At 56.2% G+C, this 56863-nt stretch carries 54 protein-coding genes and 1 pseudogene (1 of these 55 cut by a window edge); 25 read left to right on the forward strand and 30 right to left on the reverse strand.

What is annotated here, in order from left to right; translation table 11 throughout:
• Positions 1-116: 116 nt before the first annotated feature.
• A complete protein-coding gene (locus IGS51_RS02015; protein ID WP_297075384.1) occupies positions 117-1079 on the forward strand; it encodes an integron integrase in 963 nt (320 codons plus the stop codon).
• Positions 1080-1245: 166 nt separating this feature from the next.
• Here the strand turns inward: IGS51_RS02015 and IGS51_RS02020 are convergent, their stop codons facing one another.
• The 3 genes from IGS51_RS02020 to IGS51_RS02030 form a co-directional block, all read right to left on the reverse strand.
• Positions 1246-1545, reverse strand: a complete 300-nt coding sequence (locus IGS51_RS02020) for a hypothetical protein (RefSeq protein ID WP_297075265.1) — start codon at positions 1543-1545, stop codon at positions 1246-1248.
• 438 nt (positions 1546-1983) lie between these two features.
• A complete protein-coding gene (locus tag IGS51_RS02025) occupies positions 1984-2421 on the reverse strand; it encodes a heavy metal-responsive transcriptional regulator (protein ID WP_297075267.1) in 438 nt (145 codons plus the stop codon).
• 119 nt (positions 2422-2540) lie between these two features.
• Positions 2541-3248 (reverse strand): glutathione binding-like protein, encoded by a 708-nt coding sequence (locus IGS51_RS02030; RefSeq protein WP_297075268.1) that lies wholly within the window; start codon positions 3246-3248, stop codon positions 2541-2543.
• Positions 3249-3563: 315 nt separating this feature from the next.
• Here IGS51_RS02030 and IGS51_RS02035 point away from each other — a divergent pair, with 315 nt between their 5' ends.
• The gene (locus IGS51_RS02035) at positions 3564-4526 is read left to right on the forward strand and encodes a glycosyltransferase family 9 protein (protein WP_297075270.1); all 963 of its coding nucleotides are present in this window, start codon (positions 3564-3566) and stop codon (positions 4524-4526) included.
• Between the two features lie 86 nt (positions 4527-4612).
• On the opposite strand, the gene rlmN is transcribed toward IGS51_RS02035, so the two are convergent.
• Entirely contained in the window at positions 4613-5803 is a 1191-nt protein-coding gene (rlmN, locus tag IGS51_RS02040) for a 23S rRNA (adenine(2503)-C(2))-methyltransferase RlmN (protein ID WP_297075271.1), read from the reverse strand.
• A 246-nt stretch (positions 5804-6049) separates the two neighbouring features.
• Between rlmN and mnmA the strand changes: the two genes are divergently transcribed.
• Genes mnmA through IGS51_RS02060 form a run of 4 tightly spaced genes read left to right on the forward strand, consistent with a single transcriptional unit; the run spans position 6050 to position 8000 of the window.
• Positions 6050-7135, forward strand: a complete 1086-nt coding sequence (gene mnmA / locus IGS51_RS02045; protein ID WP_297075273.1) for a tRNA 2-thiouridine(34) synthase MnmA — start codon at positions 6050-6052, stop codon at positions 7133-7135.
• Positions 7136-7161: 26 nt separating this feature from the next.
• On the forward strand, positions 7162-7389 hold the full coding sequence (locus tag IGS51_RS02050) for a hypothetical protein (RefSeq protein WP_367279234.1): 228 nt from the start codon (positions 7162-7164) through the stop codon (positions 7387-7389).
• A 24-nt stretch (positions 7390-7413) separates the two neighbouring features.
• The gene (locus tag IGS51_RS02055; RefSeq protein ID WP_297075275.1) at positions 7414-7635 is read left to right on the forward strand and encodes a hypothetical protein; all 222 of its coding nucleotides are present in this window, start codon (positions 7414-7416) and stop codon (positions 7633-7635) included.
• A complete protein-coding gene (locus IGS51_RS02060) occupies positions 7635-8000 on the forward strand; it encodes a hypothetical protein (protein WP_297075277.1) in 366 nt (121 codons plus the stop codon). Before IGS51_RS02055 ends, IGS51_RS02060 begins: the two co-directional genes overlap by 1 nt.
• Positions 8001-8069: 69 nt before the next feature.
• On the opposite strand, the gene IGS51_RS02065 is transcribed toward IGS51_RS02060, so the two are convergent.
• A complete protein-coding gene (locus IGS51_RS02065; RefSeq protein ID WP_297075279.1) occupies positions 8070-9116 on the reverse strand; it encodes a dipeptide epimerase in 1047 nt (348 codons plus the stop codon).
• Positions 9117-9146: 30 nt separating this feature from the next.
• The gene (locus IGS51_RS02070; protein ID WP_297075280.1) at positions 9147-9371 is read right to left on the reverse strand and encodes a hypothetical protein; all 225 of its coding nucleotides are present in this window, start codon (positions 9369-9371) and stop codon (positions 9147-9149) included.
• A 298-nt stretch (positions 9372-9669) separates the two neighbouring features.
• On the opposite strand from IGS51_RS02070, the gene IGS51_RS02075 reads away from it, so the two are divergent.
• Positions 9670-10149, forward strand: coding sequence for a hypothetical protein (locus tag IGS51_RS02075; protein ID WP_297075282.1), 480 nt, complete (start codon positions 9670-9672; stop codon positions 10147-10149).
• 68 nt (positions 10150-10217) lie between these two features.
• On the opposite strand, the gene IGS51_RS02080 is transcribed toward IGS51_RS02075, so the two are convergent.
• Positions 10218-13754 (reverse strand): response regulator, encoded by a 3537-nt coding sequence (locus IGS51_RS02080; RefSeq protein ID WP_297075284.1) that lies wholly within the window; start codon positions 13752-13754, stop codon positions 10218-10220.
• Between the two features lie 257 nt (positions 13755-14011).
• Here IGS51_RS02080 and IGS51_RS02085 point away from each other — a divergent pair, with 257 nt between their 5' ends.
• Both IGS51_RS02085 and IGS51_RS02090 read left to right on the forward strand, forming a co-directional pair.
• Complete coding sequence (locus tag IGS51_RS02085) at positions 14012-14668, forward strand: GNAT family N-acetyltransferase (protein ID WP_297075285.1); 657 nt, start codon at positions 14012-14014, stop codon at positions 14666-14668.
• Positions 14669-15070: 402 nt separating this feature from the next.
• A complete protein-coding gene (locus tag IGS51_RS02090; RefSeq protein WP_297075286.1) occupies positions 15071-15793 on the forward strand; it encodes a hypothetical protein in 723 nt (240 codons plus the stop codon).
• A 16-nt stretch (positions 15794-15809) separates the two neighbouring features.
• On the opposite strand, the gene IGS51_RS02095 is transcribed toward IGS51_RS02090, so the two are convergent.
• Complete coding sequence (locus IGS51_RS02095; protein ID WP_297075287.1) at positions 15810-16100, reverse strand: DUF2470 domain-containing protein; 291 nt, start codon at positions 16098-16100, stop codon at positions 15810-15812.
• A gap of 674 nt (positions 16101-16774) precedes the next feature.
• Between IGS51_RS02095 and IGS51_RS02100 the strand changes: the two genes are divergently transcribed.
• The 3 genes from IGS51_RS02100 (at position 16775) to IGS51_RS02110 (ending at position 18914) form a co-directional block, all read left to right on the forward strand.
• Entirely contained in the window at positions 16775-17257 is a 483-nt protein-coding gene (locus IGS51_RS02100) for a CYTH domain-containing protein (RefSeq protein WP_297075386.1), read from the forward strand.
• A 235-nt stretch (positions 17258-17492) separates the two neighbouring features.
• The gene (locus tag IGS51_RS02105) at positions 17493-18389 is read left to right on the forward strand and encodes a M48 family metalloprotease (protein WP_297075289.1); all 897 of its coding nucleotides are present in this window, start codon (positions 17493-17495) and stop codon (positions 18387-18389) included.
• 111 nt (positions 18390-18500) lie between these two features.
• On the forward strand, positions 18501-18914 hold the full coding sequence (locus IGS51_RS02110; RefSeq protein WP_297075291.1) for a hypothetical protein: 414 nt from the start codon (positions 18501-18503) through the stop codon (positions 18912-18914).
• Positions 18915-19148: 234 nt separating this feature from the next.
• On the opposite strand, the gene IGS51_RS02115 is transcribed toward IGS51_RS02110, so the two are convergent.
• The 10 genes and pseudogenes from IGS51_RS02115 to IGS51_RS02150 all read right to left on the reverse strand — a co-directional run bounded on the left by IGS51_RS02115 (position 19149) and on the right by IGS51_RS02150 (position 27053).
• The gene (locus IGS51_RS02115; RefSeq protein ID WP_297075292.1) at positions 19149-19406 is read right to left on the reverse strand and encodes a GlsB/YeaQ/YmgE family stress response membrane protein; all 258 of its coding nucleotides are present in this window, start codon (positions 19404-19406) and stop codon (positions 19149-19151) included.
• A 291-nt stretch (positions 19407-19697) separates the two neighbouring features.
• Positions 19698-20369, reverse strand: coding sequence for a DUF2834 domain-containing protein (locus IGS51_RS02120; protein ID WP_367279235.1), 672 nt, complete (start codon positions 20367-20369; stop codon positions 19698-19700).
• A 182-nt stretch (positions 20370-20551) separates the two neighbouring features.
• Positions 20552-21187, reverse strand: coding sequence for a DUF4230 domain-containing protein (locus IGS51_RS02125; protein WP_297075296.1), 636 nt, complete (start codon positions 21185-21187; stop codon positions 20552-20554).
• Positions 21188-21468: 281 nt separating this feature from the next.
• Positions 21469-21684: a pentapeptide repeat-containing protein gene (locus tag IGS51_RS22255; protein WP_367279232.1), complete on the reverse strand. Its 216-nt coding sequence runs from the start codon at positions 21682-21684 to the stop codon at positions 21469-21471.
• Entirely contained in the window at positions 21617-21973 is a 357-nt protein-coding gene (locus IGS51_RS22260; protein ID WP_367279233.1) for a pentapeptide repeat-containing protein, read from the reverse strand. Before IGS51_RS22260 ends, IGS51_RS22255 begins: the two co-directional genes overlap by 68 nt.
• Positions 21974-22449: 476 nt before the next feature.
• Positions 22450-22650, reverse strand: a pseudogene (locus IGS51_RS22265) (DUF433 domain-containing protein); the annotation flags it as partial.
• Positions 22651-22690: 40 nt separating this feature from the next.
• The gene (locus IGS51_RS02135) at positions 22691-24748 is read right to left on the reverse strand and encodes a chloride channel protein (RefSeq protein WP_297075298.1); all 2058 of its coding nucleotides are present in this window, start codon (positions 24746-24748) and stop codon (positions 22691-22693) included.
• A gap of 112 nt (positions 24749-24860) precedes the next feature.
• The gene (locus IGS51_RS02140) at positions 24861-25274 is read right to left on the reverse strand and encodes a hypothetical protein (RefSeq protein WP_297075299.1); all 414 of its coding nucleotides are present in this window, start codon (positions 25272-25274) and stop codon (positions 24861-24863) included.
• Between the two features lie 138 nt (positions 25275-25412).
• Entirely contained in the window at positions 25413-26585 is a 1173-nt protein-coding gene (locus IGS51_RS02145) for a 1-deoxy-D-xylulose-5-phosphate reductoisomerase (RefSeq protein WP_297075301.1), read from the reverse strand.
• A 108-nt stretch (positions 26586-26693) separates the two neighbouring features.
• Positions 26694-27053 (reverse strand): type II toxin-antitoxin system HicB family antitoxin, encoded by a 360-nt coding sequence (locus tag IGS51_RS02150; RefSeq protein WP_297075302.1) that lies wholly within the window; start codon positions 27051-27053, stop codon positions 26694-26696.
• 376 nt (positions 27054-27429) lie between these two features.
• Here IGS51_RS02150 and IGS51_RS02155 point away from each other — a divergent pair, with 376 nt between their 5' ends.
• Complete coding sequence (locus IGS51_RS02155; RefSeq protein WP_297075305.1) at positions 27430-27600, forward strand: hypothetical protein; 171 nt, start codon at positions 27430-27432, stop codon at positions 27598-27600.
• 70 nt (positions 27601-27670) lie between these two features.
• Here IGS51_RS02155 and IGS51_RS02160 read toward each other — a convergent pair whose 3' ends face one another.
• The 3 genes from IGS51_RS02160 to IGS51_RS02170 form a co-directional block, all read right to left on the reverse strand.
• On the reverse strand, positions 27671-30373 hold the full coding sequence (locus tag IGS51_RS02160; protein WP_297075308.1) for a hypothetical protein: 2703 nt from the start codon (positions 30371-30373) through the stop codon (positions 27671-27673).
• A 603-nt stretch (positions 30374-30976) separates the two neighbouring features.
• Positions 30977-31747, reverse strand: coding sequence for a type II toxin-antitoxin system HicB family antitoxin (locus IGS51_RS02165; protein WP_297075310.1), 771 nt, complete (start codon positions 31745-31747; stop codon positions 30977-30979).
• An 828-nt stretch (positions 31748-32575) separates the two neighbouring features.
• Positions 32576-32821 carry a hypothetical protein gene (locus tag IGS51_RS02170; protein ID WP_297075312.1) on the reverse strand — a complete coding sequence of 82 codons (246 nt, stop codon included), beginning with the start codon at positions 32819-32821 and terminating at the stop codon, positions 32576-32578.
• On the opposite strand from IGS51_RS02170, the gene IGS51_RS02175 reads away from it, so the two are divergent.
• The 3 genes from IGS51_RS02175 to IGS51_RS02185 all read left to right on the forward strand — a co-directional run bounded on the left by IGS51_RS02175 (position 32822) and on the right by IGS51_RS02185 (position 36779).
• Complete coding sequence (locus IGS51_RS02175; RefSeq protein ID WP_297075315.1) at positions 32822-33358, forward strand: hypothetical protein; 537 nt, start codon at positions 32822-32824, stop codon at positions 33356-33358.
• Positions 33359-33550: 192 nt separating this feature from the next.
• A complete protein-coding gene (locus IGS51_RS02180) occupies positions 33551-34168 on the forward strand; it encodes a pseudouridine synthase (RefSeq protein ID WP_297075316.1) in 618 nt (205 codons plus the stop codon).
• A 202-nt stretch (positions 34169-34370) separates the two neighbouring features.
• On the forward strand, positions 34371-36779 hold the full coding sequence (locus IGS51_RS02185; protein WP_297075319.1) for a serine/threonine phosphatase: 2409 nt from the start codon (positions 34371-34373) through the stop codon (positions 36777-36779).
• A 22-nt stretch (positions 36780-36801) separates the two neighbouring features.
• On the opposite strand, the gene IGS51_RS02190 is transcribed toward IGS51_RS02185, so the two are convergent.
• The 7 genes from IGS51_RS02190 to IGS51_RS02220 form a co-directional block, all read right to left on the reverse strand.
• Complete coding sequence (locus tag IGS51_RS02190; protein ID WP_172358075.1) at positions 36802-37032, reverse strand: DUF4327 family protein; 231 nt, start codon at positions 37030-37032, stop codon at positions 36802-36804.
• A gap of 451 nt (positions 37033-37483) precedes the next feature.
• On the reverse strand, positions 37484-38107 hold the full coding sequence (locus IGS51_RS02195) for a chromophore lyase CpcT/CpeT (protein WP_297075321.1): 624 nt from the start codon (positions 38105-38107) through the stop codon (positions 37484-37486).
• Between the two features lie 62 nt (positions 38108-38169).
• A complete protein-coding gene (locus IGS51_RS02200; protein WP_297075323.1) occupies positions 38170-39081 on the reverse strand; it encodes a BMC domain-containing protein in 912 nt (303 codons plus the stop codon).
• 185 nt (positions 39082-39266) lie between these two features.
• A complete protein-coding gene (locus tag IGS51_RS02205) occupies positions 39267-39908 on the reverse strand; it encodes a hypothetical protein (RefSeq protein WP_297075325.1) in 642 nt (213 codons plus the stop codon).
• Between the two features lie 193 nt (positions 39909-40101).
• Positions 40102-41796: a ribulose bisphosphate carboxylase small subunit gene (locus tag IGS51_RS02210; protein WP_297075327.1), complete on the reverse strand. Its 1695-nt coding sequence runs from the start codon at positions 41794-41796 to the stop codon at positions 40102-40104.
• A gap of 266 nt (positions 41797-42062) precedes the next feature.
• Complete coding sequence (locus IGS51_RS02215; protein ID WP_068507758.1) at positions 42063-42365, reverse strand: EutN/CcmL family microcompartment protein; 303 nt, start codon at positions 42363-42365, stop codon at positions 42063-42065.
• Between the two features lie 11 nt (positions 42366-42376).
• A complete protein-coding gene (locus IGS51_RS02220; protein WP_068507759.1) occupies positions 42377-42718 on the reverse strand; it encodes a carbon dioxide-concentrating mechanism protein CcmK in 342 nt (113 codons plus the stop codon).
• Positions 42719-44520: 1802 nt separating this feature from the next.
• Here IGS51_RS02220 and IGS51_RS02225 point away from each other — a divergent pair.
• The 3 genes from IGS51_RS02225 to IGS51_RS02235 all read left to right on the forward strand — a co-directional run bounded on the left by IGS51_RS02225 (position 44521) and on the right by IGS51_RS02235 (position 49249).
• Positions 44521-46356 carry an NAD(P)H-quinone oxidoreductase subunit F gene (locus IGS51_RS02225; protein WP_297075331.1) on the forward strand — a complete coding sequence of 612 codons (1836 nt, stop codon included), beginning with the start codon at positions 44521-44523 and terminating at the stop codon, positions 46354-46356.
• A gap of 138 nt (positions 46357-46494) precedes the next feature.
• On the forward strand, positions 46495-48006 hold the full coding sequence (locus IGS51_RS02230) for an NADH-quinone oxidoreductase subunit M (protein WP_297075335.1): 1512 nt from the start codon (positions 46495-46497) through the stop codon (positions 48004-48006).
• A gap of 115 nt (positions 48007-48121) precedes the next feature.
• Positions 48122-49249 carry a CO2 hydration protein gene (locus tag IGS51_RS02235; protein WP_297075338.1) on the forward strand — a complete coding sequence of 376 codons (1128 nt, stop codon included), beginning with the start codon at positions 48122-48124 and terminating at the stop codon, positions 49247-49249.
• Positions 49250-49452: 203 nt separating this feature from the next.
• On the opposite strand, the gene groL is transcribed toward IGS51_RS02235, so the two are convergent.
• Together groL and groES are read right to left on the reverse strand one after the other, a co-directional pair.
• Positions 49453-51090 carry a chaperonin GroEL gene (gene groL / locus IGS51_RS02240; protein WP_172356365.1) on the reverse strand — a complete coding sequence of 546 codons (1638 nt, stop codon included), beginning with the start codon at positions 51088-51090 and terminating at the stop codon, positions 49453-49455.
• 119 nt (positions 51091-51209) lie between these two features.
• Positions 51210-51521: a co-chaperone GroES gene (groES, locus tag IGS51_RS02245; protein ID WP_172356367.1), complete on the reverse strand. Its 312-nt coding sequence runs from the start codon at positions 51519-51521 to the stop codon at positions 51210-51212.
• 506 nt (positions 51522-52027) lie between these two features.
• Here groES and IGS51_RS02250 point away from each other — a divergent pair.
• The 6 genes from IGS51_RS02250 to IGS51_RS02275 all read left to right on the forward strand — a co-directional run.
• Positions 52028-52342 carry an acylphosphatase gene (locus tag IGS51_RS02250; protein WP_297075343.1) on the forward strand — a complete coding sequence of 105 codons (315 nt, stop codon included), beginning with the start codon at positions 52028-52030 and terminating at the stop codon, positions 52340-52342.
• Between the two features lie 264 nt (positions 52343-52606).
• Positions 52607-54079, forward strand: a complete 1473-nt coding sequence (locus IGS51_RS02255; RefSeq protein WP_297075346.1) for a glycosyltransferase family 4 protein — start codon at positions 52607-52609, stop codon at positions 54077-54079.
• Between the two features lie 100 nt (positions 54080-54179).
• Complete coding sequence (gene yqeK, locus IGS51_RS02260; RefSeq protein WP_297075348.1) at positions 54180-54815, forward strand: bis(5'-nucleosyl)-tetraphosphatase (symmetrical) YqeK; 636 nt, start codon at positions 54180-54182, stop codon at positions 54813-54815.
• A 171-nt stretch (positions 54816-54986) separates the two neighbouring features.
• Complete coding sequence (rsfS, locus tag IGS51_RS02265) at positions 54987-55451, forward strand: ribosome silencing factor (protein ID WP_297075351.1); 465 nt, start codon at positions 54987-54989, stop codon at positions 55449-55451.
• Positions 55452-55800: 349 nt separating this feature from the next.
• A complete protein-coding gene (locus tag IGS51_RS02270; RefSeq protein ID WP_297075354.1) occupies positions 55801-56319 on the forward strand; it encodes a CGLD27 family protein in 519 nt (172 codons plus the stop codon).
• Between the two features lie 184 nt (positions 56320-56503).
• Positions 56504-56863: the beginning of an asparaginase gene (locus IGS51_RS02275; protein ID WP_172356377.1), read on the forward strand. Its footprint extends 594 nt past the window's final position; 360 of the gene's 954 nt are visible here — the first part of the coding sequence; it begins with the start codon at positions 56504-56506; its stop codon lies off the right edge, out of view.

The raw sequence follows: 56863 nt of genomic DNA on the forward strand, positions 1-56863 counted from the left end.
CGTATAATATCTGCCCCAGGGTAATTAGACCGACATTTTCCGTATATTTTCAGAATCGGATTTTCAAAGAGGTGTCGTATTTTTTGATACATCAGGGTCTATATGTACTATCAGAGATGTCCTCTCAGCCTAAGTTGTTTGACCAGATTCGCAGCGTGCTTCGCCGCAGGCATTATTCCTACAAGACCGAAAAGAGCTACATTTACTGGGTCAGGCAGTTTGTCGCTTTTCACGGCATGAAGTCTCCAAGAGAGATGGGTGCATCAGAAGTCGAAGCTTTTCTCACGCACCTGGCAGTGCATCAACAGGTCGCGCCTTCTACGCAGAATCAGGCATTTAGCGCATTGCTGTTTTTGTATCGCGAGGTCTATCAGCGCGACACAAACTGGAACTTGGACGCAGAACGAGCAGTTCCAAAACGCTATTTGCCGACTGTCCTCACCCAAGAAGAAGTGCAGGCAATTTTGCAAAACATTCCTGGTGTTTATCAACTGGTTGTAAAAGTACTTTACGGGAGTGGGCTACGCCTCAGTGAAGGCTTGCAGCTTCGGGTCAAAGATCTTGATTTTGCCCAGCGTCAGATTGTGTTAAGAGATACAAAAGGGCGAGAAAGTCGCGTGACGATGCTACCCGATAGCCTCGTTGATCCTCTTCAGCAGCATCTTCAGTGGGTCAAGCGGATTTATCGACAAGACTTGGAGCAAGGCTATGGGTTGGTGCGCTTGCCCTATGCGTTGCAAAGGAAGTATCCCAATGCAGAACGGGAGTGGGTCTGGCAGTATGTGTTTCCGGCTTTTTCGCGGGCGCTTGGTCGAGAAGATGGTGTAGTGCGTCGGCACCATTTGCATGAAAGTGGTGTTCAAAAAGCAGTGAAGCAGGGAGTAAGAGTCGCTGGAATTCAAAAACGAGTCAGTTGTCATACGTTTCGCCATAGTTTTGCGACGCATTTGCTACAAAATGGCTACGATATCCGTACTGTGCAAGAATTGTTGGGTCACAAAGATGTGAAAACGACGATGATTTATACCCATGTGCTAAATCGGGGTGGGCGAGGAGTGCGGAGTCCGCTGGATGGATGAGTGAGCAAAGCGCTCTAGGGGCGATCGCCCTTGAATTTTAGATTGAGGATTTTGGGTTTTGGATTGAGCGATCGCCCCTCCAAAATCCAAAACTCAAGAGCGATCGCCCTCCAGAACTCCGACTTTTGGGATAAGTCGGAGTTCTGCTGTGTTAGCTCACTGATTCTTACTCATTGCCAGCGGCATCGAGGCGCACGTCGCGATGCAGATAGCGCAGCACCTCGCCGGATTGGTGGAGGTTGATGACGATGCCGTGTTGCGGGAGTTGCAGCGGGCGAGTCCACTCAAAGCGCTCGGCGTAGTGCAACAAATGCAGACGATCGATCGCCATTTGGGCATCTTCGGGCTGGCCGACGATGTAGTGGCGCAGGCGGCGATGGCGCGGCAGCTCGCAGGTGAGCGGCGGCAGCGAAAACTGGGTCGCCTCCGAGAATGGGGACGACCAGACATATTGAATTGGGAACATTTGGGGTTTCCTCCTGTGGAAACGAGGTAGGGAAACCCCGAAAAGTTGGCCGCCCATAGACGTGAAGCGCTGGAGACAGGGCGGCCTAAAATGGACGCAGCCCTGAGACAGGCTGTAGCTGTCGAGGGGTCAGGTGTTGGTAGATGGTGCAAACATCTACCAGCGCCGTAAATGACCAAACGACCAAAATTTCGGGGAGAAAGTTAGGCTGCGCTGACTTGGGAATCATTACAGCTTGATGGACGATTGTAGTAGATGCGATCGCCCGCGTCAATCATCCGCATCAGTTACCCGCGTCAATGACTCGGCGCAAGCAAGATGCGGTTGTCGTGGTTGGCGCTTGCAACTGGGCAGGCAATGCAACAAGACAAAAGTACAAAGCCAGCCCTACTGTAGAAACACCTGTTCCCCGGTTTGCCCATTGAGGATGCCAGTTTTTCATGAGTGGTGTGTTTTCCTGACCTGACTCTGCTCGATGATAGGGCAGATTGTTTCGGCAGAAGCTGTCGGCATCGCCTGCCAGCCCGACAGCAGCCCGCCCAATTCCTGCTTGAGGATTTGGAGCTGCTGAATCTGCTGCTCGATTTCGTTTAACTTATCTTCGAGCTTGGTGCGGATCTGGCTACAGGGTAAGTTACCCTGGTCATGCACTGTCAGAAACTCTTTGATTTCTACCAGGCTCAACCCCAGGCTTTGGGCGCGTTTGATAAACCGCAGCCGCCCCAACACCTCTGGGCCAAACAGGCGATAGTTACTCTTCGTTCTGCCAGAAGTTTTCAGCAGACCCAGCTCGTCATAATAGCGAATGGTCTTGATGGGCAGCCCACTTGCTTTGGCGACTTCACCAATCCGCATCGATTTTTCTTGCGTTAGCATACTCGACTCCGCAAAATCCGTAGCTCTATTGTAAACTCTCTAGTTGGCTGGAGATGCAAGGGTGTTGGGGGGCTGGCGGCTCGTGAGCCTCGCCGAACGAGGTGGTGGGGGGGGGGGGTTTATTCGGTGGGCGGCTGGAGCGAGGCGGCGGTTTGCCCAAAGAGAATTTTGCGGCTTTCGTCGTTGACGGTGGGCATGTTGCTAAAGGGCTGCCCCCGTTCGTAGGCGCGGATCACGGCAGGGCGATCGCGCATGGTTTCAAACCAGCGCTTCAGGTGGGGAAAGTCCTCCAGGTTTTGCTGCTGCCGCTCGTAGGGCACGATCCAGGGGTAGCACGCCATATCTGCGATGGAATAGTCCCCCGCGATGTATTCGCGCCCCTGGAGCTGTCGATCGAGTACGCCGTAGAGCCGATTGGTTTCGTTGACGTAGCGGGCGATCGCATAGGGAATTTTTTCTGGCGCGTACTGCGAAAAGTGATGGTTTTGCCCCGCCATCGGCCCCAGCCCGCCCATCTGCCAAAATAGCCACTCGGTGACGGTCTTGCGCCCTCGCAGGGTGTTCGGCAGAAATAGCCCTGTCTTTTCCGCCAGATACAGCAAAATCGCCCCCGATTCAAACACCGAAATCGGCTCGCCGCCATCGGCCGGAGTTGGGTCGATAATGGCAGGCATCCGATTATTGGGCGCAATTTTCAAAAAATCGGGCTTGAACTGATCCCCCGCGCCGATATTGACGGGCACAATGCGATAGTCCAGCGCTGCTTCTTCCAAAAAGATAGTGATTTTGTGTCCGTTTGGGGTCGGCCAATAGTAGAGGTCAATCATAAATTTTGGATTTGCGATTTTGAATTTGCGATTTTGTGCGATTTTAGATTGCCGAGTCGAGCTTCTGGGGGCTTCTGGTAGTTTCATTCGGAACGCTACATCAAGCGCCACATTAGGAGAACTAATGCGACATATGCGACATGAAGAACTACAGTGATCGAGGCGGGTGCGCTTGCAAATTCCGCTCCATTCTAGAAGACGCGGCGCGTGTCTGGGTTTGCTCAAACTCTAGTGTGACTCCGATGCTCTGGATACGATCGCCCCTTGCCGTCTTGCTGTAAGCTTTTGGGGGAGATGTATGAGTAACCAAGTGGTATGAGAGTTGTGGCCCTTGTTCCGGGGGGAATTGGCGACCAGATCCTGTTCTTCCCCACCCTGGACGACCTGAAGCAAGCCTATCCCAATGCGGAGATTGATGTGGTGGTGGAACCCAGGGCAACAAGCGCCTACCGGGTCAGCAAGTCAGTCAGCGATGTGCTGTCGTTTGACTTCAAAGACAACAACAGCCCAGCGGATTGGGCAAACCTGCTGGGCGTATTGCGCGATCGCTCCTACGACGTAGCCCTTTCCTTGGGGCAGCGCTGGGGCGTGGGGCTGCTGCTGTGGCTGACGGGTACACCCAAGCGCATTGGCTATCAGAGCGGTTCGAGCGGTCTGTTTCTCACCGATGCAGTGCCGCTTAACACCGACCAGTATGCGGCTGCGATGTACCACGATCTGCTGAAGGGGCTAGGCATCGACACGCCCTGCCCCGATCCGTCCATCAGCATTCCCAAAAAAGACCTGGACTGGGCCGAGGCCGAGCGGGCGCGGCTGGGACTGGGCAGCGGCGGCTATGTGCTGATCCACGGCGGCTCTAGCCAGCTTGCCAAAGCTAAGGGTATCGACAAGATCTATCCCGTCGAAAACTGGCAGGCGATTATTCAAGACTTTCAGACCAAGCAGCCCGACCTGCCGATCGTGGTGGTGCAGGGTCCCGAAGACGAGGCGTTTGTGGCGACGTTGGCTCAGGCAGCCCCCGGCATCAAAATCACCTCGCCGCCGGACATTGGCAAACTAGCCGCCATGATTGCCGGGGCAAACCTGATGCTCTGCACCGACAGCGCCCCCATGCACCTAGCCGTGGCGCTGAAGGTCTTCACCCTCGCCCTGTTTGGCCCCACCGATCCCGAAAAGCTGCTGCCCAAGAGCGATCGCTTCGCAGGCATCAAATCTCCCACAGGCAACATGGCTGATATTGACCCGAAGACGGTGTTGAGCAAGGTGTGGGGAGGTTGAGGGAAAAACGAAAGAATGAAGAACGAAGAACGAAACCTCTTCTCTCTTCGTTCTTCGTTCTTCCCTCTTCTTTCTTTCCTCTTCCCCTACCCCCTCCTGGCCCGCAACTGCCCGCAGGCCGCATCCGCCTCTAGCCCGCGAGAATAGCGGACGCTGACGGCGATGTGATGATCCTGGAGCGATCGCACGAATGCTTTAATCCGCCGCTCGTCGGGGCGCTGATAATCGACTTCGCTGATGGGGTTGTAGGGAATCAGATTGACGTGGCTCTGGAAGCCGCGCAGGTGGTGCGCCAATTCTTCTGCGTGTTCAGGTTCGTCGTTCATCCCTGCCAGCAGGATGTACTCAAACGTGACGCGCCGCCCGGTTTCCTGCACATAGTCGCGGCATTCGTCGAGCAGCGCTTCTAGGGGATAGTGCCTAGCGCTGGGAATCAGGGCTTCTCGCGTCGCCTGGTTGGAGGCGTGTAGGCTGACGGCCAGCGTCACTTGCAGTTTGTGTTGCGCCAGACGGCGGATGTGGCCGGGAATGCCCACGGTGGAAACGGTCATGGTGCGCTGGCTAATGCCTACGTCGGTATTGAGCGATCGCACGGCCGCCAGCACATTGTCCGTATTCAGCAGCGGCTCGCCCATGCCCATAAACACGATATTGCTGACCCGCTGCCCAAAGTCTTCCTGCACCGTCAGCACCTGGTCGATGATTTCGTGCGCCGCCAGATTTCGCAAAAAGCCGCCCTTGCCCGTGGCGCAAAAGTCGCAGGCCATGGGACAGCCCACCTGGGAGGAGACGCAGACCGTCAGCCGCGAGAGGGGAGCCGGGGATCTGAGGTGTTGAGGCTCGGAAGTCCCCCTTGTTTCTAGCGAAGCGGCGTGCAAGCGCGGGGATTTAGGGGGATCAAGCGGGCTGGCATAGGTCGGCATCCCGACGGTTTCAATGATGTGCCCATCGCCCAGGCGCAGGAGAAACTTCACCGTGCCGTCTGGAGCCGTGGCGCGATAGTGGACGTGCGATCGCCCGATGGGATAGTCTGCCACCTCGGCCCGCCACGCCTTGGGAAACACGGTCACCTCCGAGAGCGATCGCGCTCCCCGCTGATAGAGCCATTGATAAAGCTGCTTGCCGCGATAGGCCGGCTGGCCCTGCTGCTGCACCCACGCGGTCAACTGGTCGAGGGATTGCCCCAAGAGCGGCGGCTGGGGGCGATCGCTCGTTGCAGATGTCGCCGAGGGCGGGTCAGTGGGTAGTGCGGAGGGTTCGGAATGGGTTTGTGGCATGGGACAGCGGGGTGCAGCAAGTTGGCAAGCAAGTTAGCAAGATTGGGCAAGATCTCGCGAGATCTTTATTATCGCTTGGTGCGTTTGCGGATCGCGTGGCGTTTAGGATTGCTTGGGCGTTGCAAGATGGGCGATCGCCCCAATCGCACCGTTTCGCTTCAAACCAGCCACCTAGCGTTTTGGACTAGAATTTAAAGGCTGTCAAGCCCGATATTTTTTACGCCCTTCTCACCCGCATATCCAAGCATGACCAAAATTGTTGTCGGCCTCTCCGGCGGCGTAGACAGTTCCACCGCTGCTGCCATCTTGCACCACCAAGGCTATGAGGTGGTGGGCGTGACACTGTGGCTAATGAAGGGCAAAGGTCAGTGCTGCTCGGAGGGCATGGTGGACGCGGCGCGGCTGTGTGAGGAACTGGAAATCCCGCATCACATTGTCGATAGCCGGGATCTGTTTCAGGAAAATATTGTGGATTATCTGGTGGAAGGCTATGGCGCGGGTATTACGCCCCTGCCCTGTTCGCAGTGCAACCGGGCGGTGAAGTTTGGCCCGATGCTGCGCTATGCAAAAGAGGAACTGGGCATCGACGCGATCGCCACAGGCCACTATGCCCGCATTCGCCACAACCCCGAAACTGGGCGCTATGAGCTACGCCGCGCCGCAGACCTGAGCAAAGACCAGTCCTACTTTCTCTATGACCTGCCGCAAGACGTGCTGGCCCACGTCCACTTTCCCCTGGGCGACCAGACCAAGACCGAAACGCGCCGGGTGGCTGCTGAGTTTAACCTGCACACCGCCGAAAAACCAGAAAGCCAGGACTTGTGCCTGATTGAGGCGCACGGCTCCATGCGCGACTTTTTAGACAAATACCTGGCTCCTAAACCGGGCGATATTGTCGATCAGTCGGGTCGTGTGCTGGGTCAACACGACGGCATTCACCACTACACCATCGGTCAGCGCCGGGGCATCGGGGTTGCGGCAGCGGAACCGCTGTACGTCGTGGGCATTGACGTAGGGCGGAATCGGGTGATTGTGGGCGATCGCGCTAGTGTTCATCAGCCAGAATGCACCGTGCAGCGGGTGAACTGGGTGTCGATTGCCGCGCCCAGCGGCCCGATTCGCGCCTTTGTGCAGCCCCGCTATCGCGCCACGCCCGTCCCTGCCACGCTCGTCCCGCTCAACGACGACGCAAGTCGCCTGAAAATCACCTTCGACGAGCCGCAGTTTGGCATTACCCCAGGGCAAGCGGCCGTGTGGTATGACGGCGACGGGCAAGACGCGGCCAGGGGCGATCGCGTCTTGGGCGGCGGCATCATCGAAGTGCAGCCTTGATCCCTGAACCTAGCAGAATCTTGGCGATGGCGCGGGAAGATTGGCAAACGGATGAAGATCGAATGATTGCTCACCTGGAGGCTCACCGAGATTTGATCATGTGGGTCATCGGACAGTTGAGAGCAGAGGGCATTTCCTGCGATCGCACAACAGGCAACGATCCGCATGGAGATATTCTCTACTATCATGCTGAAGATGAATCAAAGGTCAAAGCCATCGTCCGACAGATGAATGCTAAATGGAACTCGCTTTGAGCTAGTTCAGCGTAAAACTTGTAGATGCCTTACATTGAAATCAAAACCCGAAGGCAAATTGACTCAGCGCTGGCGCGGAAGATTGTGAATAAGGGAAATATCTCGGCAGTATTAACAACAGGGTTGATTACCAAGCCCACCAAAGCGCTGTTTGATCAGTACGACATTGCCTATGCGGAAAACATTCCAGATACAGTTTTTAGCAATTCTGAACCGTTGGAGTCCGAATCATCGGAGGAAGACTGATGCTGGACATCTCATTCTATTCACAGGCCCATGAAATTGCTGAGGTCGTGGAAGTTCCTCAGAATTTTTATCAATGGCTAGCCCAGTCAGAATTCTCTAAAATCGGCAAATCTGAAGATAGAACCATGCGAGGGGACGGAGAGGAAGTCACCGTCCTGGTCGTTGATCTAGAAGGTGAAACTCGTAGAAAGTTGAGTAATTTTTTGAGAGATGAGATTGTTCGAGAAAGCGATGATTTAGTTCGCGTTTTGGGTGACCTCTCTTCCAAAGAGCAGTATTTAGAGGCTTCTGCTAGACTCAAGCTTCTACAAGCTCTGAGAAAGTGTGTAGAAAATGAGCGCTTCAAATATCTGAGTCGGTTGTGAGGCGATCGCCCGTGCCATTAGCCGACTGCTGGATGGATGGAGTATTCAGCCTGTTGATCCTTAACCTGTTTAGTTAGTACGAACCACGCCCAGCCCAGGGCGATCGCCCGGTATCAGCCGTCCTTCCTGCATCTCTGCACCGAGAAACGGGTCATCCAGCAGGTTCAGGTGGCTATCGAGATCGACGTGGGTCGCAAAGGGCGTGAGGTGGGCGGCGGCGGTGTTGGCCAGCGTGCTGTCAGAATAGCAGCCAAACATCAGTTGCAAGCCGTGAGCTTGGGCCGTATGTATCATTGCCAGCGCTTCGCTCAGCCCGCCCGCTTTCATGAGCTTGATATTAATGCCGTGGACGCGATCGCCCAGTTTGGGAATATCGGTGCGGTCAAAGCAGCTTTCATCGGCAAACAGCGGCAGCGGCGACTCGCGGTAGAGCTTTGGCAAATCGGCTTCTTGTCCCGGTGCGAGCGGCTGCTCTAGATAGGAGACCCCGCGCTCTGCCAGCCAGTGACTCATGGCGATCGCCCCTGGCAAATCCCAGCCCCCGTTGGCATCCACGCTCACCTTTGCGCCCGTCGGCACGTCTTGCAGCACCGCCGAAAACATAGCGCGGTCGGCTTCCAGCCCCGCCGGACTGCCCAGCTTGATTTTCACCGCGTGAACCTGGGTTAGCTCCAGCCAGCCCCGGAGTCGCTGCTGAGCGGCCTCCGGCGTGTTGATGCCAATGGTAACGGAGGTGGGCACGATGCGATCGCGCTCCAATCCCCATAGCTTCCACAGCGGCAGCCCCGCTTGTTTGCCGAGCCAGTCGTGCAGCGCCAGATCCAGCGCAGTCCGGGCGGCCGAGGGCAGGTGCAGTTCCTCCAGACGAGCGGCGATCGCCTGCTGGTCGTAGGGCGTATAGTCTGCCAGATGTGGCGCGGCGGCTTCTAGGGCGGCGGCGCTCGTGCTGGTCGTCTGGGGCGATCGCCCAGCGGCAAACGGCGACGCTTCGCCCCAGCCTTCAATCCCATCGTGTTCCAAGATTAGCCACAGGTTCGTGCTTTCGGCCGTCGTTCCCCGGCTAATGGTGAGCGGCACTCGCTTATGGACGGTAAACGGCTGAACCCGAATCTGCATGTGATGAGGGGTCTCAAAATTGCGTCAGGATTAGGTCGAGCCGACTTCCTCCTCTGCTCTTTCTAACATATTGTCTTGAAGCTGCTGTTCGTGGAGTCGCTGCTCGGTCAGCGCTTCTCTCGCTTGTTCGGCAATCTGGGAACCGCCATCTGCCGCTAGTTCTGCTTCGGCGCGTTCTAGCATGGTGTCTTGCAGGTGTTCGGCGTGCTGGCGCTGCTGGGCCAGGCGTTCGCGGGCCTGATGATCAATGCTCATAGGAAAATCCTCCAGTGTGTACTCTAACCAGATGTACGCTGAGATGTAGCGTTCGAGTTCGAGCATGGAAGCGAATTCAGCCGTCTACTTTCCTTGTACTTTGATTGAGGGGCTGAAACCTCAAAACGTAACCAAAGTTACGATTGTAGCGATCGCCCGCCTTGAGACACCAAACATCCTGCAACCTCGTTCGCCCTCACTTCAGCCCGTTCATAGCCTCTTGGCCCATGCCCCGCCCGCAAGCCCAAAGTCCTGCCCCTGGCATACTCTCCAGTTAATCTCCAGTCAATCTCCAGTAATGAGCAGCTTTCCCCCTCCCCCCGCCCAAACCCGTCTCGAAATTTTGCAGCGCTTCCGGGTTTCCTACCTGTGGTGGACGCTGCTTTTTGCTGCGCTGGCGATCGTCGCCATTGCCTGGAGATGGAGTCGGGGCACAGATTTTGCCAATGGTGTGCCCTTTCGCCAATCGGTGCCCATGCTTCTGGCGGCCGCCGGCCTGGTCAACGGCATCTCGTTCTATTTCCAAAATCGCTATGTGCGCCACCTGCTAAAACAGCCCAATATTGCCCAAACGTTTCACCTCGGCCGCTTCACGCTGCGGTTCTACGCGATTAACCTGGCGGTTGCGCTGGCGCTGTCGATTCTTGGGTTTTATCCGCTGCTGGTGCTGCTGTTCTTTTACTGGATCTACCCGATGATGGTCTGGCTGATTCCCTATCACCTGATCACAGGCGCAATTTTGGGACGAGAAATTCAGCAAGGCCTGGGGCGATTTTAGATCTTGGCTGGGCGATTCTAGATAGGCGATTTTGGATAGGCGATTTTGGCTGGGCGGCTTGGATTGCCTTATTCTTGTGTCTTGGCGATCGCCTCATCTAGGTGATCGATGCGAATGGCGAAGGTCAGCACAGTCTCATCTACGCCCTTGAGTTCCAGCGGGCTGAACTTGGTAATCGTGTGCTGATCCAGGTAATCGGCCACGGCAGCAGACACCAGAATCGTATCGGGTTCGGCGGCTTCCTGGATGCGGGCAGCAATGTTGACACTGGGGCCGATAGCAGTGTAGTCGGTGCGTTCGGAGCCGCCGAACATGCCGACGACGGCCGTTCCCTGGTGGATGCCGCAGCGAAACTGGACGCGGCTGATGCCCTGAGCCTGCCAGCGCTCGTTGAGCTTATCAAGGGTGCGATACATTTGCTGGGCAGCGGCGATCGCCCGCTTCACCTGCTCGTTGGGGCTGATTTCCTCTGGCGCACCAAAGATCGCCAAAATCGCATCGCCCATGAACTTATCAACCGTGCCGCCATGCTCAAAAATGGCGTGGGTCATTTCGGTCAGATACTCGTTCAGCAGTTCGGCCACCCGGCGCGATCGCAGCGTGTTGGAAAGCTGCGTAAACCCGATAATGTCGCTAAACAGAACCGTAATCATGCGCGGTTCCGGCCGCAAATCCAGCGCCAGGTTGCCCCGTGCCGCTTTTTCCACCAGCGACGGCGGCAAAAATCGCTTCAGCACCGATTCCGTCAGATAGGTATTTAGCTCCGCCACGCGCCGTTCGCTCTCTTTCAGCGCCAGCAGGTTCCGCACCTCGGCCACCAGTTCTCGCGCATTAAACGGCTTAGAAAGATAGCCGTCGGCTCCCTTTTCGGCTCCTTCAATGCGGGTTTCTTCGTCAGCTTTGGCCGTCACCAGCACAACGGGCGTGCCCTTCAGGTCATCATCCTGGCGCACCATCTGGATTAACTCCAGCCCCGACACCAGCGGCATCATCAGATCCGTCAGGATCAGTTGGGGACGATGCACCTGCGCCGTCATAAAGCCTTCGGCTCCGTTGCGGGCGGTGATCACCTGATAGCCCGCCTGTTGCAACACACTGGACACGTAGCCGCGCATATCGGCGTTGTCGTCTACCACCAAGACTGTGCTTTGTGAAGTGGCCGCAGTTTGGGCGAGGGGCAGCGACTCTAGGGCCGGTGCGCCCGTGATCTGGGTCGGGGGAGCGCTGGGGGAAGGGGCGATCGCCACGGGTCGCTGTTCTGCATCTTGGGCAAGCGCTAAATCACCCTCAATATCCGCCAGTTCCACCGTAGAGCGGCTATGCTCCAACTCAGCGGGAATCTCGATCACCTGATCCGACGGCAGATGGGTCAGTCCGGTTTGCAGCCACACGATAAAGGACGTGCCCTCGCCATAGACCGATTCCACCGTCACCTGGCCGCCGTGCATTTCGACCAGTTCCTTCACCAGCGCCAGTCCCAGACCGCTGCCCTCATAGCTGCGGCTAGCGGAACCGTCGGCCTGGCGGAACCGCTCAAACAAATGAGGAATCTGGTCAGCACGGATGCCGATGCCCGTATCCTGCACCCGAATCTGGCAATGATCCCCTGCTGGAGCCACGGTGACGGTAATCGTGCCGCCCGACGGCGTGAACTTCATGGCGTTCGACAGCAGGTTGTATAGCACCTTGTCGAACTTTTCGACATCCAGGTACACCGAGGGACACGGCTCTAGGTGCGTAATCAGGTGAATCTGCTTCTTTTCACAATAGGGGCGGAAGCTGTCGATGATCTGGCTGGCAAAGTCGCGCAGGTCGCAGGGGCGGAAGCTAGGCTGCATTCGTCCCGCATCGAGCCGCTGGAGATCGAGCAGTTGGTTCACCAATCGCAGCAGACGGCGCGAGTTTCGCAGGGCAATTTGCGACTGCTCGAAGCTGAGACCCTGCTGCTGGGACACGGCCGACTCTAGCGGGCCGATGGTGAGGGTCAGCGGGGTGCGAAATTCGTGGGATACGTTCTGGAAAAACTCGGTTTTCTGGCGATCGAGTTCCAAAAGCTGTTCTGCTTGCTGGCGCGTTTTTTGATAGAGACGAGACTGCTGCACGGCGATCGCCGCCTGCACTGCCACAGCCTGGGCCAGTTCAATCTCATCTGCCGACCACTGGCGAGGCTGGTGCATCTGGCGCAGCGAAATACTGCCGATAATCTGGCCATCGCTGAGCAGCGGCACGACCAGCAGGGCACGGGCGGGCGATCGCAGCGGCAGGTCAGGGACATTTAGCTCTGGATGCTGGCTGAGATCGTTGATCACCACGGGAGCCTGGGTAGACAGCAGCCGTTGCAGCACGGGATTGCCCGAAATGGGAACCAACGACAGCGGCAACTGGTGGCGCGAACTAGGATCACTCCGCCCCCATTCATCCAGCGGCAGCCCAGAAGACACTTCCTTTCCATCGTGGGTGAGTTCGTGTAGCCCTACGCACTGCACAAACTCGTTGCCCTCTGTCCACAGCGACAGGGCACAGCCATCCGCATGAATGGCCTGCCCCAGCTTTTGGGTAATGGCAGAGAAAATATCCTGGGGATCGAGGCTGGAGCGGATGGCAGTGGTGATCGTGTTCACAAGCGCTTCTCGACGGGCGAGCGATCGCACCTGTTCGTAAGCCTTGGCCTGCGACAGTGCCAGGGCCGCCTGATCCGACACCATCACCACCAGTTGCACCTCGTCGTCTTGCCAGGTGCGCGGCGTTTCGCACTGGTGCAGCGCCAGCACTGCCATCAGCTCTTGCTGACAGATCAGCGGCACCACCAGGCTAGAGGCAATGTTAGCAGCGCGATAGGCCTGCTGTCCGGCTTCGGTAGGGCAGGTGGCCAGCAGTTCCGCTTCGGCGCGGGCATCGTAGATTATCTGCACGTCTCGCGTTTCCCAGACGGTGTGGGCGAGGCTGCTGACATCATCCAGTCGGTGGGCCAGGTCGGTGTGTTCCTCGGCTTCGGTGACGCTGCGAGAGCGATAGACAAACACCTCGCTCCCCAGGCGGTTATCGTGAACCGGCCGCAGCAGGCAGCAGTCCACCTCAAACATGTGGCCGACGGTTTCCACAATGGTTTGCAGGATCTGCCGATAGTTCAACGCTCCACGAATGGTATTGGTGACGGCATTCAGCAAAGATTCCTGACGGAGCGATCGCTGCAATTCCTGAGTGCGAGCTTTCAGGACATTGTGCGTGTCCACGGCTTGCCGCACCACGCCCTTCAGTTCCTCATCGTCCCAGGGCTTGGTGACATACTTGAAGACCTTGCCGGAGTTGATGGCTTCGACCAGATCCTCCACATCGGTATAGCCCGTGAGGATAATCCGGATAATGTCCGGGTACTGGGTTGCGGTCAGGCTCAGGAATTCTGTACCGCTCATAGACGGCATCCGCTGGTCGGAAATGATTACCGCCACGCCACCTTCGCTGGCCAGAATGTTGAGCGCTTCTGGCCCGCTCTCTGCCCGCAGCACTTTGTACTCGCGGTGAAAGGTGCGATAGAGCAGGTCTAAATTATCGGGTTCGTCATCGACGACCAGAATCTTGGGCTTGTTGGGATCTATCGCCGCCATGCATCGCGCTCCTGACGGGAGTTCATCGCTCTCAAAGGACGGCTAGAAATAATGTGCCGCATAGAATTCAACGTGCTGCCAAACTGTGAACACCAAATGCACCACGGACTTACCTGATTCTTAGCGTTCCCAATCTAGCAATAGATGTAACTGTAAACACTAGACGCGCAATAGTGGGGGAATACTGATACAAGGCAGATGGGACGAGGCAGAATAGATGCGACCCGTTTTCGCTCGTTCTAGAATGGGGAGATGCAGTGATTACGGGCATGGCCGTGGGTCGAGACGTGTTTTTATCGGCGTTGCTGGCTGGGTGGATGGGTAAGCTTCGTGGGATACCCCAAGTAGATGAACCTGGAACGATCTTAATCCGGACGGCGCGATCGCGCGACCTACCTGATCTAGCCGAGGTGCTGGCGAGCAGTTTTCACAATCCAGACGGGGTGCTGGGCTGGGCCTATCCGCTGTTTCGAGCGGGTATTTTGGACGATTTGCGCGGCCGGCTGCATCGCAAAACGCCGCACTATACCTGCCTGGTCGCCGTTGAGCAGCACGGCAGCGACGACACCCTGACCGAGCGCGTAGTGGGCACGCTGGAAATGAATCTGCATCGTCCTGCATTTTGGAAAGGGGTGGGCGATCGCTATCTCTATATTTCCAACCTAGCGGTGCGGTCGGGCTATCGGCGGCGGGGCATTGCGCTGCAACTGCTGCAAGCGTGCGATCGCATTGCGGTCGAGTGGGGCTTTGCAGCACTCTATTTGCACACGCTGGAAAACAATACAGCAGCCCGACTGCTGTATGAAAAGGCGGGCTATCACGTCAGTAAATCTGAGTGGAATCCGTTCACTTGGGCAATGGGGCAACCCCAGCAGCTTTTCTTACAAAAACGCCTGTCACAACCACAGGGATAGGTCAAAGCCACAGGGATAGAACTTATAGAATGTATTGAGTAAATGCATCGCATCAGTTCAACCATCGGTTCTACCTTCAGTTCTATGCCAGCGGAGAGCTGCCGATCGCAACGGTGGAACAATCTGCACTTCTTGACATCTTTGCACTTCTTGACATCTTTAAAGTTTACCGGCTGAGCTGCGATCGCCCGGCCAATCCGGCGCGATTAAGGACTATGAGGACTTTTCAGGGGAGTTGGCTGGACAGCGCTAACGCAACTTTACGAGAGGTTTAAATTGTCGCATCCAACTTTTACTGGGGCTTTATAAAGCTATTGTGGGTTCCGATGCGTTCTGGATTTGCTGCCCTTAGAATTAACTCTAGACATGGACTGCCGTCTGTCCTAAGAGCTTCGTGGGAACATGCTAGATACCGCTAAAGGGAACCGTCAAGAGTCTGCTGCTATCAGCGATCGCGATTTACACCATTCATCCCCTCGCCTCACAACTCAGCAGAACGGGTTGCTGGACAACACGGAGATTTCTCAGCCTATTGCGAAGGGCGATCGCACAAATCCCACAGGTTCAGACTATTCTTCTAAAGAGAGCCTCCAATCGTCCTCTGGCTCGGCCTTGGCTGAGCGATCCCCTAGCGAATCCGCTGCGAACACCTCCGTGCAAATTATTGACTGCACAAATCCAGACGAGATTTTGCGCTACATCCAACAAGGGCGCGTGCTTGCGGTCAATAAGCGCAGGCGCAACGGACTCGTTCTCTACAAACAGTTCCACGCTGAGTTCGCTGGGCCTGGCGCAGCGGTCGGTGGCGTGTTTGATGCAGACTGCAAGAAGGTGATCCCGGTGGGTAACTTGTCGCTGGTGGCTCCAGAAACCCACGAAGAGCGCCAAGAAGCGTACCTAATTCGGCGACAGTGGATTCGCCTGACGCAGCAGTTTACCGACACCTCCGAGGCAATTCAGCGGGCCAAAAAGATTTTGAACCAGTTTGAAACCTACTTCGATGCGCCTACTATTGCTCGCATTCCTGACGAATCTTTCGCGCTGATGGTCGGTGTCATGCCCAGCACCGTTCGCCTGGCCCGCCGCCCCCCGGCTGGCAAAGTCAGCGTTAAGGTGCGGGGCTAGCAGGCGCAGTGCCCCCTCATTCTCCGGGTGTCTGCGATCGCGCTTGGCGAACCATTGCAATCAGCGTTTGATGCGCGTCTTCCGAGTCTTGCAGCGGATGGTCAAAGGTGACGCGCACAGGGATTGCTGTCCCCGCTTGTTCCGCTTCTAGTGTCATGCCCTCCGGGTCAATCGACACCATTTTCGCCGCCGTGGCCGCCACTGCCCCGCCGTAGACCTTGGCATAGAGCAACACCGCGTCGGCGTGGTCTTCGTTCATGTGCTTGCAAATGCGATCGCTGATTGCGGGAGAAAGGATGTCGGCCATGAGAGGTTATGGGGGTTGGAGGGTTAAAACAGCGCGTGTGGAATAGGAAAAACTGGCTCAAAGGTTCTTGTTTCCTCAAGGGTTCCTTATCAGGGAGGATTGAGGAAATTGGCTTGCAGCCAATAGATTAAGACATAGATTTAATTGAAGACGCAGAATTGAAGACGCAAACAAGCTAAGACGCAGACAAGCCACCCCCCAAAAAGAATATACCCAGCCGAAACAGGCTACTGGCAATAAACGCCAACAGCATGAACATAATCACCACATTCACCACGTTGCGAACAGACTGCATAGGCGTTCCACCCCTCACATAGGGTGCGTAGACGTTGGACTTTAATCAGGATTCAGGAGTTCGGGTTCAAGGTTCAATCGCGGGGTTTGGATGGTTTCCAAGTTCTTTCCAGCAAACCTCTAGCGACCGATCCTCCTTTATAACCCTTATAACCCTATCAAGTTTGCGCCCCCGTCGTAATCTGAACAACCCAAGGCCAATCTTTGGTTGTGATAGAACCTGTGCAGGCATTTCGTGGGCTGCTTCCGAGTCTGCGTTCTGGGTTTCAACGTAGACTACCTGGTGGTTCCGGGATCACTGCTGTCGATGAAGTCGCTGGATGCGAGACCGAACCCTGGATCGGCGCTCCAAAATCAGCAATCTAAAACCCAAAATTGATATGGCGCAGGAAATCGAGCGAAAATTTCTCGTGGTGGGCGATCGCTGGCGTGGGCTGGCGGAAGGCACGACCTATCGCCAGGGCTATCTGCTGTCGGGGGCAGGGCGGACGGTGCGGGTGCGGGTTGCAGGAACGCGGGGCTTTTTGACGATTAAGGGCGCGATAGAAGGATTATCGCGCAGCGAGTTCGAGTATGAAATTCCCCTGGCGGATGCGGAAGAATTGCTGAATACCCTGTGCGATCGCCCGCTGATTGAGAAAACCCGCTACAAAATTCCCTACGAAGGGCTGACTTGGGAAGTGGACGAGTTTTGGGGCGACAACGACGGGCTAATTGTTGCCGAGGTGGAACTCTCTAGCCCCGACCAAACCGTGCAACTTCCCGACTGGATTGGTGAAGAAGTCTCCCACGACCCGCGCTATTTCAACGCGGCGCTGGTGAAGCATCCCTACCGCCAGTGGCATCCCGCTCCAGAATCGTGATCCTTTTTCCTCCAGAGCTAAACACTCAGGCCTTACGCACTTGCGATCATCTCTTTGGGGTTTGGACAATTTCTCGCGGACTGCGCTGGCGAGAAATTGTCCAACGACGCAAGTCCTAACACTGCCCAATACGGAAAACCGCCCCAACTTTAACGGTTTTTTCCTCACGATCAGCGATCCCCGACTCGTACAATTTGAGTGCAAAATAGCGGGTGAGTTGCGATAGGAGCCGGATATGAACCAAGTAAAAACCCTGGCGCTGTTGAGCCTGTTGAGTGGGCTACTGGTCGGCATTGGCTGGATGCTGGGTGGTTCCAGCGGGGCGCTGATTGGACTGGCGATCGCCGCCTTTACAAACCTGATGTCCTGGTATTCTTCGGATAAGATTGCACTGGCTGCCTATCAGGCCCAGCCGATTACCGAAGCTGAAGCACCGGGGCTGTATGCAATGGTGCGGCGGCTGTGTGAGCGGGCAGACCTGCCAATGCCTCGGATCTTTGTCATTCCCTCTCCAGGAGCCAACGCCTTTGCCACCGGGCGCGACCCAGAACATGCGGCGATCGCCGTTACGCAGGGCATCGTGCAAATGCTGACAGAGCCGGAGCTAGAAGCCGTCATTGCCCACGAACTCAGCCATGTCCGCAACCGCGACACGCTGACCCAAGCTGTAGCTGCAACGGTTGCTGGGGCAATCTCCTGGCTGGCGCAGATGATGCAGTACAGCTTGATGTTTGGCGGCATGGGCAGTCGCGACGAGCGCGAGGGCGGCGGCAATCCCCTGGGGCTGCTGTTCACCGTTCTTCTAGCGCCGCTGGCCGCCAGCGTAATTCAGATGGCGATTTCCCGCACCCGCGAGTTTGAAGCTGACGCTGGTTCTGCCCGGATGACGGGCAACCCCCGTGCCTTGGTGAGCGCGCTGCAAAAGCTGGAGGCAAGCGCCCGACAAATGCCGCTGCGGGCCAATCCTGCGTTTGAGCCGCTGCTGATTATGAACGCCATTCCTCAACAATTTCTCTCCAGCCTCTTTTCGACCCATCCAACCACCGAAGCCCGCATCGAAAATCTGCTGCGGGTCGAGCGAGAGCTTTTGGCGGCAGGAGACTCGGCAACGCTGAAGTCGCCTGGATTCTAACTTTGTGCTGAGACTGTCATTTCCTGAGGCTGTCATTTCCTGAGACTGTCATTTGAGCCTGCCGCAATCCGGCTCTCCCGCTATATTTTTAGGTTTTTAGGAGGCAACGCGATGAGCTTTGATCCAAATTCACCGAACGGGTCTGACCAAGAGCCAATCGTCCTGGAAGCACGACCCGCTACGGGCGACCACGGCTCTGCCTTGGAAGGGCTGGATGAAATTCAGCGAGAAACCAAGGCGCTGATTGATGCCATTACGCACCGCGCCCAACAGGAAGCCCGTTCCGCAGGGGAGTTCACCCGCGAAACCTATCTCAAGGTGGTGCGCCAGGCCCGCGAGGCCGTTGAGCAGAACCGGCTTTTCAAACCTGAAGAATTGGAGCAGTCGATCGACTCGATTCAAAAGGAAGCGGAGAAAAACTGGAATGCGCTGGTGAGCGAGGTCAATGAACTGGGCGATCGCCTTTCGGAGGCGGCCAAAGCTGCCTGGGAAAAGCTGATGGAAGACCAAACGCCAAAGTCGTAAATCTTTTGGTTGCGCCGTGCTATCTGTGCCAGCAGCGACATGATCTTCCCAGTCGTGCGATCGCGCGGATGGTCGTACCCTTTGGGTAAATAGGGGTTCCCGCCTATTCAACTTTGAATGAATCTTTGGGAACCTCGATGGATTGAATTTGACCTGATCAAGTCTCAGATGAGACAGAAGTGAATTACAGGAATCATATCAATTTTCGAGGTTCCCCTTGCTGTTTCAGGTGAGCTAGGCAGCGCGAGTGAATACACCCCACAGGAAGATCAACAGCATTGCCCCGATCACTGCCAGGATAATGCTGGTCAAATTCAGCCCTGTAATGGCTCCACCCAACAGCACCGTGCCCAGCCATCCGCCCAGCATTGCACCCAAAATACCCAGCAGCGTTGTGGCAAAGATGCCGCCGCCCTGCCGTCCTGGATAAATTAGCTTTGCCAACGCGCCCGCGATGAAGCCCAACACCAGCCAAGTCAACAGATTAGCCATGATTTTTCTCCCACAGTTTAAAGAGCAAATTAAAGAACGAATTGATCTCAACAGCCGACGGATCTGCTCAGTCCGTAGAAGCGTTTAGTTCAATGGAAAGCAGTGCGTTGACCCAATATTTCGGTACAACGCATAACCCGCTTTGGAAGATCAAAAAACGCTGCACAGGGCGATTGCTCGATATCCCCTGTTAGTTTTGCAAACTTGCTTGATATGTTGAATGTTACGAGATCACATGTCAGCAAACTTCATTCCGCAGGGATATTAAGCTGCGATCGCCCATTGTTGCGGCTATCCCTCCAGGGAGACTTCTGGGGCGGCTTCTGAGGTGGCAAATTCGGTGGCACAGGCAAGGGGCGGGCGAACGGACAGGTAGACCAGCGGTCCCAGCAGCGGAACCAGCGCGATCGCCCAAAACCAGCGGCTTCCCAGACCCCGCCGCGCCAGATCATCGCGCAGCAGCACCGGAAACAGCGCCGACAGGGCAACAAAATCCAGGCTCATGACGTGAATAAACTTGCTGGTTTGCCACTGCTGCACAAAATCAGCCCAGTTGCCTTGGGTGAAACCGTAGACCAGCAGAGCGATCGCCCCCAGCAGCAGCACGCGCCCCGTCCAGACGGAATCCAAGCTGCGAATCAGCCAGGACGGTTCGCCGATAAAAGTGGGATTCGGCTTTCGCAGCGCCAGATAGGGCAACAGGGCAAACGCCCCTACGGCAAAGCTACCCGCCGCAAAGGGAAACGCCCGCACCCGCTGCCCGCGCCCGTCGGCATACAGCACCGCGCTATAGATCAGCGGCCAGATGCCCATTAGATTAAACAGCGCAACAATCAGGGGATTGATGCCATCCCACTGGCCCGTTGAGAGGTTTTGAATCAGGCTAAGCGTTTCGGGGCGATCGGGCGGCGCGAGGAAGGCGGCGTAGGCAATAAAGCCGAGCCAGATAAACCAATACAGCATGTTGGGGGTTGGGTGGCGACGCGATGTTGGAACGATAACGAACGGTCTACTGCCCTTGTGCCACAGGTGAGCGAGAAAAAGCAAGCGGCATGGGGGAGAAATAAACAAGCTGGAGAGGGCGATCGCCCCATCCAGCCTGCCCGGTTTATTCACGATTGATTCAAGCTAAGGCGGCTAAAACGCTAGGCGGCGCAGTTTCCAGACTCTACTTCAACCGTCACGGTGTTAAATCCGGCTTTATTCAGAATCGTCCTGAGCTGCTCTTTGGCGCTGCTATTGGCGGCTTTGAACAGGTTGCCGCTGCACGCTTTTTCGCGAATGATGGCGAGTGCCTCGTGCTGCGCTTCTTCGTATAGCTCGGCGGTCGCCGCAGGGCCAAACCACGAGCGGTAGTCGTCGATTTTTGAACTCCGCGCAATGTCAAGATTGATGTTCAAAATCCGAGGAGCGGGCAATTCGGCCTTGATGACGCGATTCTTGAAGTCGAGATCTGAAACCACCAAGTCTTTCAGGTTAAAGCCTGCCTGCACCGTGCCCACGCCTTCATAAATCAGGCTGGTTTTTCCAATAGGAATGCCCAACTTTTTGGCGACTTCTTCCACTTTGACCGTAGCATAGCCGTCCGTCGTGGCAGCCACAAACTCGCTGGCATTTTCCACACTGCTAAAGATAAGGTTTCGCACGCTTTCAGTCGTCACGATCTGGGCCGGACGGAACAGCGAAAACAGCAGCATTGCCAACACTGCAAGACCCACTAGCCCCGCGCCGATGTAGACCTTCGCGCGATCGCCCAATCGTTCCACGATCCCTTGAGCCATTTTCAAAATACCCAACGAATTCATGTTTGCTCCTTTAGCGTCTTGATTCGGATCGTGACCTCCTGTTTCTTAACCGTGAAGCCAACAGGTGATGCCAGTTCTCAATGAAGCACCTCTGTCTTCTAGGGTCACACTATTCACACTTCTATAATCACAAGCGTTTTCGAGCTTTGTCATCCAGGAAATCACAAAGATCTTGAAAATCAAACCATGACTGATAACAACCAGTCCAGTAACAACCAGTCCAGACCAAGCTGAATAGGCTGTGTATGAATAGACTGCTAGGGAAGCGGTTTCATTCCGGCGGATTCTGGATCGAAGCCTTCCGGAAATTGAGTCGGGCAGGGATGAATGGGCGGATAGGTAATATCTACACACAAACTCCTGGACGTTTTTTCGTCAGAATAAAAGGCTCCTTGAAAGTTAGTTTCATCCAGTCTCGTCCCTTGTAGATTGGCTGCGCCCAACTTTGCCCCTCGCAAATTCGCTTCTTCCAAATTTGCCCCCTTGCAAGTTGGCTCCCCATAGAACTGCGCCTTCCAAATTCGCTTCAACCAGGCTGGCTTTGGGTAGCTGAATTCCGGCCAGGTAGGCCTTTGCCAAGTCTACCCCGTCCAGGCTTTCCGGTTCCCACTTGGAACAGAGCCAATCTTCAGAGATGCAAATCCAGGGAAAATGCAAACGCCAGTTTGCCCCTGGCGAAGCATTCAGAAACTCTAGAGCCAGGATGCGTCCCTCCGTTCCCGCTTTGCCCCTGGGCGTTGGTGATGGTCTGCCAAGCTGCATAAACCTGATCGTTCGCGCTGCCGACAGGGTTGCGTCGGGGATGCGGCGTTGGTGATGGTCTGCCAAGCTGCATAAACCTGATCGTCGCGCCGCTGTTTTTCTAAGCCGATGTAACTGACGACGGCAATGATGAGACCCAGGTTACCCAACAACCCCAGCAGGCTAATTAAGGCCTGATTTTCTCCCCAGGAAAGTAGCGGCTCCCAAATCCGCTTCTCCATTCGGACAAAGGGTTTAAGCAAGGCGCTGGGCTGCGGGGCGGGCGGAGTTTGATCGATTTCTTGGGACGAAACTGGATCATCGACATGCTGCTGAGCGTTGATCGAGGTTTCGGAATAGGCGGGGCTGATGGGATGGAGAATTGGCGAAGAGAGGGGTGCAGTTCTAGAGGGTTCAGTGCTAAGGGGTTCAGTGCTAAGGGGTTCACTGCTAGAGGCTTCATCTCTAGAAATAGATGAACAAATAGATGAACCGTAATGACTGCGATCGGCCGCAAATTCCAGGCAAGCCCTGATATCGGTTGCTGTCAGTTCTGGGAATTTATTGACAATTTCAGCGATGGATTGTCCGTCTGCAAGCCAGCCCAAAACGTCATATACCGTGATACGTGTGTGGCGAATGTATGGAGTATCGCCATGCTCATCAGGCCTGATTGTGATAATGCTACGATTGCTCATAGCGAAAAAATTGCGGCGGAAGGATTGCGAATGATGAGTATTAGGATCTAACTTTACCAAGGCTCTCGGCATCGATAGAGTTTTCAACTCCTAGAGAATTTGGCAGAATTTGGCTCTCCATCTCGATTTTTTCCTCTGGCAGCGCGATCGCCTTTCCGTTTCGTTCTGCCAGGTCAGCCTGAAAATCTTCCGACGACTCCTCGCTGTCGCCCAGGGCTTTGGTGATGCGGGCCAGGCGGGCGGCGGTGGTAATGCTCTCTTCCGTGAGCAGGCCGATGACGTGGGTGGGGTGGTCGCGCTCGACAACGGGGATCTGGTGCAAGCCGCGAGTCCCCATGCGGGCGATCGCCTCTTTCACGGTTTCGTCGCTGTAGGCAAACAGGACATGAGTGGTGCAGAGGTCGCGGATGGGTCGCTGGAGCAGGTCGGGGGCTTCTTCGGCCTTGAGAATCAAGCGGTTGATGTCGCGCAGGGTCAAGATACCCACTAGTGTTTCGTCGCCGCCCACATAGTCTAAATTGTTCAGATGATTTACGTTATCTAGCCCGGCCAGGTTGTCCATCACCAGGGCGCAGGTGGCCCGCTGGTCGATCAGGGTGCGGGCGGCTTGGGCCAGCAGCAGGTTCGCAGACAGCTTGAGGGCAATCGGCTGCAAAGCATCGACCACCAACAGCGATGCGGGGACAGAGATTCCGGCAATTGTCTCCTCTGGGGCTTCCTGCTGTTCGCCGTCAGAGTCCATCAGTTTGGTGGGTTGCAGGGTTTCCACCAGCCAGATGCTCAGCCCCACGGCCGACATCAGCGGCAAAATGATGCGGTAGTCTTGCGTTAGCTCAAACAGCAGCAGGATGGACGTGAGCGGGGCGCGGACGCTGCCTGCTAGCACTGCTGCCATGCCCACCATCGCATAGGCTGGCGGCGAGGCCATGTAGGGATGCAGCACGGGCAGGGCGATCGCCAATGTCTTGCCATACACCAACCCCAGCGATGCGCCCAAAAACAGCGCCGGGGCAAACACGCCGCCCACAAACCCGCTGCCAAAGCTCACCGCCGTCATCACCAGCTTTAGCCCCAGCAGCGCGATCACCATTCGCAGCGGAAACTGCACATCTTGCAAAATGGACTCGATGGTTTCGTAGCCCACGCCCAGAATTTGCGGAAACCACAGCGCCACAGCCCCAACCGCAATGCCACCCAGCACCGGATGCAGCGGATTGGGAATTTTTGCCAGCCATTGCGTCCCCGGCAGTTGCCCCTGAAACGCCTGCTGGGCGATCGCCATTGCCTGCCGATAGAGAATGGACACCAGACTGGCAAACACCCCCAGCCCCACATACAGCGGCAGTTCTAGCAGACTCCGCACCTCATAGGCCGGCAGCGCAAAGGCAGGCTTTGCCCCCAGCCCAATCTGCGCGATCCACGCCGCCACCACCGCCGACAGCAGCACCACACTTGCCGACGACGGAGCAAATAGACTGCCCAGAACCACTTCCAGCGCAAAGAACACCCCTGCAATCGGCGCATTAAACCCCGCCGCCAACCCCGCCGCCGCACCTGCCCCCAGCAGCAACAACTGCCGTGCTTGCGATACCTTCAGCGCCTGCCCCAGCAGCAGACTAAAATTTGCGCCAATTTCCACACTCGGCCCTTCTGGCCCCAGGGACGCACCGCTGCCCAGCGATACTGCGGCCGCCACCATCTTGCTCACGGGCTTGAGCGGGGCCAGTTCCTTGCCGCCCTGCACCGTTTCCATTAGCGCCGACAGGCCCGGCCCAAAGCCCTGCACGCCCCAGCGCAACCCGCCCACCAATAGCCCGCCCAAAATCGGCAGCAGCGCCAGCGTCCAGTGTCCCCAAACGGACAGCACGCCCGCCACGCGCCCCAGCATGAGTTGGTTGACGAGGTGAATCAGATAACGAAACGTAACCACACCTAGCCCCGCGCCCGTGCCAATGAGCAGCGCCAGCCCCAGCAGCCGGGAATCGGGCGTGGCTTGAAACCGGGTCAGCACCGCACTGAGGCGCAGGGGCTTGGCAGGAGCCGCGCTATCGGCTGCGTTTGGCAAAGTTGGCCCCACAGTTTGAGGAGAAGCGGGCATGGCGGCAAGTTGGGGCGAGAAGGGGCAGATCTATCTCTATTCTGTGGGATTCTGCACCAAAGGCGATCGCCCTCAAAGGCTCAATTTGCCAAACTGGTTTAGCAGCGCCAGTTTACCAGCGCCAGTGATTTTTGCCGCGCCAAAACACGCCGATAATCAAGCCCATCAATGCAGGCTGGCTGGGCGGCAGCAGCGAGGGGATGCCAGAGAGCGATCGCACCCACACCATCACCACCAGGCAAGCAATCAGCCCCCAAAGAACGCCCAGGTTAATAAAAATCTGCCGCTGAAACTGATCCAGCAAATGCACCGCCAAAGCCCCCACGCCAATCGCAATGGACAGCACAATCAGCAAATCCAGCGGCGGCGAAAAGATCAGGGCATTCGCCCGCGCCACAAACGGCAGTCGAGAACCGCCCCACCACAGCAACAGTTCCACCGCAAATAGTCCAATCACGGCATAGCCTGCCGTCTGAAACAGCGGCAGCCAGGGCAGTTGTTTGATTCGGCGGAGGGGGTTGGACATGGTGAGGGAATGTTGGGCTGTGAGCGTTTTGGCGTAACGGGGACGAGCATTGCGGGTTTGGCGTATTGCAGGCAACTACTCGCGCATCCTATCCCCTCATCCCATCATCTCTAAATCTCCGTCACCCTGCATCCCCCATCACGCTACCAAGCGCTGACTTGCCGACAGCACCGCCTGCCGCGCCCACTGATCAGCTGCAAGGATGTCGTCGAGGGTGGGCTGGGGCAGATTGTGCGGATGATGGCGATCGCACGCCTGCTCAATCAGTCGGGGAATGTCGAGAAACTGGATTTTTTCCCGCAGGAAAAGATCCACCGCCTGTTCATTGGCAGCATTCAGCACAGCGGGCATAGAACCCTCTGCCCGTCCCGCTGCATAGGCCAGCCCCATGCAGGGATACTTCTGATGGTCGGGGGCACGGAAGGTAAGATCGCCACATTTCACCAGGTCGAGTCGTTCCCACTGGGTCGGCACCCGGTCGGGATAGGACATGGCATAGAGCAGCGGCAGGCGCATATCGGGCAGCCCCAACTGTGCCAGCACAGAGGTATCTTCTAGCTCGATCAGCGAATGGATGATGCTCTGGGGATGGATGACGATTTCGATGTGGTCATAGTCCAGCCCAAACAAGAAGTGCGCCTCGATCACTTCCAACCCTTTGTTCATCAGGGTGGCAGAGTCGATGGTGATTTTACGCCCCATCGTCCAGTTGGGGTGCTTGAGCGCGTCGGCAACCTTAACAGTGGCCAGCTTTTCGACCGGCAAATCGCGGAATGCGCCGCCCGATGCCGTCAGCAGGATGCGCCGCAGCCCGCCCTCTGGAACCCCCTGGAGGCACTGGAAAATGGCGGAATGTTCCGAATCTGCGGGCAATAGCTTCACGCCATGCTTTTGCACCAGCGGCAGCACGACCGGGCCGCCCGCAATCAGGGTTTCCTTGTTTGCCAGCGCAATGTCTTTGCCCGCTTCGATGGCAGCAATGGTGGGCAGCAGACCCGCACATCCCACAATCCCCGTCACCACGGCCTCGGCATCGCCAAAGCGGGCGACTTCGACTACGCCATTGTCGCCCGCGAGCAGGATGGGTTGCGGCGTGAGGTCAGCGATCGCCTCTTTCACCTGGGGCAACAGCGCCGGATCACAAATTGCAGCAATTTGGGGGCGAAACTGGCGAATCTGCTGAGCCAAGAGATCTACGTTTCGCCCCGCCGCCAGCCCCACAATCCGAAACTGGTCGGGATATTGGCTCACAATGTCCAGGGTTTGGGTGCCGATGGAGCCGGTGGAGCCAAGCAGAGTAATCGCTTTCACAATTGCTTAAGGAATGAGCAGCAACTCCACTATAAAACGCAGCGTTACCGTAAAACGTGGCGTTACTGAGAATTCCCTAAATTCTGATGCAGCCTTTAGATACGCCCATTAAGCAAAGGATTCCAGGCTGCGACGAGCAGCCTCAGAGAGGACATCCTGCGCCCAGGAATCAATGCTTTTGCCTGCGTGGTCAGCGGCACGACACAAATCGGGCGTGGCTTTTAAGGCGATAGTTTTGGAATCAGGCTGAAGACCGGGGCGATCGGGTTCTTGCTGAGTTTCTTGGCAGAATTCCAGGTATACGTCAATACAGCGGCGAAACTTGCGCTCTAGCTCAGCCGCAGTCTCGGCTTCAAAGGTCACGACATCCTGAATGTCGCGGACGCGACCATGCAGCACGCCGGCCTGAATATCCACCTCTATCTCTGCTGTATAGCCTTTGTATTCCAATATGTTGTGTTCCAACATCTTGCATTCCAGCATGTCGATCTTGACCCGAACCCATCATCAGCGTGATTCGTGCAACTCAGACTCAGTAACTCAGACTCAGCAACTCAGACTCAGCAAATCAGACGCAACTGAAGCTTCTACCTTAGTTGAGAGCTAGCTGCTGTGGCGTTCCTCAAAGGAGGGAATCTTGGATCAGCCCTGGGGAGGTCGCCAAATCAGGGCGATCGCCACAAGACAGAAACACAGCCGCGAGCAGGCAGCAGATTCCCGCAAGCAAACTTACAAATCTGCAAGCAAGCTTAACGAAAGAACATTTGGGAACGAATCTATCCTAGACCGGATGAACTTTTGAAAAAGCCTATCAGGTTTTGCAATAAGATACCAAGAAGTTCGATTGCAAGATGTGCTAGCACCTGCCTCTAGTCTGTTTCATCAGCAAAACGCCGAAACCCGGACAGATTCCCAGCCCAATCCTCGAAATTCCTCGATGGTTCATGCTGTGGGCGATCGCCAAATCCAGGATTCCAGGCTTTTGGGCGACTTCGATCTTAGCGCGGCAGGTTAGCAGTTGTGGATGGAACGACTGATATGCAGAACAAGTTGCAGGCAGAACCAGTTTCGGGCAGGACAATAGGTTAGGTCGCCGTTGCATTGCCCGTTGGATCAAACAGGGTGGGGTCAAACAGGTTGCTAAAGTCCAGGCTGTTGGGTTGCACATTCTGCAAAATTGCCAGCGTCCTGCTTCCATAGCGGATGAGGGTGTCGCTGCCGCTAGCGCTAAAGGTCAACTGGCTAGGAGATAGGCCGCCCGTTAGTCGCAGTTTGTCTAGCCCCACCTCGAAGTCGGCGATCGCATCCACGCCCGGCCGCAGGCCTAGCACGAAGGTATCTCGCCCAGCACCGCCCACCAGCGTATCGTTGCCGATGCCGCCGTCTAGCAGATCATTGCCATCGCCGCCGCGCAGCAGGTCATCGCCACTCAGCCCCAACAGCACATCGTTACCGCCCATGCCGTTAATCGTGTCGTTGGAGTTGTCGCGGCCTATAACGCGGTTGTCATAGTCATTGAGGAAGGTGACAACGTTACTCCGGAGGACGGTCAGGTCTTCGCGCCAGTGGATAACATCAAAGTCATCGGCGATCGCCGTTTGTCCATCAAACAGCAGGTTGCCGTTCTCAACCAAGTTGTCGAGATCCTTCAGCGCAAAGTCCTTCAGGCGAATCGTGAAATCGGACGCGCCATCAAAGGTAATCAGCAGGTCAGCCCCGACCTGGGTCAGCAGCATGTTTCTTGCAGTGAACGGCGCACCCACTAGCTGAATCGTATCCATCTCATCCAGATTTGCCGCTGTAACGCTGCCTGTGCCCACGCCGCTGAAGTTTGCAATCACAACTTCGCGGCCCATCGAGACTGAGAGGGTTTCCTTTCCAGAACGCACTAGGGCTTCAGAGTGACCCAGTTGCAGCACAAAAGTCTTGCTGCCTCCTGCGCCATCCAGCGTCGCAGGAGGGGGTGTCGGCGACCCAGGCACATTGTCCGGCAGGTTGGGTAACTCCGCGCCACCCGGCTGGTCGTTCTCTCCGCTACCGGGCGGGCCCGCTCCATCTGGCGGAGTCGGCTGGGGTGGTGGGGCCCCGTCTGCGCCGCCAGAATTGGGTGGGGGCGGCCCGATTGGCGGCTCTGGCAGATTGGGCGGATCGATGGGCGGGCTAGGAAGCTCATCGTCGCCATTTCCCGACCCTGGCGGCTCAGGCAGTCCGTCGTTGTCACCACCGTTTCCGCTATTGCCACCATTACCGCCACCCGGCGCATTGCCATCCGGCGCATTGCCACCCGGCGCATTGCCACCCGGCGCATTGCCACCCGGCGCATTGCCACCCGGCGTATGATCACCGGGCGCATCTGGTGTACTATCACCTGGCACCTCACCACCGGGCGTATCGCCTGGATTACCCAAATTGGGTGGCGGTTGGGTTGGCCCTGGCGGAGGGGCAGGGGGTTCCGGAATGTTTGGGGAATCTATTCCGGGCGGGTTATCGATGGGCGGCTCAGGACTGTGTGGAGTCCTGGGTGCTTTTGGCTGGCCGCCGCCCCCGCCGCCCGCATTGTCAGGACTTCCCGGATCGTCGCCATCCAAATCGCCGACAACGGGATCGCCTGCCCCATCCGCTCCAGGTTCGGAGAGGTCTAAGGTTGGATACTCAAAGGCGGGTGGAGGGGTTGGGCGCGTCGGCTCCCCGCCATTTGTGGGGTCTAGATCGGAATCGGATGCGGGCGGATCTCCGGCTCCGTCGTCGGGCCAAGTTTCGCCGTCAAGAATCGGAAACTGCGATCGCTTCCCGCCAGCTTTTGGCAGACTGGGGCTATGATCTGCGTCTGGTTCCGCAGGGATGGGGGGTTTTGGTAGGACAGTCTCTTGAGGACGCAGCGGGGCGATCGCCCCATCCATCACCCCATCCATCACCCCATCCACAGCAGACCTGCTTTTCTGCACTGGTACGTGCAATGCTAGGAGCTCGTCAAACTTTCCGCCTGCTCCAGACGCTCCTTCTGCTCTGCCCACTCGATCCAAATTGGCCCAGCGGCGGAGCCAGTCGAGGCTTTCGGCCAGTTCCACAGGCTTGGCAGGATTCCAGCGATGCGCCTCGGTAGATAGCAGGTGGTACAACAGTAGCGCGACAAGAGCTTCGGTCTGCTCTGGTCTTTCCGAGTGAAATCGCAAAAATTGGGACGACAGCCCTGCAACGCTCAGCCCGATCCAGGGCAAGACCGATTTTGAAGTGTTGGGAGCATCGGTTTCTAGGGTTGGGCTGGACTCTTCCGCGACTGGCGTTTCGCTGGGTTCATCGACAGGGTGGGGTATTTGCTGCAACCACTTGAGGAAGTCGCTGGCCGCGTGAACCTGAATGCTGCCATCAAAATTGAAGTAGTTTCCAGGTATGAATGCAACAATGCTTAACCTATCCCGCTGGGCGATCGCCAACTCATGCGACTTGGAATCGTGATCCTCTCCCCACTCATGTCCCTCTGGCAGCGGCACAAGGCAGATATTGATTTGGTCAATTAGGTCTTCAACTCGCTGTGCCAGTTCTGGATGTTGATACTCGGTGCGAATCACGTCCAAAACTCGATCTAGCCCTGGCTTTAGAACCACCACCGGGACACGAGTCCGAATTAATTCTTGAACAATGCTGTGGGCCTGCTTTTGCAGATCAACGATGAAAGAGTCAATCCCTGCGCCTGGATACAGAAACGCAAAAACCTCGCTAGCCAAAATCGCAGCAGGCAGGCTAGTCGAGGAAACCAGCGAAACGTGAGGGGGGCGGGCAGGACTCACGAGAAATTTCCTGAGGGGAGCTAAAACCAGTAGTAGTCTATAGGTTCATCTATTTGGGGGATGCGACCACCTATGCCAGTAGCTTAACCGGACTAGATCCACTCTAAAAAGTGGCACAGCTTAGAGGTTCAAACCCTGGAAAAAGCTCCACCTAGCGGGTTTGAAAGCGCTCCCTCTCAGAACTGTCTCTTCAGACTATTGTGACTATTGCGACTATTGCGACTATTGATAAAAGCCTGTGATAAAAGCCTGACACCAGTTGCCAGGTGTAGGCACAACGTTCAAAAAATTACTTGATCAGCCTAAAAAGATTGAAGCACCCCAAACGGCTTCTTGCATAGATGGGTCAATAGATGGGTAAACAGTTAAAGCGTTGCCAGATGAATCCAGCCAAGGCTAACCCGCCCAACTGGCGCAGAGTAATTATGGCGATCGCCCCGAATTCATCCGGGTTCGAGAATCCTTACCTTGGGTCAGCGCCTTGGGGCAGCAAGTAGGGTTCAATCGTTCAGACGTTCAAGCGTCAGAGTTCAAGCGTCAACAGAGAAACACGGGAAAGAGATTGCCCAGGGTATCCGGCAGTTCCAATGCCGATACAACGGCTCAGGTGTTAATTACGGGTGTATTTTCAGGATGCAGCGAAAAATTAACATTCGCCGGTGCAGCGGGGTCTAGATTAATGGTTCTCAACATCTGATCTGAAATCGCCCTCAGCACAAAGGGTGGCACTTCAGCAACATCATCCGATTTGGTTAGGCTCAAGAGCTTCGACATGCCCTCTTGAACTTGAGCGCGATCAATGGCGATGCCTCGCAGAATCAGATCCAGAGACTTCATGATCTCTAGGCTGGCGTGGGGGTCTTTGCGGCTGGCGTAGGGGTTGAAGGCGCTAACCAACTGAGGGGCGATCGCCCCATCCTGACGCAGAACCTCGGTCAACAAAACCGCAGAAGAAGTCGCAACCGCCTGCTCCAGCGGCACAGCCACAAGCTGATTGACATGTCCAGCATTGCCCCGCTCATAGCGATAGCCCTTTAGCTCGGCATCGGCCGCTTCACTCAACACCTGATCCATCCACGCATTGATGCTCATATCAGCGCGAGCGGCGGCCAGGGAAATCTTCTTATGGGTTGCCGATGAGGTACGAAACGCAATGTTGCCTTTGAACGGTTTTTCGGGTTCCTGCCCCGTTCGCTCCATTAAGCTCAAATATTGATCAACCGCGTCGTGAAAATTGCGCTTAACTTCCTTGATCTCCTTTGCCTGAAAAACGATAGCATCTCGCAAATCTAAAACTGTTCCATGCAGGACTTCAGCTTCAGGGTCGTAGTCTACTTTTGCGGTGTAGCCTCGGTAATTCAGCAAAGTACTCATAACATTACTCGTTCGTGCGGGGAGGTTGTATGCCTGACGCGATTAGGAATCGACGGACTTCGATCACCATCAATGGGGCGAGGCAGGGCTGATGGTCTAGCCGATGGAAGATCGCGTTGGCTCGGCGCGTCTCACACCAGACTTGAATCCATTGACCGTCGTTGCCACCGTTTTGAAACAGCTTTGCTCCGCATACGCAAAGCAAATCCAAAACCTTCTCCCAAGAAATATCAGGCCGAGGGGGATTCTCAAAAATTGCCTGATATGTCTGCTGATGGTCGTCACTGGCCGTCATGAAGATGCACTCTGGAACCGCAAACCCAACCCTATTAACCAGAGCGAAACCTCTGGCGGATGGATTTCAGAATTTTCCATATCCTACCCTGGATATCCGGTTGGAGCTGAGAGAAATCAGCCCGCTCCAGACCTAGAGTAGCGGAAATCATCGTCCTGACAAAGCTTGCTCAAATGTTCAGCCAGCCGGATCGCTTCCAGAACAACAGCCAAAAACGGGCTGCGGAACATCTAAGACGTTCTTTGAGAGGGCAGTTGTAGAGCCTGTTTTACGCTATCAAGATAAGCTATCAATGTCAAGGCGATCGCCCGTCTTTTGCTGGATCTTAAGCAGAGTGGGCGATCGCCCCGTTTTATGCCTAGTTTTCATGAAGATTTCTAACTAGATTCGCAAAAAACTTTGCCCAGAATTTTTCTTGCATATTTCTTGATACCAGATTAAGATATCATCAACTTGATATCAAAAAACAGTATCTAAATCCGAGATGCCGGAATAGGCCGCTTCCAACGGCTGACACGATGTAGAACATCCGTCTACACCGCACAGTGTGCTGCGCCCGTTTTGCATTCCAGACCTCCATCAATTCTCGATTTTGGATTTGCGATTTTGGATTTGCGATTTTGGGTCGCCAGCCAAAGCGTCTGCGGGGCTTCCAGCCATTTCATGCGTAGCTCTGCTTCGGAGAGGGGATACCACTCGCAATCCAGCGAACCCAGCGAATAACCCAGCGAACTCCACACAACACCATGACCTGCCCAATGCTGAATTACGAAAATCATATGGAAGTACGGCTCGTGAAAGACAAGGAGCCGCCACCCCCCTCCAATGATGCCGGAAAGACTGTGGTGACCGTCACCACGATTTCAATTGCCGCAAGTTTGGCGCTGAAAGTGATGCTGCCAGACATCAACATCAACCCGGCGATCGCCCTTGCCGATCCCATGCCACCTGCAGAAGAATTTCCCGCTGACTGGCCCAACCATCCGCCGCCGTCTGTGGGTGGCCCCTCCACCTCCGCGCTGGCTCCAGACCCAAGCTATGGCTACGGACGCGGCTTCTTTCAAATCGTTGAGTGCGGCACAGTCTATCCGGCAGCGGCAAACTTTCGAGCCTATCCGGGGCTGACAAACCACGGCATTCGAGGTGTCGTGCCGCATGAGGAATGGGTGCTGCTGACGGGATTGGTGAGCTATGCCGACGGTATTCTCTGGCATCAAGTGGTGAATCAGTCTCGCCTCTGGCCATCCTTCGCGCCAGGGGCCTTCAACCAGCTTGATAGAAATCAGTTGGGCTGGGTAGCAGGCTGCTTTGTCTAGCTGCTCTGCCTAGCTGCTCCGTCTAGCTGCTCTGCCTAGCTGCTCTGTCTAGCTGATTTGTCTAGCTGATTTGTCTAGCTGATTTGTCTAGCTGATTTGTCTAGCTAGTCGATTGAGCCACATTCCAGGAGCCGAAGTTCGCTAGGATCGGCTTATCCCGCCTCCGCCTGATTACACCCCTGGATCGACCGTGTGCCTCATCGCTATCTATTGTTTTATAAACCCTACGATGTGCTGACCCAGTTTAGACAGCCCAGAGAACTGCCCGACCCCGCGCCAGCCTATCGCACACTCAAGGACTACATCCCGGTTCCAGGGGTGTATCCGGTGGGTCGGCTAGATCGAGACAGCGAAGGACTGCTGTTGCTCACCAGCGACGGGCGCTTGCAGCATGTTTTAACAGACCCTAAGTTTCAGCATCCTCGCACCTATTGGGTGCAGGTCGAGCGATCGCCCGATGAGGCGGCCTTGCAACAACTGCGGCAGGGGGTGGTGATTCAAAACTACCGGACGCGCCCCGCCAAAGCCCAGATCTTGCCCCAAGAGCCTGATTTGCCGCCGCGCGATCCGCCCATTCGATTTCGCAAGACCGTGCCGACGGCGTGGCTGGAGCTAACGCTGACGGAGGGGCGCAATCGCCAGGTGCGACGCATGACGGCGGCAGTGGGATTTCCGACGCTGCGGTTGGTGCGAGTGGCGATCGCCCATCTGCGGCTGGACGGGTTGCAGCCGGGCCAGTGGCGCGATCTCACGCCTGATGAATTGGCTGAATTGGCAAGATTGTCTCCAAGATCGCGCCCACGCCCGTAGAGTTGGGGGTGCGGGTCGAGAATGGATCGTGTAACCTTTTAGTCAAGCGGCCGATTCGTCAGGTCACGAAAGCCGAGTCAGGTCGCCGAAGCCAGCTTCAACGGCAGCAGAGTTATTCAGTTATTCAGTAGAGTTATTCAAGAGTTATTCAGTAGAGTTATCAGTCCGGCTTGCCGCCTACGGGAGTGAAGGAAGTTCCCCCATGCTTGTTTGTCCTCAGTGCGAATTCGAGAATCCCGACAGTAACAAGTTTTGTCAGCAGTGTGGGGCTTCCCTCCAGGAAATCGCCTGCCCTGCCTGCGGCTCGTCAGTGCCCTTTGATGTGGAGCTTTGCCCGACCTGCGGCGCAACAGCGGGAACGTCCTGGCGAGCCATTATTGCCGCCGTTGATGCAGCCGTCGGCTGGCCGCTCGTGTTGCCCGCCCTGCCCTACCTGGATCTGCAACATCGCTATCGGCTGCTGGAGGCGCTGTCTGCAACTTCGCTCTCTTTGGTGGGGGCTGAGGTGCGTGTGCTGGACTGCCAGCCGTTTCGCCTGTCGCCGCTGGAGATGCTCTATAGCCAGAACCCCGATGCACCGGATGCGGGGCTAGCACGGAGTGATGAAGCGATCGCCCAGAGCAGCAAGAACGCCATTCCGGCGATCGCCCAGACTTATCTGGATTTGCAACAGCAGCTTTATCCGTCTCTGCCCCATATTCACGATGCCTGGGAGAAGGATGGGCAAATTGTGGTGCTGTTGGAAGACCGGAGCAACCTACCTTCCTTGGCAGAACTGGGCGCGTCGGAGGTGCTGCCTCCGTTCCAGATTCTCCATCTGCTCCACCAGATGACGGAACTGTGGAACGCACTGCAACCCGTGGGCTATGCCCAGAGCTTGCTAGAACTCAATAACCTGAAGGTCGATGAAGATCAGTTGCTCTATCTTCAGCGGCTTTATCAGGATAAACCCGACGCGCCCCCCCAGCTCCGCGACCTGGGCCGCGTTTGGACACTGCTGTTGCAGCAACAACCCAGCCACGAAAATCTGAATCCCCTGGTGCAGGTCTGTCAGGATTTGGAACTGGGCACAATTGCCACAGTGGATGTGTTGCAGCACTGCCTCAGCATGATTGCGGACCTGTTGCAGGGAGGGGAGGAATTGCCTGACGCAGGGGCGATTGCCCTCGATGCGACTACAGAGGCGATCGCCCTCGATAAGCCCGAAGCGGCTGACGAAACGGCCCCTGATTTGCAAGCAGACGATATACAGGCAGAAGATACGATTGTGCTTTCCCCCGCGCTTTCTGCAAAGGACACCGCGCCGGCCGACGCTGCATCTGCCAATCATCCCAATCGCCCCCTCGATCCAACAGCGGTATTGCTCGGTGGGGTTACTGCTAGCCTCCTCGACACAGCCCCTCCGAAGTCAGCCACAGACGAACCGATCACCGGTGAGCTAGTCCCGTCCGAACTGATTGCGGGCGAACCAGTTACGGACGAACCCATCACCGCAGAACTCGTCGCGTCGGAACCCACCGCAGAACCTGTTGCAATGGAAGCAGAACCCATCACCGCAGAATCTGCGGCTGCCAACCCTGCGCCGGCCCAGGCGACTAACTCAGAAGCCTTGCCGATGTCTGATTCGGCTGAAACGGAAACAACGGAGATTCTTTTTCCCACGGTGTCGCGGATGGCAGATATCAGCGTGTCGGCCAGCCCCACCCGCCTAGAGTTGGGCAGTCCCGACGAAGACAGCGAGACCGAAGGCGACGACCTGCCAACGGTGGTGCTGCCGATGAAGCTGATTGGGCTGGAAGATGCAGGACGGAGCGACATTGGCCGCCAGCGAGAACACAACGAAGACTATTACGCCATCCAGGTGGACGTGAAAAAGCTGGAAAGCCAGAACGGGCGATCGCTCAAGGCGAAAGGGCTATACATTCTCTGCGATGGCATGGGTGGCCACGCCAGCGGCGAGGTGGCCAGCGCCCTGGCCGCCAGTACGCTCCAGCAGTATTTTCAAGATCACTGGAAAGATGGACTGCCCAATGAGGCAACCATTCGAGATGGCATTTTGCTGGCAAACAAGGCGATTTACACCCTGAACCAGGAAAATGCCAGTTCGGGCAGCGGTCGCATGGGCACAACTTTGGTACTGGCGCTCATCCAGGACACCGAAGCGGCGATCGCCCATGTAGGAGACAGTCGCCTCTATCGCTACAGTCGCCGTCGCGGGCTGGAGCAACTGACGGTGGATCATGAGGTGGGGCAGCGAGAGATTCAGCGGGGCGTGGAGCCTGCGATCGCCTACGGTCGCCCCGATGCCTATCAGCTAACCCAAGCCCTCGGCCCGCGAGACGAGCATTTCGTCAATCCCGATGTGCAGTTTGTCGAACTGACTGAGGATTTGCTGCTGCTGCTGTGTTCCGACGGGCTGACCGATAATGACCTGCTGGAAACCCATATCGAGAGCCACCTCGACCCAATGCTCGACGGGCAGGTGAGCCTGGACAACGGTGTGAACATGCTCATCGACCTGGCAAATCAGCACAACGGCCACGACAATATTACGGCGATCGCCATCCACGCCCGCGTGCGTCCAAATCTAGACCTGATGAAGCGCGGATAGGCGATCGCAATCTAGCTGCAATTCAATCTTCGTCCCAGGACTCTACAGCAAGCAAGTCCGCTACGGGATCTCGCATGGAAAAGTCGAAGTCCTCCAGTTCGCGCTTCCAGTAGGCCCACTCGTCGCCATAGAGCAGCGCAATCTTCCAGAGGCGATCGCTCGGCTTCAGAATATCTGAATCCACGAGCGATTTCACCTGCCGCTGAAATTTCACCATCGGATGCAAATCCGGGCTAACAACACGGTTCACCATAATTAACTTGTTAAATTTCCTCTAGGGTAAAAGTTATCCTGACCTCGCAGAGCGCTCCCTCAGTAGCGTGGAGTCTAGCAGCGCGGAGCCACAGCCGCACCCAGCGGTTCAATTCAATCAGCCGATGCTCAATCGGCCGCACTTGGGTAACAGATCAACTCAAACTCAGCCAGCAACTTATCTGTCGAAACACATCCTAGCTCATCCCTTCAGTCTTGCATCTCAAAATCCCGGATGCAGGCGGCAATATTCATTTCTTCTATGGATCTATAGAGAATCAATTAGGAACCCTTGTTTTCAGACGCTCCACAATCCTCTGATTGGGTGAAGTCACTCCTCGGCGGCAAAAGCCGAAAGCCCTCAGCGATCGCATTGGGAAGATTGACGATGTTTCTCTGGCAGGGGTTTGGGGTCATCCCTGGTAGGCGATCTTGGCACTCCTGTTGGCGTTTCAGAGGGGATAGTCCACCTGTTTGGTGAATTCGTAAGGGCCCATCAGCGCTCCCCAAAGCGCCTGGCCGGTGTCTGGGTCAACGCCTTTGTCGTAGCTGCGAAAGCGGCCTGGGCTGGCTTCAAACCCCAGCACAACCTGGCGCGTTTCGCCATTGTATTGAAAACAGCAGCGATCGCCCTCGATGGGTTCTGCGGCCACCCCGTCTCCCTGAGGCCGCAGCCGCAGCCGACAGCCCGGTAGGGGCTGCAAGTCGTCTAACGCTAGGTCAGACAGTAGCTCCGGTCGTGCGCCTGCGCCCCGAAACCGATCCGGCTGGCGAAAGGCCCAGTATTGCACGGTATATTGCACAGCAGGCTTGCCGTCGTCCCCACCGCCCGCATCGGTGTTCCCGTCGTCATTCTCCTGCAAGACCAGCACCCGCTGGCGGTAGGGGTTTTGCAAATACAGCGCGTTGGCCTGTTCCGCAAACAGCGCAAGGCATCCATTTATCCGAATGGGCAGGGGGCGGTGCCATAGCCGCAGGTGAACAAACCAGGCCGGCTGGTCGAGCGACTGGGCGCGATTGTCAAACTCGCCCGCAAGCCACTGGGCCAGAGTGGGCAAATCCAGAACTGGAGGCATGTTGAAAGGTGAGAGCGGGTTTAGAACTGGGGAACGTCAGATGATTCTGATTATTCTTCAAGTTATTCTTCAAGGTTTTCCAAGCGCTTGGGACGCTGATCAGCCAGGGGATCTAGCTCTGGCAGGGGAATCGGTTCGGCAAGCGGGGGAGCAGCGTGGGGCGATCGCGCTTCGGGTTCCAGCGGTTCTGCCGACTCGATGGTCTTTTGTACGGTTATCTGCTGTACAGTCTTTTGCACTTCGACTTCGGGCCGTTCTGGTGCAGCCAACTCCTTCTGCGGCGCTTTTAGATCAAGCGGCAGGGCGATCGGCTGCGGCTTCTCGATCCAGTAGCTGGCCAGAGGAAGGGTTTCTTCCAAGTCATCCAGCGGGCGCGGAATCACCATCACGGCGTGCAGTTCGCCAATCCGCTCGGCTTCGTGCATCCCGGCTTCTACGGCCATTGCCACATCCGCCACACGCCCGCGAATAATTGCCGTACACAGCCCGTCGCCAATCGTTTCGCACGCCGCAAGCTGTACCTCGGCCGCCTTCAGCATGGCATCCGCTGCGCCCACCATCGCCGGATAGCCGCGTGTTTCCAGAAGCCCTACGGCCTGCTTGCTGAGGCGGCTATAGCCCCGATCGGAGAGAAACTTTGCCAGCCGACTGCCGATGGGTAGCACGGCTTCGAGGTTGGGCGAGGGGCGGGCAATGATGGTTTTAGAAATAAACTGGTCGAACCGTCGCGCCGTTTCTTCGCCCACATCTACGGCAATGCGGACATCGGAAATGCCGCCCCGCACGACGGCAGTGCAATAGCCGCTGCCTGTTTTTTCATAGCCAATCAGCGTCACGCCGGAGGACTTCAGCATCATGTCAGCCGTGCCCACAATGGCGGGAAAGCTGCGCGTGCAAACTAGCCCCAAAGCGCTGTCTCCAAAGTCTCGCCGGGGCGGGGTCGTTCCAACCTGAAGTTTGCCGGATGCGTCCATAGGGTTTGATGCTCAGATTGGCGATCGCCCTCTCAGCTTAACACTACGCCCTCGGCTTGGCGGTCTTTTGGCTTGCACTGCCCAACTTGCGTTAGACACTAGCGCAAGTTCTGCATGATTTCTGTACAAGATTGAACTAATCTGCACAAGATTGAACTAATCTGCACAAGATTGGACTAAATGATTCAGCCAGCATCAGGCGGCGAAGCGCCATCTGTCTCCGCTTGCCGATAGGGAAACATGGTTGCTAGAAGCTGCTGAAGTGCCTCCCGTCCGTAGACCGGGGGTGTGGACAGACTAATCGGCGCAGTGGTCGAGAGTCCGCCCACAGAGCGATGGTCACTCAGCACATCGGGCCCCGGCTCAGCAGCCGACGTGGAGGCTGGAACAGGCAGCGGCATGGATGGAAGTATGGATGGAATCGCACCGCTGGAGTCTGGCATCGCAGAGGCGAGTGGGGTATCCAGGTCAACCCGACGGCTCGTGTCTCCCAGCAACGCCCTAGGGGGAACCATTTCGCCAGGGGCGATCGCTGGATTCAGGATCGTCGCCTCAGCACCGATGCAAGCCGTCGCGCCGATGTGTCCCGTCCCAATGATTAGCGCCCGCGAACCGATCGTCGCGCCTGCCTCGATCGTCAGCGGGCCGCCGTGGGCGTGCAAGATAGCCCCCGCCGCAACGCTAACCCCTGCCCGAATCGTGATCCGACTGCCAGGGTCAGCCTGGAGCAAAACCCCAGGGGCGATCGCCGCACCAAGTTCAATCACCACATCGCCATTTGTCAGCCCAGGGCTGCCCTCAACTGACGATAGCGGTGACCTCTGCATTGCCCTAAAGGTGTATAAACCAATCTGTCGTTAAACCTGACCCCACCCGATCAACAAGCCGCAGCGCTACCGAGTCGCGCCGCAGCCTGTGACCGCAACCCATAACGGCAACTTAGATAGCGCCTGTATCGAGTGTTCACATAGAGCAGCTACACAGTTCACATAGAGCAGCTACACAAAGTGGCTAGAGGGTCTATGGACGCTGAATGATGGTTTCTGCAACCCGTCGCTTAGACTGAGTATCGACTCCATAAACCCGGACATACTGCCCCTGGTTGTCGCCCAAGCAGCGCTCCAAAGCCGCCAGCACATCCGATTCTCGACCAGACTCGATCGGCGAGCAGCTTTCCCAAGAGCTAGTCTGGAAACGGCGTTTGTCGGCGTGTTCTACGGCAACCTTGTAGCCCTGAGACAGCAGGTGGCGAACCTGATCGACGACTTCAGGGCTGAGGCGCTGGCTCGAAGCAGCAGAGCTATGGCCTGCGTTGAAGCTGCTGGCGGCGGGCTGCTGATATGATGAGCCACTGCTGCTGTAGCTGGGGGCAGGAGCGCTGCCGTTTTGCCCATTGCCAGGACGCTGCACGATCAGTTCTCCAACCCGCTGCTTGAGCTTGGGATCAATGCCAAACAGCCGGACATACTCACCCGAATGCTCTGCTAGACAGGCTTGCAGTGCCGAAATCGCTTCAGAGTCGCGGGTTGCCAGGATGGGAGCGCAGGTATGCCAGGAGCTCGTTTGAAAGCGGCGCTTGTCGGCGTGTTCGGTGCCAATTTTCAGGCCACGAGACAGCAGCCCACGAACATGTTCCACCACTTCCGCCGACAGTCCAGACGAGTTTGTGCTGCCATAGGACGCAGCAGGCTTGCTATAGCTTTGGCCAGTGTAGCTTTGGCTGGAATAGCTGGCAGCACTGGTCGATGCGCCGTTTCCGTTGGTGCGATCGCCCGGCCGCTGCACGATCAGTTCCCCGACGCGCCGTTTGGAGTGAGTATCGATGCCAAACAGCCGCACGTATTCGCCGCTATGTTCGGTCAGGCAGGCTTGTAGCGCCGCCAGCACATCTGCCTCGCGGGAAGACTGGATGGGCGCACAGCTATGCCAGGAACTGGTTTGGAATCGGCGAGTATCCGCATGTTCGGTGCCAATTCGATAGCCCTGGGCTAGCAAGTGGCGCACCTGTTCGACAACTTCTGGAGTTAATTGAGTATTCAGCATCTCAGGATTTTGGCTGGAACGATAGGACGACTCGGCAGCGCGATCGCTCGGCTGCTGAAGGCGGGCTGATTCGGAGCGGGCCGGAGAACCAGCGCCCCCACCACCAGACCGCATTGCGTCGTTGAAACCAACGACTTGGGAAGCAAACTCGATATCAACCGACTGAACCTCTGGCAAGCGGTCGGCCTGCTGCTGGGTGGTGATGATCGACCCGGAGGGAACATACCGACCCGGCGGAATTTCCACATCCTGGATGAGCGCGTGCATCATAACAATGCAGCCCTCGCCGATGCGGGCGTTGAACACCGTAGACCGAAAGCCAATAAAACAGCGATCGCCCACATAGGCCGGCCCATGAATCAGCGCCATGTGGGTAATAGAAACGTCTTGACCAATCCAGACTGAGTAGGGCTGCTGATCATCCCCCAGCACGCGCCCTTGCGGCAACCCGTGAACAATCGCCCCCTCCTGAACGCTGCTGCCTGAACCGACATGAAAGGGTGCGCCCTCCTCTGCTCGGATAGAAGCGCCCGGTGAGATTAGCACGTTTGCACCAATCTGCACATCTCCCATCACTGTCGAAAAGGAGTGAACGTATGCAGTCTCATGAATCTTAGGCTGCGTTACCCCTTTTGCCCAGGGTGTAGCAGCAACGGAGCTTTGAGCAACCATGACCACAGCTCTCCTGACCCAGCAACAAAACTCGAACCGTGACCGGCAATATTAACAGGCCGATCAACCCGCAAAACCGGCCAACGCAGATCGAGCAAGGTCAATCCAAACCTTTCACCACCCTCACAGCCCGATCGACCCCGATCAGCCGTAAACCGAGAGCCTGAAACACATGGTCAGGCTCCCGGTTTCCCACAGCACTCAACGGGCGATCGCCCTCACCACTCTAGAATCGGAACCCCTGTTGGACAGCCCTCGCTAGACAATCATCGATCTTGATCCCGCTTGCGATAAAGCATGAGATTTTCCACGCTCACGGTATCAATGATGCCAATCACCAGGGCATCCAGGGGACGAGACTCTCCGCCAGGGGTCTGACGCGCAGCGCTGCCTCGACTAACCAAGACCCATTCATCTAGCCCAGCCCCCACGCTGTCTGCCGCCACTTCATAGTCTGCCAGGAGGTTTCCCTCCACATCAACAAACTGCAACAGCAGAAACTTGACCCCCTGCAAGCTAGGCTCTTTTTGAGTGCTAACAACCGTACCGCAAACCTTGGCAATCTGCATCTAGCGGCTATTTACGGACGGTTGACGGGGCGAATCCCGCTCACGCTTTCCCGGAAGGCTTCAACGGCTTCGGTATAGCGAATCGGCAGCACGTACTCCAGGTTTTCATGAGGGCGAGCAATAATGTGAGTAGACAGCACTTGTCCGCCGTTGACCCGCTTCACGTTTTCAATCCCAGCCGCCACGGAAGCTTGCACTTCGGACACGTCGCCCCGGACAATCACGGTCACCCGCCCGCTGCCGATTTTCTCATAGCCAACTAGCGTCACCCGTGCTGCTTTCACCATCGCGTCCGCCGCTTCGACCACGGCAGGAAAGCCCAGAGTTTCTACCATTCCAACTGCAATTGCCATCGTTTTCTCCCTTCCAAAAAACGGTACTCAGACAAAACTACAACCTGCGATCGCCATTCATCGCCACTCGCAGCCTGGGCCAGCAAACTTGTCCAGAACCCTTATTCACCAGCCCAACACCGTCAATCTGTCTGCAACTGTTAATTATGACAAGTTATGTGCAACTAAGTAACAGCCAGCAGCGACTTAAATATAAGAACTCTGCTTCAACCTTCCATCAGTCTTGCAGAATGAACTTAAGCGACCATAGGTGTGGGAAATGACGCAAGCGATAACGCTTTGTCTCAGCTATACAAGCTGCGGCTAGCCAACCCGGCAACCATCATCCTCAGCGTGCTTCAAACCAGAACAACCGTGCAACATGGGCGTAGAACAAACACCTTGGAGTTTCCAGCAGGAACCTCCGAGAAGATCTAGCCCGAGTCAACAACCTGTACGGCTTCAAATCCTTAGATAAAGCGCTGAAATGTAGCTTCAGCGAATACCACAAGATGTCCAAAAAATCTCTAGATGAGCAAACAAATTCGGCATTTGCATCACAAGAAATAGATTGGAAAAGCACGACGGAATTCCCATTGTCAGAATACAAGGGGGTTGACCGCTTTGGCAATATAAACCAAAGTAATTGTTTTTATGGTCTATATAACTCAGCGTTATATCCGTTGGCAATCTGATCTTTAACAGGCCTCGTTCAAGCCCAGAGCGCAGGGGCTTATAGGGTAATACATCGTGTGAGCAAAGCTGCACATAAGAACTGCACACATAAAACCGCACATTCCGTGCATTGTGGCAATACCTAGGCAATACCTACAAATATCCGACAAACTATCTGACAAATACTTGCAAACAATACCAAGGACAGGCGTGTATACCAAAAATGCTGGTTCGGAAGTTACCAGCCCCTTGAACCTTTAACTCCTTACTCCGCAATGGCCCTTGTATTTTACGAGGAAAGCAAGAGCCAATGTCTTATTCTTGGAAAACAGTTCGTAAACCTTGAGAGGATTTAATATTTCGTGTTTTTTGATCGAGAATCGACACAATAATTTACATTTCAACGTTGTCAATCCTGTGAAGCCAGAGGGTCAACAAGTTGTTTGCTTTTTATAAGCGTTTGCTGCGGTAATGCTATAGTCCTTATTACAAAAAACTTTGTGTAGCGGCGATCGCACTCTTTGTCTAGAACGTGCGATCGCCTTTTTAGCAACTTAAGTTTGGCATCTAGTCGATCCCATATCGTGCCCATATCGGGATACATCAGCAGCCAGTAAAATCCTCAGTCCGCTTGATCTGCTATTGGCAGCAATGCGAGAATCGCTCAAGTCGTGCCACAAGCTGCACTCAGTGGCTAGATTTAAGGGCGGATCAGACTTAGGGGGGTAGGCCAAGCAGTTTAGTTCTACGAATGTAGACCAGGAATGCATATCTGTTTAAGCAGCAGTTCAAACCATGTTCAGACTACATTTGTTCAGACTACATTTGTTCAGACAGCATTCAGGGCAGATAGTTCAGTCAGGATGACATGAGTTTGGGCATGGCTGGTTAGTCTAGCTCATGAAGTGTTTGCGATAGAGTAGCTCTAACTGTGTCTAACTCCAGTAGAGCAAGCCTCCAGTCAAGCAAGCGCCCGTAGATGGAAGTGGGTTCGAGCAGCCATACATCAATGAGTCATCAATGAGTCATGAAGCGTGATGAAAGGCAGTCCGACAATCTTGGCACCTGTTTTGGCACCTGTTTTATTTAGCACTTGTTTTATTTAGTACCTGTTTTAGCACCTGTTAAAGCGCATAAGGGATGAATCGATGGTTCAGTTTTTAATTGAAACCAGTTGGTGGGTTCCAGGCTATGGATTGATTGGAGCGCTGTTGACGTTGCCTTGGTCTGTAGGGGCAGTGCGGCGAACAGGTCCCCGGCCAGCGGCCTATTTCAATATTTTGATGACGCTGCTGGCCCTGGTTCACTGTGGGCTGCTGCTGTGGGCAGTTTGGGATATGCCGCCCCAGTATGAGCCGCTACCCTGGCTGTCGGTGCTAGATCTAGACATTACCCTATCGCTAGAGCTATCCCGAATCAGCGTTGGCGCAGCACTGATTATTACGGTCTTGAGCCTGATGGCCCAGGTGTTTGCCCTGGGATACCTGGAGAAAGACTGGGCGCTGGCCCGGTTCTACGCGCTGATGGGCTTTTTTGAGGGAGCCATGAGTGGACTGGTGCTGAGCAACTCGCTGTTCCTCAGCTATGCCCTGCTGGAGATGCTGACGCTTTCGACCTATCTGCTGGTGGGATTTTGGTATGCTCAACCGCTGGTGGTCACGGCGGCTCGCGATGCTTTTTTGACGAAGCGCGTGGGCGATGTGCTGCTGCTGATGGGCGTGGTTGCGGTGGGTCTCCTGGCGGGCGATTTAGACTTTCCCTATCTAGAAGCCTGGGCTGAAACAGCGAATTTGTCGCCGCTGGTGGCAAATCTGGTGGGTCTGGCCCTCATCGCGGGCCCGGTCGGCAAGTGTGCCCAGTTTCCTTTGAACCTATGGCTAGATGAGGCAATGGAGGGGCCAAACCCGGCCTCGATCCTGCGGAACTCGGTGGTGGTGGCCTGCGGAGCCTATGTGCTGATTCGGATGCAGCCGATTGTGGCGTTGTCACCTGTGGCGCTGACGACTCTGATGGTATTAGGGACGGTGACGGCGGTCGGGGCTTCGCTGGTGGCGATCGCCCAAATCGACATCAAGCGGGCCCTGTCCCATACCACCAGTGCTTACCTGGGTCTGGTGTTTTTGGCCGTGGGGCTACAGCAAGACAAGGTAGCGCTGCTGTTTTTGCTAACCCACGGAATTGCCAAAGCGCTGCTATTTATGTGTACTGGCTCAGTGATTCTGACCACTAGCACTCAAGATCTTCGAGAAATGGGGGCGCTGGGGTCGCGGATGCCTGCAACCGCTAGCGCTTTTATTATCGGGGCGCTGGGGTCGGTGGGGCTGGTGCCGCTGGGCTGCTTTTGGGCGATGTATCAGTGGGCGCTGCCGGTGTGGCGGTCTTCGCCAGGTTTGCTGGCGGTGCTGCTGATCGTCAACGGTCTGACGGCTTTTGGGCTAACGAGAGTGTTTGGTTTGGTCTTTTGTGGTGAGGTGAAGCCCAAAACGCGACGCGCTCCTGAAGCACCCTGGCCGATTGCAGTGCCGATGGTATCGGTGGCGATCGCCACGCTGCTTGTGCCCGTCATGCTCCACAACTGGGGGCTGCTGCCCGACTGGAGAGACATGAATCTGGCGATCGCCGGGGCGCTATTCGCCTCCAGCATCACAGGTTGCGGGCTGGGTGTTTTCTTTTACCTGGGATCTCGCCCCCTGCCGCAGCCAGGAGGACTGGGCTGGAAATCGCTCCAGGATTTCCTAGCCCACGATTTTCGGATTGAGCAGCTTTACAAGCTGACGGTCGTATTTGCTGTGGCTCAGGGGTCGCGGCTCACGGCCTGGTTTGACCGATACGTGGTAGATGGCATGGTGAATCTCCTTGGCGTTGCGTCGCTGATTGGTGGCGAGAGCCTGAAATACACCGTCTCAGGACGCGCCAGACACTACCTGCTGACCGTGTTTATCGGGGTCATTTTGGGCATCGCCTGGCTGGGCTGGATGTTTTAAGTCGCTGTTGCTTCATTCAAAACGCCCGTCGCTAAAACGCCTGAAAGAAAAAACTATCACCCAGACGTTTTAACCAAACTTTTCATTCAAACCCGCTACCCAAACTCTCGCCCAAGCATCCAACCCTTTCGATTCGCCATGCTGAGTGTTCTAATCTGGTTTCCGGTCATTGGTGCGCTGATCATCAGCCTCTTGCCCCAAGCGCAGGCAGCAGCGCGGGGTCGCCAGGTGGCGCTGGTGTTTGCAACGATGGTTCTGTCGTGGACTGGGGTGCTGGTCAGCCAGTTTGACACCAGTGCGGCTGGATTTCAGTTTCAGGAATCGCTGACGTGGATTGAGCAGCTTGGGCTGAGCTACAAGCTGGGGATGGATGGGCTGTCGCTGCCGCTGCTGGTGCTGAATAGCCTGCTGGTGTGGCTGGCGATTTACAGTACCGATGCGAATTTGAACCGTCCTCGGCTCTGGTACTGCCTGATGCTGCTGCTAGAAGCGGGCGTGGCGGGGGCGTTTTTGTCAGAAAACCTGCTGCTGTTCTTCCTGTTCTACGAGGTGGAACTGATTCCGCTTTATCTGATGGTGGCAATTTGGGGTGGTGCGCGGCGGGGCTATGCGGCAACCAAATTTCTGATTTACACTGCCCTGTCTGGAATCCTGATTTTGGCTGCTTTCTTCGGGCTGGCGCTGCTCAGCGGGACGGGCAGCTTTGACTATGTGGTGCTGCAAAACCCGGCGCTGCCGATTGCCACTCAGTTGGTGCTGCTGATTACGCTGTTGATTGGCTTTGGCATCAAGATTCCAATTGTGCCGCTGCATACCTGGCTACCAGATACCCACGTCGAAGCGCCAACGCCAGCCTCGGTGCTGCTGGCGGGTGTGCTGCTGAAGCTGGGAACCTACGGAATTGTGCGCTTTGGGCTGGGGCTATTTCCTGAAACCTGGCAAATCGTCGCACCGTGGCTGGCCTGGTTGGCGGTGGTGAATGTGCTGTATGGCTCCTTTGTGGCGATCGCCCAGACCGACATGAAGAAAATCGTCGCCTACAGTTCCGTCGGGCACATGGGCTATATCCTGTTAGCCGCCGCCGCCGCCACGCCGCTGAGCATCGCCGGGGCGATCGCCCAAATGGTCAGCCACGGGCTAATTTCCGCGCTGCTGTTTTTCCTGGTGGGCGTGGTCTATGCCAAAACCGGGACGCGGGATGTGACGGTGCTGCGGGGCCTGCTGACCCCAGAGCGAGGTCTACCGCTGGTGGGTTCCCTGATGATTGCTGGAGTTATGGCCAGCGCGGGCATTCCCGGCATGGTGGGCTTTATTGCTGAGTACATCATCTACCGCAGCAGCCTGCTGGTCTTCCCCATCCAGACTTTGCTGTGTATGCTCGGCGTTGGGCTAACAGCCGTGTACTTCCTGAATTTGATTAACCGCGTCTTCTTTGGACGGCTGCCGGATGCCCTGGCGAACCTGCCGGCCATCTATTGGAAAGACCGCATTCCTTCGATTGTGGTCGTCGTTTTGGTCATCTTCCTGGGGCTTCAGCCCAACTGGATGACCCGCTGGAGTGAACTCACCTCCCTGTCGCTGGGCACGCTAGACGACCGGGCGATCGCCGCTGCGCTAGCCCCCCGCCCCCTCCGCCGAAGCGTTGAGTAATTTTTGAGTCATTTGCTTGCACGTCCTTAAAGATTCAGGGATTACGCAGCTTACGCAACCATCCCACCACCCCACACCCAAGCCCCTTGCTCTATAAGATCCTGAAGCTCCTGCTATGCTAACCGCACCTTCTCCCGCCGCCCATCCCCTCGCCTACATCGTGGACCGAATTGAATCTGGCGGTGCGCTGCTGCCCGACACCCCGGAAAACGTCGTGGAAGTGGTGGGCATTCTCAAGAGCTATGGCGTGGTGCTGGATGCCTACTGGCGCAACCTGATTTACATTTCAGAGCATCAGTTTTTGGTGCTGTTTCCGTTTTTCAAATATTTCAACGGCGAAATCACAACGGTCAAGCTGCTGCGCCACTGGTGGCACGACCGAATTAACTACGAATTTGCCGAATATTGCATGAAAGGCATGTTCTGGCACGGTGGCGGCGGGCTGGATGCATTTCTCGACACGCCAGAGTTTGTGAACCTGGCGAAAACGGCGATTCGCGCCAAGGTCAAGTCCAATCCGCTGATGGGCGGCCTCAATCAGATATTTCCCGACTTCCTGGTAGAACAGGTGCGGCTGCTTTGCTACTACAGCGGGCTGGGGCAGTTTTGGCGGGTCATGAGTCCGATGTTCCTCAAGCTTTCAGATCGCTACGACCGGGGAGAAATCAAGACAATCGCCGATGTTGTGGCGCATGTCAAGCAGGGCTTAGTCGATGCAGCCGCACTGCCGATTACCTATGCGGTCAACATTGACGGAAAATCCTACGACCTGCTGCCCGCTTCCGCTGGGTTGACCTTTTTGCCCGATACCGCGCTGCCCTATGTGGAAGCGGTGTTTCTCCGGTCGTTTCCCTTCTTTGGCACGGTGTCTTACAACGCCCAGGCGCACCAAATTTCAGCCAACCAGGCAGACTTTAACTATGGGGCGCTGTTTGCCGATCCGCTGCCCATTGGCGGTGGAGGCATTCCGCCCACGCTGCTGATGCAGGATATGCGCCATTTTCTGCCCGATTACCTGCACAAAATTTATCAGCAGGAACTGCGTGGCGAAGATGACCTGCGGGTGAAGATCTGTCTCAGCTTCCAAAAATCGATGTTTTGCGTGACGACGGCAGCTATTTTGGGCACGCTACCGCATCCGTTAGATACAACCGATCTTGCCCAGCAACAGGCCAACCGGGTCTATCTCGAAGCTTGGGTAGAGCGCCTGTCGCCCTCGCGTTTGCCGCGCGTGCAGGAATAGGGCGTGACAGGAGAACTAAAAGAGAACTAAAAAAAGAGAACTAAAAAAAGAGCGATCGCCCGCTTGGAACGATCACTCTTTTCGCTGAATGTCCTTGACCTCCGACTCTGAATCCGGCTCCCAGGCACTACACCAGCGGCGTAGCACCTGGGAATGTTTCAACTGAGTCGTCGAACCAAACCGTCGAACTAAGCCGTCGGAACTTAGTAGTCGAAGTCGCCGCCCATGCCGCCGCCAGCGCCAGCGCCAGCCGCTTCCTTGGGTTCAGGCTTGTCAACCACAATGCACTCGGTCGTCAGCACCATGCCCGCGATCGAAGCCGCGTTTTGCAGGGCAGAACGGGTCACCTTCGCAGGGTCAACAATGCCCGCAGAGAACATGTCAACGAACTCGTCGGTAGCGGCATTGTAGCCCACGTTGAAGTCCTTCTCCTTCACACGCTCAGCGATCACTGCACCGTTCTGACCTGCGTTTTCGGCAATCCGCTTCAGCGGCGCAGACAGGGCACGAGCCACGATCAGCGCACCCGTCAGCTCTTCCGCCGTCAGGTTGCTCTTAGCCCACTCCTCCAGTTGGGGAGCCAAGTGAGCCAGCGTGGTGCCACCGCCAGGGACGATACCCTCTTCCACCGCAGCTTTGGTTGCGTTGATGGCATCTTCCAGGCGCAGCTTGCGATCCTTCATTTCGGTTTCGGTTGCGGCACCGACCTTGACCACGGCAACACCGCCAGAGAGCTTGGCTAGACGCTCTTGAAGCTTCTCTTTGTCGTAGGAAGAATCAGTTTCTTCGATTTGACGACGGATTTGCTCACAGCGAGCCTTGACCTGAGCCTCGTTGCCCTCGGCGACGATGGTCGTGGTGTCTTTGGTGATGGTGACACGGCGAGCCTTACCCAGGCTTTCCAGCTTCACGCTGTCTAGCTTCAGGCCGGCATCTTCGGTGATCACCTGACCACCCGTCAGCACGGCGATGTCTTCCAGCATGGCCTTGCGGCGATCGCCAAAGCCAGGAGCCTTGACCGCAGCCACATTCAGCACACCCCGCAGACGGTTCACCACCAGGGTTGCCAGGGCTTCTTTCTCGATGTCCTCAGCAATGATCAGCAGCGGACGACCGGCGCGGGCCACTTGCTCCAGCACGGGCACTAGGTCTTGCACCAGGGTAATCTTCTTGTCGGTCAGCAGGATAAACGGCTCATCCAGGATGGCCTCCATGCGCTCGGTGTCGGTGGCAAAGTAGGGCGAGATGTAGCCCTTGTCGAAGCGCATCCCTTCGGTGACTTCCAGTTCGGTCGTCATGGACTTGCCTTCTTCCAGGGAGATCACGCCTTCGCGACCCACTTTGTCCATCGCTTCGGCAATCATCGCGCCGACTTCTTCGTCATTGCCCGCAGAGATAGAGCCAACTTGGGCGATCGCCTTGGAGTCTTCCACCGGACGAGCATGTTCTGCAATCTTGTCTACCAGGAACGCAGAAGCCTTGTCGATACCGCGCTTCAGCGAGATCGCATTGGCCCCCGCCGCCACGTTCCGCAGACCTTCCTTCACCATTGCATGGGCCAGCACGGTCGCAGTGGTCGTTCCGTCGCCCGCAGCATCGTTGGTCTTGGATGCAGCCTGACGGATGAGAGAAACACCCGTGTTTTCAATGTGATCCTCTAGCTCAATCTCTTTGGCAATGGTCACACCGTCGTTGACGATTTGGGGTGCGCCAAACTTCTTCTCTAGCACCACGTTCCGACCTTTGGGGCCGAGGGTGACTGCCACGGCTTCCGCCAGGATATCGATGCCCTTTTCCAGAGCGCGACGTGCGTTTTCGTTGTAAATGATGCGCTTAGCCATAGTTTCGATTTTGGATTTGCGATTGAGGATTTACGGTTAGATGTTCGATTTCGGGCTGGGCATTGGAATGAGCGCGGCTTGAAAAGGCAGCCGTCTGTCCAAAACCCAAAATCCAAAATTTAGGAAACGATCGCCAGAATGTCTTTCTCGCTCAGCAGCACGTACTCTTCGCCGCCCAGCTTAATATCGGTGCCTGCGTACTTGGAGTACAGCACTTTGTCACCCACCTTCACTTCCAGCTCTTGGCGGGTGCCATCGTCGTTGCGCTTGCCGGGGCCCACCTGCGCCACTTCGCCGACTTGAGGTTTTTCCTTAGCGGTGTCGGGCAGAAAAATGCCGCCTGCGGTCTTTTCTTCGGAAGCGCTGACCTTCACAAACACGCGATCGCCCAATGGCTTAACGGTGGAAACACTCAAGGACACAGCAGCCATACGTGTAGTCTCTCCAGACGATAAAGTTGCAGTTAGGTTGAAAGAATCTTGCTCAATTGCTGGCTTGTTTGACCAGACAGACCTGCTGCGAGGACGTTGCCCTTGACGCGCTCCGCATTCCCGTTCATATTGAAAGGCTGAACCAGACACTTGCCAGAGCGATCGCCCATCGGGAAACAGCTCCGTAAACCCAGCAGAAGCCGTCTGCCCTATGCCAATCTGCAATTGAGCCGTTGCTATCGAGTCGAGAATTTAGCACTCTCAACTCCTGAGTGCTAATTTACCTGGCAGGTGGGCCCCTCTGCAACTTTTTGGGGTGTACGGGTTCCCGAACTAGCGGTTGGAGGTTGGGGTATGGCAACTGCTAAAGCGAGGGCAATTGAGGGTTCGGGATTGGGATGCAGGAGCGCGTTGTCAGAGGGTTGAAGTAGTTCTCTATGAAGTAGTTCTTTATCAGGTCAACCCTGGCTAACCCACAAGGGTTTTGGATGAGGAGCAACCAACCAATGACACATACACAACCACCAAGGGCTGTGAGGGCTGTAGGCAACTGGGTGCGGGCCCATGTCTGGATTTCGGGCAAAGTGCAGGGGGTAGGTTACCGCTTTTCGACCTGTGATACGGCAACACTGCTCAAAATCAACGGCTGGGTGCGAAATCTAGCAGATGGGCGCGTCGAGGCCGTGTTTGAGGGGCCGGGCGATCGCGTTCAAGAAATGATTCGCTGGTGCCACCAGGGGCCACCGACAGCGGTTGTGAAAGACGTGGCAGTGCAATACGAATCGCCGGAATATTTGCGGGGCTTTGAGCTAAGGCGGTAGGCAAATCGCCAGATCGCAAGTCGATTTTGGCGATCGCCCCAGTCCTAATCTTCCTGCATTGAATCTTCCCGGATTGAATCTCTGCATTGAATCTCCGCATCGAATCTCAGAAAGCACGCCTGAACGCAGCGCGTGGGCAACCTTGATTTATCTGTTTATCCCTGAGAGCTATTTATCCCTGAGAGCTATTTATCCCTGACAGCAGTTTTTCAGTCCCCCTGGCTTCTGCGTTAAGATGCTGATTCTGCTGGCGCTTTTGGCTACATGCGAATTCTGATCTATTCCTACAACTATTCTCCAGAGCCGATTGGAATTGCGCCGCTGATGACCGAGCTAGCCGAGGGACTAGTACAGCGAGGACATGAGGTGCGCGTGGTAACAGGGATGCCCAACTATCCACAGCGACGCATCTATCCGGGCTATCGCGGGCGGCTGTATCAGACGCGGGTAGAAAACGGCGTGCGAGTCCAGCGCTGCTATGTCTGGATTCGGCCACGACCGGGGCTGCTGGGGCGGGTGCTGCTAGATGGCAGCTTTGTGGTGACGAGCGTCGTGCAGGCGCTATGGGGCTTTCGACCGGATGTAATTCTGCTGACCACTCCGCCGCTGCCCGTGAGTGTGCCTGCGGCGCTGCTAGGGAAGATTTACCGCTGTCCGGTGGTGCTAAACGTGCAAGATATTCTGCCAGAGGCGGCGGTGCGGCTGGGGATTGTAAAAAATCGGCTGGCGATTCGCGCCTTCGAGTCGCTGGAGCGGTTTGCCTATCGCACAGCAGCGGCGATCGCCGTCATTGCCGACGGCTTTGCCCAAAACTTGATGCACAAAGGCGTGCCGCCCCAAAAGCTGACCTGCATTCCCAACTGGGTCGATGTAAACTTTATTCGCCCGATTCCACCCGCAGAAAACCAGTTTCGCCGGCAGCACGGCTTGCAGGACAAATTTATCGTGCTGTACGCGGGCAACATTGCTCTGACGCAGGGCATGGAAACGGTGGTTGAGGCCGCAGCGCTGCTGCGCGATTTGCCCGATTTAATCGTTGCGATTGTGGGCGAGCGCGAAGCCTGTCAGCAGTTGCAGGACTATGCGCGGCAGTGCCATGCAGACAACGTGCAGTTTTTTGACTTTCAGCCGCGAGAACAATTGCCCCACCTGATGGCGGCGGCCGATGTGGGGCTGGTGGTGCAGCGCAAGAATGTGGTGAGTTTTAACATGCCGTCGAAGTTTCAACTGCTGCTGGCGAGCGGCTGCCCGGTGGTGGCGTCGGCTCCGATGGCGGGCGAGCTGGCAAAACTCGTGCTGCATAGCGAGGCGGGAATGGTCGTGCAGCCGGAGCAGCCGGGGCAACTAGCAGAAACGCTGCGCTCGGTCTATCACGATGCGCCGCAGCGGGCCGCGTGGGCCCACCAAGGGCGACAGTATGCCCTCCAGCACTATCGCTTTGAGCAGGCGATCGCCGCCTATGAACAGCTATTCCACTCGCTGGCCAGTTCGACAGAGCCAGGAACAGCGGCGATCGCCCCACCCCCTACGCCCACTGCCACGCCGCCCACCGCCCTGCTGCCCAATGGTTCAGTGCCTAGTTCAGTGCTTAGTTCACCACCTAGTTCATCGCCTAGTTCATCGTCTAACAGTTCAACGTCTAACAGTTCAACCGCTAACGGTTCCATGCCCAGCGGATCAACCTCCAACAGCCCAACGAGTTCTACCGAGCCAGCCCGTCGCCAATCCCAGCGGTAAGCCAGCAATCTCGTAACCTGCGCTACAATTGACTCACTTGGCAGGGGACAGTGAGCAAATCTATGCGTTTCTATGCATCCTCAAGCAGCATGAATCCGGCATGGTTGATTTAGACGACGACACGCTGCGGAGCCGCATCCTGAGCTGGCTAGAGGCACAGGTTCCAGCCTCGCGGGTGCAGCATGTGCTTGGGGTCGAGCAGATGGCGATCGCCCTGGCCCATGTTCATAATCTCGATCCACAACGGGCAGCCCTGGCAGCACTGCTGCATGATTTGGCGAAATACTTCAAACCCCAAACGCTGTTGAGCATTGCAGACGAGGTGGGGCTGCCGCTCGATCCGGTAGACGAAGCCAATCCCCACCTGCTCCATGCCGACGTGGGGGCGATCGTGGCGCAGCGAGAATTTGGCGTGACCGATGCCGACGTGTTGGCGGCGATCGCCAACCATACCCTCGGTCGTCCTGGCATGAGCGCCCTTAGCTGCGTTGTGTTTTTGGCAGACACGCTAGAACCGGGTCGCGGCAACACCGACGAACTGCGTCATCTGCGAACCGTGAGTCAACAAAATTTAACGCAAGCAGTTTGGATGACCTGCGACTATACCTTCAAACACCTGCTGGACGCTGGGCATTTAATTCATCCCCGCGCCCTGCAAACCCGAAACTGGTTTCTCCAGGCAGATTCGGGACGATGGCGCAGCCCCGCCGCTGAGGCATATCGCGCTGCAACTTGATCGGTTCCAAGATTTACCGCAACTTGATTTTTTGCCCGCTGCTTCGTTGTTCATCACACAATGCAAAACTTTGTTTTTTTGCTATCCTGCCTGCAATCTCGATTCAGCCAGTCTTGAATCCCCGGTTCTATCAAACCCTGTCCTATCAAACCTAGAGGTACTGAACATTTGATGACCCATGAATCTCCGCTAGAGGCCCTGCTTTCTACCCGGTTGGCTGCCGATGCATCCGCCCCTCACCTCACCCTCGAAACCGACTCCAGCAGCGATGACCTGGCGCTGGCGATCGCCCAGGCCGCCGACGACCGCAAAGGCGATGATATTGTGCTGCTGAAGGTGGCTGATGTGTCTTACCTGGCAGATTATTTTGTGCTGGTGACGGGCTTTTCGCATGTGCAGGTGAGGGCGATCGCCAACAGCATTGAGCAAACGGTGAAGGAAAAACTCCAGCGGGTGCCCGTGCGAATCGAGGGGCAAGCCGAAGGCAATTGGGTACTCATCGACTACGGCGATGTGATTGCCCACATCTTCCTCGAAAAAGACCGCGAGTTCTACAACCTGGAAGCATTTTGGGGACACGCCGAGCGGCTGTCTTTTGCGGCACTGCAAAGCGCAAGCCCCTCTGCAAAAGGCTAGGGGAGCGTTTGACGGCCTTGAGAAGGGGCATTTGACCCGCGTCTTTCAGTCCGGAGCGTTTAACTAGAATCTCGCTGGGTCGAGTGCCCTCTGTCCTAGGCGGCTGGAGTTAAACAAGGTAGCGAGGAGCCTGGAAATCACACAAGCTCTGTGCAGCGTGACTTTTGGCACCGCCTCCTGCCTTCTGTCTGCTCCTAGCTACACCAGATTCGTGGATTACAGTAGACTGCATTCAGGATTGTTTTCAGAATCCGATTTGGAACCAGACTCAGTGCGGATGACGCGAGAGGTCAGCGCACTTCGTTCACCGTTTCCCACCTCGCGCTAGGATGCAGCCCACCTGTTGCCCATGAAATCCTCTCTGCCCGTCTGCCCGGTTCCCTCCGAGCAGCAACCTATCAATGAGTTTCAGGACTTGCAGGAGTCCTGGTTTTTTCGCTGGGCGACGCTCGACCTCTGGCACTACATCAAGCCGATTCTGATTCTCTGGGGCTTGAGTTGGGGGGTGTCTGGGCCTGTGGCGGCGGTCAGCTTTCCGCCCGCGAAATATCCAGCGCTGTTTGCCCTGAGCGCGGCGGTAGGGGCTTGCGTGATTCCGCTGCTGGCGCTAGTGCGGCTGACGCTGGGCTGGTGGTATGTGCGCGATCGCCTTTCCAAGGAAACCGTGTTCTATGAAGAATCGGGCTGGTATGACGGACAGACCTGGACGAAGCCCGAAGAGGTGTTGCAGCGCGATCGCCTGATCGTGAGCTACCAAATTCAGCCTATTATGAAGCGGCTCTGGCGCACGTTTGCCATCTTTGGGCTATTGCTGGTTCTCAGTGGCATTATCTGGGGCATTCTCTCGCATCGTAGCTCGTTGACGTGACTCCCTCGCGAGAACCGTTGACTGGCATCGCCTCGATCCAAAACATCTGCCGTCCACCACACCTGCTGTCAAGCCATCTCATGACACATCATGGCGTTTCTATTGCGCTGGTGGACGCAGTGTGTCACAGTCCTAGAGGCGGAAGACGCTGGACTTTATTTACTGGAAATGGCTAAGGCCAGGAATGACTAGGGGAAAACGAGTACAGACCGCAGAGCTAGAAGTTCGGCTGCTGCGAGAGGGCATTATCGAGTCGCGGCACCTGGTGCAGGCGGCAGTTGCAGACAATCGTGGTCGCGTGCTGTCCGTCGCGGGCAGTGCGGAGACGGCTTCCTTTGTGCGATCGTCGCTCAAGCCGTTTCAGGCGATGGCCGTGACCAGCACGGGCACGCTGGAGCGCTTTGGGTTGAGCGATCGCGATCTGGCGATTATGTGCAGTTCCCATCGCGGCACAATTGAGCAGGTGCGTCAGGTGTTCAACATTCTCTGGCGCTGCGACGTTGACCCGTCAATGTTGCAATGCCCCATTCCCGATGGCAAGCGT

This window comes from Thermoleptolyngbya sp. M55_K2018_002 (assembly GCF_015295965.1).
GTDB classification, from domain to species: Bacteria; Cyanobacteriota; Cyanobacteriia; order Elainellales; family Elainellaceae; genus Thermoleptolyngbya; species Thermoleptolyngbya sichuanensis.

Bases quoted from the DNA above. Each gene is read 5' to 3' on its own strand.
- IGS51_RS02015 (WP_297075384.1), top strand. From the start codon at position 117: ATGTCCTCTCAGCCTAAGTTGTTTGACCAGATTCGCAGCGTGCTTCGC.
- IGS51_RS02020 (WP_297075265.1), bottom strand. From the start codon at position 1,545: ATGTTCCCAATTCAATATGTCTGGTCGTCCCCATTCTCGGAGGCGACC.
- IGS51_RS02025 (WP_297075267.1), bottom strand. From the start codon at position 2,421: ATGCTAACGCAAGAAAAATCGATGCGGATTGGTGAAGTCGCCAAAGCA.
- IGS51_RS02030 (WP_297075268.1), bottom strand. From the start codon at position 3,248: ATGATTGACCTCTACTATTGGCCGACCCCAAACGGACACAAAATCACT.
- IGS51_RS02035 (WP_297075270.1), top strand. From the start codon at position 3,564: ATGAGAGTTGTGGCCCTTGTTCCGGGGGGAATTGGCGACCAGATCCTG.
- rlmN (WP_297075271.1), bottom strand. From the start codon at position 5,803: ATGCCACAAACCCATTCCGAACCCTCCGCACTACCCACTGACCCGCCC.
- mnmA (WP_297075273.1), top strand. From the start codon at position 6,050: ATGACCAAAATTGTTGTCGGCCTCTCCGGCGGCGTAGACAGTTCCACC.
- IGS51_RS02050 (WP_367279234.1), top strand. From the start codon at position 7,162: ATGGCGCGGGAAGATTGGCAAACGGATGAAGATCGAATGATTGCTCAC.
- IGS51_RS02055 (WP_297075275.1), top strand. From the start codon at position 7,414: ATGCCTTACATTGAAATCAAAACCCGAAGGCAAATTGACTCAGCGCTG.
- IGS51_RS02060 (WP_297075277.1), top strand. From the start codon at position 7,635: ATGCTGGACATCTCATTCTATTCACAGGCCCATGAAATTGCTGAGGTC.
- IGS51_RS02065 (WP_297075279.1), bottom strand. From the start codon at position 9,116: ATGCAGATTCGGGTTCAGCCGTTTACCGTCCATAAGCGAGTGCCGCTC.
- IGS51_RS02070 (WP_297075280.1), bottom strand. From the start codon at position 9,371: ATGAGCATTGATCATCAGGCCCGCGAACGCCTGGCCCAGCAGCGCCAG.
- IGS51_RS02075 (WP_297075282.1), top strand. From the start codon at position 9,670: ATGAGCAGCTTTCCCCCTCCCCCCGCCCAAACCCGTCTCGAAATTTTG.
- IGS51_RS02080 (WP_297075284.1), bottom strand. From the start codon at position 13,754: ATGGCGGCGATAGATCCCAACAAGCCCAAGATTCTGGTCGTCGATGAC.
- IGS51_RS02090 (WP_297075286.1), top strand. From the start codon at position 15,071: ATGCTAGATACCGCTAAAGGGAACCGTCAAGAGTCTGCTGCTATCAGC.
- IGS51_RS02095 (WP_297075287.1), bottom strand. From the start codon at position 16,100: ATGGCCGACATCCTTTCTCCCGCAATCAGCGATCGCATTTGCAAGCAC.
- IGS51_RS02100 (WP_297075386.1), top strand. From the start codon at position 16,775: ATGGCGCAGGAAATCGAGCGAAAATTTCTCGTGGTGGGCGATCGCTGG.
- IGS51_RS02105 (WP_297075289.1), top strand. From the start codon at position 17,493: ATGAACCAAGTAAAAACCCTGGCGCTGTTGAGCCTGTTGAGTGGGCTA.
- IGS51_RS02110 (WP_297075291.1), top strand. From the start codon at position 18,501: ATGAGCTTTGATCCAAATTCACCGAACGGGTCTGACCAAGAGCCAATC.
- IGS51_RS02115 (WP_297075292.1), bottom strand. From the start codon at position 19,406: ATGGCTAATCTGTTGACTTGGCTGGTGTTGGGCTTCATCGCGGGCGCG.
- IGS51_RS02120 (WP_367279235.1), bottom strand. From the start codon at position 20,369: ATGCTGTATTGGTTTATCTGGCTCGGCTTTATTGCCTACGCCGCCTTC.
- IGS51_RS02125 (WP_297075296.1), bottom strand. From the start codon at position 21,187: ATGGCTCAAGGGATCGTGGAACGATTGGGCGATCGCGCGAAGGTCTAC.
- IGS51_RS22260 (WP_367279233.1), bottom strand. From the start codon at position 21,973: ATGCAGCTTGGCAGACCATCACCAACGCCCAGGGGCAAAGCGGGAACG.
- IGS51_RS02135 (WP_297075298.1), bottom strand. From the start codon at position 24,748: ATGCCCGCTTCTCCTCAAACTGTGGGGCCAACTTTGCCAAACGCAGCC.
- IGS51_RS02140 (WP_297075299.1), bottom strand. From the start codon at position 25,274: ATGTCCAACCCCCTCCGCCGAATCAAACAACTGCCCTGGCTGCCGCTG.
- IGS51_RS02150 (WP_297075302.1), bottom strand. From the start codon at position 27,053: ATGTTGGAACACAACATATTGGAATACAAAGGCTATACAGCAGAGATA.
- IGS51_RS02165 (WP_297075310.1), bottom strand. From the start codon at position 31,747: ATGAGTACTTTGCTGAATTACCGAGGCTACACCGCAAAAGTAGACTAC.
- IGS51_RS02170 (WP_297075312.1), bottom strand. From the start codon at position 32,821: ATGATTTTCGTAATTCAGCATTGGGCAGGTCATGGTGTTGTGTGGAGT.
- IGS51_RS02175 (WP_297075315.1), top strand. From the start codon at position 32,822: ATGGAAGTACGGCTCGTGAAAGACAAGGAGCCGCCACCCCCCTCCAAT.
- IGS51_RS02185 (WP_297075319.1), top strand. From the start codon at position 34,371: ATGCTTGTTTGTCCTCAGTGCGAATTCGAGAATCCCGACAGTAACAAG.
- IGS51_RS02190 (WP_172358075.1), bottom strand. From the start codon at position 37,032: ATGGTGAACCGTGTTGTTAGCCCGGATTTGCATCCGATGGTGAAATTT.
- IGS51_RS02195 (WP_297075321.1), bottom strand. From the start codon at position 38,107: ATGCCTCCAGTTCTGGATTTGCCCACTCTGGCCCAGTGGCTTGCGGGC.
- IGS51_RS02200 (WP_297075323.1), bottom strand. From the start codon at position 39,081: ATGGACGCATCCGGCAAACTTCAGGTTGGAACGACCCCGCCCCGGCGA.
- IGS51_RS02205 (WP_297075325.1), bottom strand. From the start codon at position 39,908: ATGCAGAGGTCACCGCTATCGTCAGTTGAGGGCAGCCCTGGGCTGACA.
- IGS51_RS02210 (WP_297075327.1), bottom strand. From the start codon at position 41,796: ATGGTTGCTCAAAGCTCCGTTGCTGCTACACCCTGGGCAAAAGGGGTA.
- IGS51_RS02215 (WP_068507758.1), bottom strand. From the start codon at position 42,365: ATGCAGATTGCCAAGGTTTGCGGTACGGTTGTTAGCACTCAAAAAGAG.
- IGS51_RS02220 (WP_068507759.1), bottom strand. From the start codon at position 42,718: ATGGCAATTGCAGTTGGAATGGTAGAAACTCTGGGCTTTCCTGCCGTG.
- IGS51_RS02225 (WP_297075331.1), top strand. From the start codon at position 44,521: ATGGTTCAGTTTTTAATTGAAACCAGTTGGTGGGTTCCAGGCTATGGA.
- IGS51_RS02230 (WP_297075335.1), top strand. From the start codon at position 46,495: ATGCTGAGTGTTCTAATCTGGTTTCCGGTCATTGGTGCGCTGATCATC.
- IGS51_RS02235 (WP_297075338.1), top strand. From the start codon at position 48,122: ATGCTAACCGCACCTTCTCCCGCCGCCCATCCCCTCGCCTACATCGTG.
- groL (WP_172356365.1), bottom strand. From the start codon at position 51,090: ATGGCTAAGCGCATCATTTACAACGAAAACGCACGTCGCGCTCTGGAA.
- groES (WP_172356367.1), bottom strand. From the start codon at position 51,521: ATGGCTGCTGTGTCCTTGAGTGTTTCCACCGTTAAGCCATTGGGCGAT.
- IGS51_RS02250 (WP_297075343.1), top strand. From the start codon at position 52,028: ATGACACATACACAACCACCAAGGGCTGTGAGGGCTGTAGGCAACTGG.
- IGS51_RS02255 (WP_297075346.1), top strand. From the start codon at position 52,607: ATGCGAATTCTGATCTATTCCTACAACTATTCTCCAGAGCCGATTGGA.
- yqeK (WP_297075348.1), top strand. From the start codon at position 54,180: ATGGTTGATTTAGACGACGACACGCTGCGGAGCCGCATCCTGAGCTGG.
- rsfS (WP_297075351.1), top strand. From the start codon at position 54,987: ATGACCCATGAATCTCCGCTAGAGGCCCTGCTTTCTACCCGGTTGGCT.
- IGS51_RS02270 (WP_297075354.1), top strand. From the start codon at position 55,801: ATGAAATCCTCTCTGCCCGTCTGCCCGGTTCCCTCCGAGCAGCAACCT.